Source organism: Streptomyces sp. NPDC048383, assembly GCF_040651775.1.
Classification (GTDB): domain Bacteria; phylum Actinomycetota; class Actinomycetes; order Streptomycetales; family Streptomycetaceae; genus Streptomyces.
Map to the genome: position 1 here is coordinate 1 of NZ_JBEZKS010000051.1, position 56759 is coordinate 56759.

Consider the following 56759-nt stretch of genomic DNA (forward strand, 5'->3'; position numbering starts at 1 on the left):
AGCCCTGGTGCCTGGGACGATGCGCTTCGCTCCTGCTCCTGAGTCGTTGGCCTGGCAGACCAGAGAAAGATGCCGGCGACGTAGAGTCCGGCCAGTCGCGCAGGTGCAGCGCCCGTGAGCGAAGCGGTGCGCATCGTGCTGGACGAGAGGGCGATGGCCGCGGCCGGGCAGGGGAACGTGCTGGCCTCCCGGCTGATCCGGGACGACCTCGGTGACGACAAGGGTCTGACCCCCGCCGACGTCGAGATCACCATCGTCCGAGAACCCGAGCACGGGACCCTTGAACCGATTCCCCACCCGCATTGGCTGATAAGACACCCCCGTACGACTTGGATTCAAACAGCTGAGCGCACCCCCGCCCGCTACCCGGCGCCGAGTGGTGGAGGCTTCCCCCGAAAGGCCTGTCCGATCTTGGCCCGGGCCGCGCCGGATCACTCCAGGCGAGGGCCAATGAGGTGTTGAGACGACCGAAGCAGTCACAAGGGGCCGTTGGGCCGCAGCCAAACAAGCCGCACGAGAGCGCCACGAGACACTCCACCGTCCGCCACGACCCCTGATCTCCCCCTCGCCTGCTCCACCCATGCATGGACGCCTGGCCGAAACCCCGTATTCGCGGGCGAGAGGTACGCCCCGCTGGCTAACGTGACCAGCGGCGCTACGCCCCCATTGAGAGGACCAGCCTGTGTCTGATCTTGTCCTGCCTACTCCTGCACAGCTGAGCCCGGTACGTGATGACCATGCCTGGCACTTCCCTGACGCGCACCATCACCGCCTGCATGTGCGGATGAGGGCCTGGCCGACGACAGAGGGTGGGCACCTGGTCATCGCCACCGACTTCATGCTCGGCGGCGGGCTGGTCAACATGGCGGAGAGCCTGTGCGAGGCCGCGGCCCAGGAGTTCGGCGACCAGGTCGCTGTGGTGCGGCACTTCCCGGCCCGGACGATGCTGGCACACGGCCACGACAGGTTCGACCTGCTGGTGCTCAATGCCGAGGGCATCGCCGAGACCCACACGTGCACGGAGGAGATCTTGGATCTGCTCGGTCCTTCTATGCTTGGCTTCCCGGGCGACACCCCACCTGGCCCGGCCGGGGACGAGGTCGTACGGGTGCCGTCCCAGAGCATGTACATGGCGCGCGTGCAGGCCGCGACGCTGCGGCTCAAGCAGAGCGGCATTGGAACGGTCGTGGACAGGGACCTGGACTCGGCCAGCCGGCTCGGGCTGGGCGCGAGCGCGCTGGAGCGGCTGGCGGACTTCCTCGCGAATGCTCTCGTGGACGACGAGGCCACCGAGCCCGGCGACAAGCGCGAACAGAAACTGGAAGAGATCGTCACGGCGCTGAAGTCCCAGGTATGGGAACTGATGACCTTCTCCGATCAGCTGGAGAGCGAAGCCCGCGCCCGGGACTGAGCGACCGCCGGGGGCGGCAGCGGGACACGGCCACGGCAACACTCCGTGCGCGGCGCGCAGCCACTTGCGCTGGGCAGCTACGCGGTGGCGGGACTCGTCGAGTCTGGCCTCAAAGGTCCGAGGAAGGGGAGCTACCCCATGGGGGCAGTGGTGCTGTGCGCGGTGCTCTGGGCCGGCACGGCCGTGGCGGTGATGCGGTGCGTCAAGGAGTGGCGCAGTGGTGCCGATCAGGTGTGGTCGTCGAAGTGGAAGGCACTGGCGGGTGCCTTGATCGTAATGGCCTTCCCCGTGATGGCAACGGCCCGGCTGATGTCCCCCGACGCGCAGTTCTTCGTCGAACATTTTGCCGGGCTGCTGGTTCTGGGCTCCGCCTGCTCCATGGTGGCCGGATGGGTAGCGGGACGCCGCAGTGCTACCCAGGCGCGGGAGGTGCGCAGCGGGTTCCGGCTGCCCAACGAGCGGCGGCTGTGGAGCCCGTGGGTCCTGGTGGGCTTGTGGAGCGCCGCCGGAATCCCCTTCACGGTCGTCGAAGTGGTCATCACCACCAGGTACATCGAGGCGCACTCCCCCGGGCCCGTGGCCGACGGCACCTGGGCAGAGGCAGAGACGATCGCCTGGCTCACGGTCCTGACCATCGCCGCCTTCGTCGTCGCCGGCATGCTGCACGGCCTTGTCCAGCACCGGCGTCGCACCCGGGAACAGCAGCGCGTGCGTAACGCCGACCAGCAGTACCTCATCACCGGCTTCGCCGACTGAGAGAGCCCCCGCGGGGACTCTCATCGCGATGCCCGGCCGCCTCTCCTCTGCGCTTGGAGCACGCCGGAGCCGGTGCTCGGCCTCTCCTCTGGCCTTTCAGGTGACGGTCACTGCCGGCGGAGCCGAGCACAGTCCACCGTGAGGTGGGCGAGAAGGTCGCTGTCGCTGTCAGGGACGGTCCGCTGGAGCAGCTGGGTGATGTCGCGGTGAAGGTGTAGCGCCTCACTGGTGCCGGCAGCGGCAAGGACGGTCGACCACAGGGGGTTGTGGGGCAGGGTGTTCGCCTCGACCGTCTGCAGGAGGCTCAGCTTGTCCTGGTGGGTGAGGCGGCCGAGCTGTCGCTGGCCGGTCTTCTGCCCGATCTCCTCCCACGTGGTGGCCCGTCCCTCACGGGCCGCCTTCTTCAGGGCGCCGGAGAGGAAGAGCGTCAGATAGGCGAGTTTCTCGGCGTGTGCCTGCTGTTCCGCGGCTTCGGCCTCGCGGCGCTTGGCCAGTGCCTGTTCCTCCTCGGCCTGGCGGCGCTCGGTCAGGGCTTGTTCAGCCCGCCTGCGGCGCTCCGCCTCCTGGTACTGCTGCGCGTCCTGACGTTGGCGTAGCTCTGCTTCCCGTTGCTGCTGCTTGAGGGCGTATTGGGCAGCCAGGTCACGCTGGTAGGCGGCCTGATCGCCCTCGTAGCGGGCATGTGCGGACCGGACGGCCTCTCGTTCATCGGGTGTGGCGTCCGGGTACTTCACCAGCTGGGCGGCCTCCAGGAGAAGGTCGGGCGTCGGCTGTGCCTTCAGCCGGTCAATGACCTTTCGCCGGTGCGCGGCCTGCTGCTCCGTCCAGAGCTGCCCGCGGCCCAGAGCGAGACGCAGCCTGCCGATGTCTTCCGGCGTCTGGCTCGTTTGCAGAAGCTGGCGGATGGTGTCCACTGCGGCGTGGATCTGATGTGTCTGCTCGCGCAGGGCGCGGTCGAGGTGCATCACCGCGCGTTTGACGGGGTCGTCCTGGCGTGCGGCCCTCCCCGCGTGCGGGTGGGATCGGGTGACGGTGACGATGGCCCGCTCGTTCGCTCCGTCGTCCCGCGAGGCTTCGGACGCAGGTATGCGCACACCGTCGGGCATGGCCACCGTGGTCAGGCCATCAGGGGTGAGGGTGACGTCGTCCAGGCTGTCCCAGGTGGTGCCCTGGCCGGGGAGCTCGGTGCCGAACCTCATGACGCGCCCGCCGCCGGGCCGGTCCTCGAAGCGGATGCGGTGGACGTACCCACGCCGCTTCAGGATGTCCGTGATGACGGGCACGCCGGGCCCGAGGACGATCTCCCAGGCGTCGTCGTCCCATGCGACGGGCCGGCTGCGGTCGAGATGGACCAGGAAGGTCCGTCCGTCATCCAGCCGGGCCTGCACGGCCGAGCCCAACGGCTCGGGGTAGGTGAACTCGGCGGTGTGCTGGTGGGCGCGCAGCCATGCCGCCAGGTGGGCTTTAGCGAACAGGTGGTTGGCGCTGTCCTTGCCCTTCGCCGTGCGGGTGCACGGCTGGCCGGAGCCGTCGGTGCCGTAGTGGGCGAAGTGGCAGATCTTGTCGGTGCACCGGCGGGTCGTGAGCCGGCGGCCACATCCGCCCTCGAAATGGGTGCCGCACCAGATGGTGGTGCTCTCGTACTCGAGGCGGAAGGCGTCCAGTTCGTCCACGGTCTCGGGACACACGGCAGGCTCGTCGGAATCCGAACTGCCGAAGACCGCGGTCTGGATGAGACGTCGATCCATCATGCCCCCGGTGGTCTATGTGGGTGATGTCACCTGATTGTGGACCTTGGTACTGACAGAGCCGACGCATTCACGGAAACCGGTGCCTCCCCGGTCGGCACCGCATGAATCGGGGTCCGTCGGTGCACGATGGAATCAGGTGCTTGGGCCGGGCCGATGCGCTCTTGCGGCTCGCTGGCGCGCAGCGGTTTTCGCTCGGTGGCTGCGGTGTTCGGAGATGCCGTGGTCCGCCGGTTCGCTCGCGAGGAGCAGTGCGGTGAGGCGTTGGATTTTGCGGTCCAGGTCAAGGGCCAGGCGCGGGCGTTCGCAGCCGCGGATGGCGGCAAGTGTGTGGGTGCTGGTGTTCAGCTCGGAGGCCAGGAAGATGGTCGGCCAGCCGTGTTCCGCGAGGTCTTGCAGGCTGGCGGCCGCCCTACCGGCGTCGACCAGCCCCGGTAGAAGCCGCTCCCGTCTGAAAACACTCGTGAGCGGGATCCCGAGGATGGCCTCCGAGGTGGCACGGTGAACCCCGGCCGGACGCTCCCCCGTCGGCCGGAGCAACCGCCGTATTAGCGTGACGGCGATTCCCGAGATCTCGGCGATGTCCGCGGCCGACAAGCCTGTCTGCTGCAACCTGCAAGCGTGCGACGCGGCTTCGGCAGACGACACTCGCGCGGGCCGACCGGCCTTCAGCTCGCGCGTACGGCGGGCACGATCCCGCCGCGCCGCAGCCGTGCACTCCGGACGTGTGCAGCCGTAGTCGGCGCAAGAAGGGCTGCCATGCCGAACCCGAGACCGCGTCGGCCGCTTACCCCCCTTGCCCGCGGGAACGGCACCACTCGTCACAGGCGCTGGGGAAGATTTCGAGTCCATACACGGCTGATTCTGCCCGCTCACCGCCCCCTCGTGGCACTTCCCCAGCGAAACCGCGGAGGACGGGCGCCGCTACCCGATTGTCCGGCTCAGGTCAGGAAGCGCTGCCAGCCCACCAACAGGCAGTTGATCGCCGGTCTCGACGTGCTCCGTTGCTCGCCCGGCAGTACCCGGGTCCACCACCGCCGTCCCCGGTACCGGCCGAGTGCCTTCGCTACATCGTGCGGCGCAGGAGCGTGACGTCGACCGGCGGGCCCCGTTATGGGTGCTGTGCCAATTCCCGTCGCCCCCGCCCGCACCGTGCCAGCCGTCCAGTTGACGCGTGCGCAGGCCCAGCTTGCATGCCGTCTGCTGTCGTACGTGGCCGCACTCCTACCTTCCGATCCTGACGCGCAGCTGCTCGCGGTCGTGGTGGCCATCCGGGCCGCCCGGGGCGGCAATGGCAACCTCACCGGCCAGGACCTGCGGTCGCTGCGCCTCACCGATCCGGCTGAGACGGTGGCCGCATTGCGCGGCCTGGGGTGGCAGGTCCCCGACCAGCTAATCGACGGTGCCCCGGAGCTCCCTGTCGCGGTGACGGTGCCGGCCCTGGCCGTCGAGGCGGACCACCCCCTGCTGTGTGGCAAGAACCCCCGGTCCCGGGTGTCAGGCTGGACGACCCGTATGTTGGCGGCGAAGCCATTGCGGAAGTCCTCCCCGACGGTGCGGCTCGCAGCCCTGTTCCTGGCGGCACATGCTTCTTCCACGCTCGACGGGACGCTGCCGAGTGACCTTCCTGCAGCCTGTCGGGCCGTGCTGCCCGAGCTGGTGGAGAGGAGCTTCCTCGCCGAGCTCTCCGGCGACCGGTACCGCCTCGACGCCGCGGTGCGTCACTTCGCCGGAGCGACCCTTGTGCTTCCTGCTCCGCGCTCGCCCGCCGGATCCTCGCCCCCGAGGCTGAAGCAGGTGCAGCCGGTACGGGCTCACTGGACACCGCCGCCCTTGGATCCTGAACTGTGGGCACAGTGGAAAGCCGAGGCACGGCCAGGTCTGCGACGGCACGCCGAGACTGTCGAGCGGTGCGCGATCTGCGCACTACCGGCTGATCATGTGGCGTCCGCGTTCATGTCTGACCCCGGCTCCATCCCGTCGGCATCCCACCTGTCCGTCCGCTACAGGGAGTGGAAGGTTAACCACCCGGGCCACGGAATTCAGGCCGCCCGGTTCACCGTCGACTTCCGCGCTGAGCACGGGCACGGGCCGTCGTACGGACAGCTGTGCGCCGGCCTGCGATGGGGAACGTTCCGCACCCTGCGCACCCTCATCGTCAGCCGGCTTTTGGCGGACGAGTGGCTCACCGACACCTCGCCCGTGCCGTGGACACTGCGGCCGGGCGATGCCGCCCAGGCCCAGGGAGTTGTACTGTCGACACCGCAGTGAAGCCGTACCCATCAGTCGGTGTGTGCGCCCTCGACCCGAACGACGACGAAGAGGTCCCCCGGCTCACCACCGTTTCTGCCGGGCCAGCCCAGACCTTTGAGCCGCAGTCGTTGCCCGGGTCTTACCCCTGGCGGAATCCGGATCCGGTGAGCTGTTTCTGCGGAAACCTCACCGGTTCCTCGGCAGGAAGGGCAGCCCGGCGTGACGTGCGCACCGGCTGTGGAAGCGCAATCCCGGCAGGGGCCCCGGTCCGTGAGGAGAAGCTTTGTGACCGCGCCGAAGGCCGTGATGCGGGGGCTCACGGTGGATCGGACGTACCTGTCCGGCCCGCGGGTGGGCAGGTCCTCGTCGTAGTACCGCCGGTCGATCTCGCGGAGAGCGAGCATCACCTCGAAGGCGTCGGCGGGGCGGTCGTCAGGATCCTTGGCCAGGAGCCGGGTGACGAGCTCCACCAGTTCCGCCGGGGTGGCGAGCCGACGTTTGAGCAACGGCGCCGGCTGCTCGTTGAGGTGCTGGTTGATCAGGTGCCAGGACGTCCCGGGGAAGGGCGGCTGCCCGGCGATCATTTCGTAGAGCACGCATCCGAGTGAGTACAGGTCGGATCGGTGGTCGAAGGTGCCGTTGAAGCACTCGGGTGCCATGTAGGCCGGGGTGCCGATCAGGACGCCGGTGGTGGTGATGTCGTGTCGGGCGTCGCTGCTCTTGGTGATGCCGAAGTCGACGACCGTTGCCTTGCCGCTGGAGCCGACGACGATGTTGGAGGGCTTGATGTCCCGGTGGGTCAGGCCCGTCGCGTGTGCGGTTCCCAGGGCGTCGGCGACGCAGGCCGCCGTGCGCACGACTTCGCGCAGGGGCAGCCGTCCGCTCTTCAGCACCACGCTGAGCGGCTCTCCGCGAAGCAGCTCCATCACCAGGTAGGCATAAAGCCGCCCGTCGTGCTTCGCGGAGCCGAAGTCGTGCACGGTGACGATGTGCGGGTGGGACAGACCACCGGCGACCGCGGCCTCGCGGGCGAACCGGGCCACCTGTCGACCGCTGTCCGTGCCGCCGTCCTCGCTGAGGACCTTGACCGCGACCAGCCGGTCGACCTTGGGGTCGTGAGCCTTCCAGACCTGCCCGAACCCGCCCGCGCCGATCGGCCCGATCAGCCGGTAGCGGCCATCCAGTACGGTCCCTGCCTGCACGACTCCCCCTCCGGTGGCCACCGCAACGCACGGTGTCTACCAGGCGTGTACCCGTCACGCTACGCCGCAGCAACCACTTGCGGCAGGGGACTTCGTCGGGCGCCATCGGCTGGTCAAGCGGTAGTGCGCAGCGGAACGGGCGCGTTGGTGACCAAGGCAGCGGTTCCGGCCTGCGGGGCAGCACGTTCCGCGCGGGCCCGCCGGAGGGCTGCTTCCTCGGTGGCGGCGGCTTCACGGCGGCGCTGGAGATGGGCAGCGTTGATCGGGGCCGGCACATCATCCGGCACTACGGGCGGCTCGGGAAACACCTGGCGGCTGAGCTCGCGCATGGCCCGGTTCTGCCGCTCCACCGCCTGCGCGATGCCCGGGTCGATCCGCGACCGCACCGCGGCCTCGCGGTGCGCCTCGATCGCACGACGGTAGCCATCCGGCGGAGTCCTGCGCTGCGCCGGCGCAGCGGGCGCGGTCGGCTGAGGGTCCTGTTCGGCGGCGGCCGGGGCGGGGCCGGCGGCTACGGGTGCGGGTGCCAGGACGTGCAGGGTGCGGACGTTCGCGCCGGGCACCGTGTCGTTGGCCGCCGCGATCAGCTTCGGCGCGCTCCAGCGCAGTGTTGTGCCGGCCGCCGAGATGTCGGGGACGACGTCCAGGCGGCCGGTCTCCGCGTCGAACGCCGCTGCTCGAACCCGTCCGGTGAGCTCGGGCACGGCCGCGGCGAGGATGGCGTCGAACCGGGCGAGGACGCTTCCGCCGACGGCCGGGGTGACCATGCCGCGCTCGGTCATCATCATGCCGATCGCGCTCCCCAACCCGAGCGGCTCCCGGCCATCACGTCGTACGGCGGTGCCGGTGCGCCGCTTCGGCTTCTGGCGGGTGGCACCGTTCTTCTTCGCCGCTTCCCGGGCCGCGAGCAGGGCCTGGCGTGCGAGGTCGACACCGGACACCTCGCCGCCGCTCACGACTGCCCCCAGGTGGAGTAGCCGAGGTTCAGGTGCCCGAGCCCAGAGAGGTGCTGCGCTTCGTTGACCAGCTGATTGCTGAACAAGCGCCGGGCCGACGGCTCGCCGTAGCGGTCGATGTGGTCGAAGACGACCTGGTGGTCCTTCATCGCCCGCACCCGCCAGTCGCGCACCTGGTCGGGGGTCAGGTCCTCGAGGACCAGCTCCTGGTCGTCGACGTCGGCGTTCTCCGGCTCCGGCGCCGGGGCAGGGACGGCGGCGACCGGGCGGGGCGCGGGCAGCACGTCCGATGCCACCGGGGCGGCCGGGATGCCGGTAGCCGACTGCGCGGCGGCGGCTTCGGCGCGGGCCGCCTTCACTTCGGCCTGCCGGGCGCGGTACTGCTCCCACTCGTACGCCTTCGCCCACGCTCTGGCCGTCACGGTCTCGTGCAGATGCCGGTCGGCGGCAGCCCGCCGCTCGGTGTCGGAGGCTCCGGGCATCGCGGCGTCGACGGCGGCCGCGACCGCGTGGCGGGTAGCACGGCTGTCGACCTGCCGGTCCTCGCAGCGCGGGCAGTCCCGGCCGGAGTCGAGCAACGCGCCCTCATCGCACCGCGGCTCCGCACACAACCGGATCTGCGGCAGGCCACGGCCGATCAGCCAGCCCACCGGATCCGTGATCGGACCGCCCAGCCGCATCTGGTCCTCCAGGCGCCGGGCGAGCCGGTCGGCGAGGATCTGCGGCGCGTCGGAGTGACCGGCGAACCCGACCACGCGGGCCAGCTCAGTGCGGACCTTGCCCTCCACCAGGCGCCGGACGGCCGAACTCTCCAGGCGAGCCCAGACCAGCCGGACCGGGGCCAGAACGACCCGCAGATCCAGCGACGGCAGAGCCACCCTCCCCTGCTGCTGCCTGCCCTGACCCTCGCTCCCCACGGCCCGCACGCTGCCGCCGGCCACCGGCCCGTAGTTGCCCTTCCCGCCTTCAACGACCGGGGACTTCTTCGGCTTTTCCCCGCGCAGCGGGCCACCCTTGCCGTCGACCAGCGTCAGCCGGGCAGCGGCATCGCCGTCCACGGCCTGGTCCTCGCGCTCGCACGCGCGGTCCGGCAGATCACCGGACCCACCACGGCCTTCGCCGGAAAAGCCACGAGAGAGCGCGAGAGAACCCCCAGGAGTAACCCCGGAAGCGTGGAGAGCGTGGTGCTGTGCAGTAGCGGCGAGGTCTGCCGATCCGGCCATCTCGCCCTGCCCGGCACCCTTGCCCCCAGTAACCACAAGGGTCTCGCCCATCCCGTCGGACTCAAGATCTCCGAATGCAGTACCGGCGAGGTCTGAAAACACGGCACCGGCCGCACGCCGGGCCTCCCGCACGGCCACGCCGTGGGCCCGAGCCACCGGCACCAGACGCACCCGCGACTTCGCGTGCAGACCCGAGCCGGTCTCCTGCCGCACCACGTCCGCGACGCCGTACGCCTGGAGACGCGCCAGAACCTTCGCCCCGGCCGCCGCCGTGCAGCCCAGGAGGCCGCCGACCGTCGCCGCCGGACGTCCCCGGCCCGAGTCCACCGACCCGGGGCGCAGCTGCAGCCAGCCCGACGAACCGGTCGTCAGGACCATCAGCAGCAGCCCGAGCCGGTCCGTCGCCGCACCCCGGCCCGTACGCCCGGCGAGCAGCCCGGCCGGGATCGGCGCCTTGTCCTTCGGCTCCCACCCGGGGCCGAACAGCACCTCGCACAGGCTCAGCAGCACCGCCAGCTCCGAACGGGACAGCGCCAGCGCGTGCCCCCGGTCGCCGGCCTTCTGCGCCCGGTACATCGGGATCACCCAGCACTCCAGGCCCGTCGCATGCCCGAAGGAGTTCGTCGCGACGTTGGACCCGAGGACCCCCGCCCTACGCAGCTCGGGCAGCACGGTGTGCGCGACCGTCGACTGCGACACCCCCATCCACCGGCCGAGCTCCGCCGCCCAGATCGACGCCTGAAAGTCGTCAGCCACCTTCGACTTCGCCATCAGCACCACCGAGGCCAGCCGGGCAGCGTCTGACACGCTGGCCAGCGCTGGGGACGTCACCAACGCGCGCACCGCGGCAAGCAGCCGGGCCCGCATCGTCCGCGTCAGCTGGAGCGGGTTGCCCAGCTCCAGCCCAACGACCGGACCAGCCTGTGCCGGGACCGACCGCAGCCGACGGCGCGAGACCCCACCGGTGAACTCCGTACGGGGACGCGGGAACGCGACGACCGGCGCCGCCAGGGCGCTCATCGGCCCACCTCCCCAACAGGGGCGGTGGGTACTGCCGGGGCCGAAGCCCTCTGCCTCATCATCGGGCCGGTGTACGCCGCAAAGCGGACACCTCCCGTGGGAGCCGTTTCGTGATCCATTCGCCGAGCCTGCAGGGCCCGGCCTGTGGACCAGTCCGACCAGCACCGGTACGCCCCAGCGCTCCCGCACGGCGGGCAGAAAACTTGAAACCCGTCCCGCCACAGGGGACGGAGCCCCAGAGCATCACGCCAGTCGCCGCCGTCGGGAGAATGCGGATCTTCCGCCAGGCTTGCGCTCCACGACCGCCCTCAGCTACACGATGGGCTGAGTGTTGTCCAGGAAGACCCTCTTCCGGTCGACGGACCTTACAACGGCTCAATCTGGGGGGAAGCGGGCAGTCTGCTGTTCGCTTCTCGGCGAAACGAGCAGGATCCAGCTTTTCAGGGGACACCACATCGGGCACTATGAGGATCGACCACCTATCCATATGGATGCTGAATACGGCCCGCCACGCGGGACCGCGACCAGTTCTCTGCGGGTATGTGGACCGCCCCCTCCGTGAGGAGCGGGCGGCCGAACGAAGAGCAACGGCGACCTCCAGTTCTTTGGATCTAGACGGTGCGACTCGGACGGTGATGCTGCGGAGCCCCTGTGGTGGGGGCACCGCGGTTCGGACCTGGTTAGGGCCCTGCCATCTGGTGGGCCCTGGTTAGAGGCCCACCCCACTCGGAAGGTGGGGGTTTTGCGTTGTGTGAACGGCTCGATGAGCCGGAGTTCAGACCCGGGTGGTTCCGGGGACTGAGCGGCCGACCTGGGTGGTGAATCCAGGCGGCAGACGGGCCGCGTGAGCGCTGAAGTGGGTGGTTAGTCCACTCCCAGGCGCGCGGCTGATGGCCTTAGGTCATCCCATCCCCCAGAAATCGGAGGCTGGCGTCAGCATGCCCAAATGAGGTGATGCAGAGGTCGTTGCTCACCTGCGGGTGTCCTCGACGGCCGCAGATGGGTACTTCTCGGCGAGCCTCTGAAGCAGGCGGACATATGCGTCCCGCCACGGGCGTCGTGGTTCTGTCTGCCCAGACTCCCAACGCAAGATCGTCAGGGGTTTCACTTCGAGGGCGTCCGCGAGCTGGCGCTGCGTCAGGCCGTCTGCGAGGCGCAGTTGTCGGCGCACGGCGGGAGGGGGGAGGTCCGGTACGCGGTCAACCAAGGCGTCGACCGACTTGGTCAGATCTGACTCCGACATTGAGAAACCTCCCCATCCAAGACTGATGTGCTGAAAGATACCTCACTCGGCGATCTCCGGTACTGCCGATGTGCGTGTTGTCGGGCGCGACTTCACGACCACCCAACTGGTGAGCGCCTCTATCGGCTTTGAACCTCTGGTTCGGGCACAAGAACAGCCATCCCATGGTCGTAGCGCCTCAAAGGAGAGGCGCTATCCACCTCGACTGACTAGATGGGAGTTCGGCTCCCGGGCGGCGTCCGCATACTCGGAGAGCTCGACGACGGTAACGCCGGCGTGCTCAAGAAGTTCGGTTCCGTGGGCGCCAACGACGAAGGTGTCGGGTTCGCGCCAAGCAGTGACGACGCGAGGGATCCGGAACTCGCGGATGAGTTGGGCGCAGGGGCGGTCCCGGGAAGCTCGCTTTGCGCAGGGTTCAAGGGAGCTGTAGATCGTCGCGGTGGTGAGCCGGGGGTCCCTGGCGGAGAGTTTGGCGAGCGCAGCTTCTTCGGCATGGTCAAGCGGGTCACTCTCTCGAGAGTGGCCGCGGGCGAGCTCGGTACCGTCGGAGCCGACGATGACTGCGCCGACGGAGAAAGCGGTCGTCGACGGTGGGCAGAGGGCGGCGAGCTCGCAGGCGAGGGCGAGCCATTGCCGATCCGCAGCGTTTGGGGAGCTGCCGGTGCCCGGGGCGTTCATGCTGGCCGAGGTGGAAGGGGTGCTCATCGGGGCTCCATGGAGATGTCCTTCGGGGCGTACCGCAGAAGTACCACGTCGCCGATCTGCTGGGTTTCCAGAAGTCGGAGACGGGCGGAGGGGCCGCCGAGGTAGTTGGCGGGGCCGAGCATCCGTATGGCGTCAGACTGTCCCACGAGGAGCGGGGCGATGACGAGCTGGAGCTCGTCAGCGAGTGCCTCCTCGAGGAGCTGAGTGTGAATCGTGCCGCCGCCCTCGACCATCAGCCGCTGGACGCCGTACACATCGCCGAGGACATCCAGCGCGGTCGGCCAGGTGGCCTCGGTGGGAATGCCCTGGATGGCGGCAAGCTCACCGAGGTTGGCGTGTGCCTTCTCGGCGGCGGCGCTGCCGACGGCGAGGACGAGCTTCTCACCACCGTGATGCCAAAACTTCCAGTCGGAGTTGAGGTCGCCGGTGCTGGTGATGGTGACCTTCAGCGGGTACTCCGGCAAGCCGGCGGCCACCCGGGCTGCCCTCCGCTCGGGTGAGTTGACCAGCAGGCGGGGGTTGTCGGCTCGGAGCGTGCCAGCGCCGACAAGGATTGCGTCGGCGGAGGCGCGAACGGAGTCGACGCGGTCGAAGTCGGCGGCGTTGGAGAGTAGGAGTCGATCCTCGCCCGGCCGGGTGTCGAGGTACCCGTCGAGGGAGACGGCAGCGGACAGGAGGACGTACGGGCGAGGCACGGAAACTCCAGAAATTGGGTGAGGCTGGGTCAGGAGGGATGCAGAACGATCTGGTCAAGCGCGGCGCGGAATTCGGCGACTCCCTCTCTGCCGCTAGCTGCTGCGAGCGTGCGATCGAGCCGGTCGAGCTGGCTCACGATGCGCGCCGAGCCCGTCTCAGCGGCGACTCCGACGGCCTCCAGGCCGATCTGCGTCGCGAGGGCGATGTTTCCTGTGCCAGCGTGGGCGCGGGCAGCGCGGGCGAGGTAGACACCACGGTCACGCCGGTACGTGGCTGGGAGAGCAGCGATGGCGCTGTCGAAGCCGGCCGCGGCGTTCTCGTAGTCACCGAGAGTGGCGAGAGAGCGCGCACGAGCGGTGCTGATGTACGCCTCGTCCAGCCAGGAGCCCCAGATTCCGTCGGTGTCCGCGCGACCTAGGAGCGTGACCGCAGTGTCGTATGCAGTCAAGGCTTCTGCGCCGTCACCGAGGACAGCGTGCGCGTGGGCTTGATGCATGACGGCGATGACTTCGAGGCGGCTGCCGGGCTGCGCAGTGCGTCGGGCAGCCGCTGCCAGACCCAGGGCGTCGGCGGCGTGGCCGGTATCGACGGCGAGCTGGGCCTTGCGGCCGAGAATGTACGCGGTGAGGTTGCTGTCGCCCGTGATGTGCGAAGCATCAAGCGCCTTCGCAGTGTGTCCATGGGCGGTTCGCTCATCACCGATGTCTTGCGCCAGCCAGCCAGCCAGTTCCTCGTAGCGGGTCTCTAGCGCGAGGAGTTCGGCCGCGTCGGCGCCGCGGGAGGCCCGGCGGCGGAAGGCGAGTTGCGCTAGCTGATGCTGGAGCGCAGGCAGGACATGCCGAGGACCGATCAGGTTGTCAGTCTGGATCATGACGCGGCGGAGCTGCGCAAAGTGCTCAACGGGGGAAGCCATGGCGGCGGCGCTTGCCGTTGCCGGCGAGGCCGGGAGCGCGGCTGCGGCGAGGCCGGCGAGGCCAGACGCGAGGACAACGCGGCGGGGCACGGGCACGAACAAGATCCTTCCGTGAACGCGACAGGGGACGACGACTGTGTCCGTGTCGTCAAGGTTCGAGCCTGCCTGTTCGGCGGAAGGTGTGACCAGGCCCGACGATGATTCGGACACATGAGGTCCCGGAATGGACACATGGCTGTCGCGAGGCTCCATGCCGATGTGTTCCCAGAGTTCAACCAGCAGCCCCTGACCGCGGAGCACCGTGTCGAGATGGACGACCTCGGAGCGGTGTTTCGGTGCCCGTAAGGCGTTCTCCCACTTCCAAAGCTTGGAGTAGGAGAAGAAAGTCGCCTCGGCCAGGCTGCGCAGGGTGTGGCTGCGTCGCTCTCGTAGATCTCGAACGTGGTACCCGAAACGATCCAGGGGCGATGCCTCCGGAGTTAAATCGTTTGGCTTCTGCCCCACGCTGCTCCCCCTTCATGTCTCCGATCGCTGTGTCCGACCGTAGGACACATGTCAGATCTAGAACGCCACCCCTGGTCGGCCCTACAAATCTCGTAGCGAAGCCGAGAGCAGCCAAGGAGCGAGGCAAATGTGCAGCGAGCAGGGGGAGTTCAGTTCAGCCACCGGAGCTCGTCGTGGGCTGCGGCGCACGGTCAGTCCTCACGACCACGTTCGAGGGCCTCCAAGCGAGAAGCCATGGCTTCTAGCTTGGCCTCGAGGTTCCTGACGGTGGCCGTGAGCTCCGCCGACGTCGGCAGTCTCTCGAGGGGGTCGGGCTGCGCCTGGACGAAGACTCCCTTGCCGGCCTTGCCATACAGCAGGCCCTCAGCCGTCAGCTCCGTCACGGCTCGCCGAACCACCGTGCTGGACACGCCGTATTGCGAGCCGAGCTTGGCTGTTGAGGGGATGGGGTCACCGACCTTCAGGTCACCTTCAGCGATCTGGCGCCGGAGATCCTCCATAACCCTCTGGTACTCCGGCTGACCGGAAGGCTCACCCACTGCTTCTCCCTCGCGTGACGGTCTGTCTGGCCTGCTCATAGTGCAGCACACACCGACGTCGAGGGGCGGGTGCAGGGTCGAGAACGTCATCGGTAACACCTCCTTGACAACCTTATACACATAGTGCACCTTGTGTGTAAGAGCTCGCGGCGAACTTCAGCTACCGAGCTGAGCAGGACAGTCGGCATGGCAAATAGCGCATGTCCGACTGGACCACCGCAGTAGGTCGTCTGCCCCACACGGGGTGGCCGGGGTTGATGGCACCACCAAATCCCCCGGGTTCTAGACCTTCTGTTGCACGTCGCAGCGCTATGCGCTGTCTGTCCGTCAGGACGCCGGGCTTGCCCGTGCGCCTGGTGGGCGGAGAGAGCACCGCGACGCAGTCCCCTTCCCTCCCCTCTGCACCCGAGGAGATTCGCCATGACCATCACGGCCGCGATGCCCACCGCCAAGGAACGCCCCCGCCGTACCCGCACGAAGCGCCAGCCCAGCGCCCGCCCCGCCCTGAAGCTCTCCAGCCTTCTGCCCTCGCACATCGACCTGCGGGAGCCGCTCCAGGCGACCCTCGTTTGCGAGGACTGCAAGACCTGGTGCCCGATCACCGGCATGCAGAGCCGGATCCAGAAGCTGGTGCCGCACCACACCGGCAAGGCCGGCGTAGCCGACGCGATCCACTGCCGCGGCAGCAACCGCCGTGTGGAGTTCGACATGACGATCGTCGAGTGGCGCCAAGCACTGGCCGACGCACACACGGAGACCTCGTCCCGCCAGCCGACCACCGTGCTACCGAAGGCGTTCAGCCCCCGCACCGACCAGACCCTTCGGGCCCGCTTGGAGCGCACCCCGGCCGGTCGCGCGGCCGACTGGAACGCGGTTCTCGTGGATGTCGGCGCTGCGGACGCCGCGCGCCGGAAGGTTCCGCACGGTGACCGTCCGGCCGACGGCCCCGAGGTGCCGCTGGACACTCTCCACCCTGTGCGCCCGACGCGCTGACCTGCGTCTGTACGAACGATGACGGCCTCCGGTCTCCCTGTAGGTAGGGGAGGGCGGAGGCCGTGGCTGTTCGTACGACCAGCCGAAATGGCGACAGCCCCGGCGAATTGAGACCCCCCGGGGCTGTCCAGGACCTACGTGGAGGACCTGATGGATCACAGGATTGCACAGCACCCGACCGACTCGGACCCGGATATGGACGAAGCGCTGCGCCGGGCACGGGGAGGTCAGTGATGATCACCAGCCTGACCGAAGAGGAGCACGCCGAGCTGTCACGGAAGGTTGCCGAGCAGAACAGGCAGTCGTCGCAGGGCAGCGGCCGATGACCGCGGCGAAGAGCGACCCGCTGTACGTCCGCTACATGACGACGTTCAGCGCCTCCACCCTTCACCGAAGCGCCTGCCAGCCCTGCCAGAACGGCCTGGACTGTGAGGGCGGCGCGCCGCTCCACAAGGCGTTCGCCAAGGCCCAGGACGCCTACCTGGCCCGGCAGTCCGCGAAGCGCCGCAGCTGAACCCGGCATTGCCCGTCGTCCCCGCCCTCCACTCGGGCGGGGACGGCGGAGCGCCGGGAGCTCACGCTCCCTTTTTCCCGCTCCGGCCGTCCGGCCGCAGGAATAGAACAGCCCCGGGGCGGCATCCCCGGGGCTGTTTCGCAAGCACGGACCCTCTGGAGGCCCTCATGCGCGCCATCGTACGCACCTCGCCCAAGCAGGCCACCGTCGCGAAGTCCCGCCCGGCCTGTGCCGCCGTCGGCGTCGACCCCGAACTGTTCTTCGCCCACGCCCTGTCGACCCTGCAGACCGCACGGGCCAAGGCCATCTGCCGTGTCTGCCCGCTGCGCGCGGCCTGCCTCGAGGGCGCGCTGGAGCGCGATGAGCAGCACGGTGTGTGGGGCGGGACGGACGAGGACGAGCGGCGCCTGATGAAGCGCGGTGCCGCCCTCGACCGCATCGCCACCGCGGCCTGACCCGCAGCACGGGACGACGGCACAAGTTACTGCCCATCCCGTGACACCCCGGCAGATGGGCCGCCCGTTCGACGGGTGGCCGCCCTTTCGCATGCCTTCGGTCCGGGAGAGTCTCGGGCCCGCCACTTGCCAGGAGAGCTCATGCAGCGCAGCACCAAGCTCGACACCGCGACGACCACCGTCACCGCCGGGACGACCCGGATGCCGGAGTCCCTGTGTACGCACCGGCCGACGTGCCCGACCGCCGACAGCCCCGACCGCGAGGCCGCGCACACCATCGCCGCTCACCCGGAGCAGGGCTGGATTTTGCTCTGTAACTCCGCCGTGATCTTCGACGACACGGGCGAGCTGCTTCCCGACGGCCAGGTCGTCGCCCCGCACCGGCTCTGCGCGACGGCCTGACGGCTGCCTGATCCGCCCGCACCGCCCGTCGAACTTCGGCGGCCGGGTCGGGCGGTGACTGGGAGCCGGAGAGTCCGGACCACCGACCCGCCAGGAGTCGCCATGAGCAACAGCACCCAGAGCACCACCCCCGTGATCAAGTTCCAGCGGGGCCAGTTCGTCCTGTTCCGCGACCCGGAGATGTTCTGGATCGGGCAGGCCGGCCACACCTTCGTGTGCAAGGTCGAGCGGACCTGGCTGGACGACAAGTACGACCTGATCGCCCTGTCCTCCGACCGCTTCATCCACTCCGCCAGCGCGGAGTACATGCGGCTGCTGCCGGCCCTCGACGCGATGCGCGACATCGACACCGCCCCGCTGAACACCAGCGGCGCGGCCGACGACATGACCGCGGCCGCCATTGCCTGGCTCACCCAGCAGCACGCGACCGCCAATCGGCGGGCGGAGCTGCCCGCCCAGAGCGACTGACCGAGCCACCCTGAACCGCCGCCCCCGCTGGGGCGGCACCCGACCGGAAGGAGGCGGCGTGGCCGCCACACGAACCCGTAACAAGAGGCCCACCGCCCGCAAGAAGCCGGCGGCAACCCGCACCGCTTCGCAGCCCACCGCCTCCCCCGCCACCGACATCTCCCCGGCCCCGGCCCCGGCCCCGGCGACGGACACGGAGCCGGAGGCGGAGGTCGTCGACCTCGAGGCGGCCCGCGTCGCGGACGCCCGGGACCGGGCCGCCGACGTCATCGACACCGCGCGTGAGCAGGCCGCCGCCCTCCAGGCCGAAGCGGAGACGGCGGCCGCGCGCACCGTCGCAGACACGCACGAGCAGGTCACCGTGCTGATGAACCTGGCGCAGGCACGCGCCGCGGGCATCACCGCCGACGCCGATCAGGAGGCCACCGCCCAGCGCGAGGCCGCCAAGGTCGACCTGGAGGCGGCGCGCGGCGAGGCTGACCGGCTCCTGACGGAGGCCCGTGAGCGTGCCAACACCCTGGTGGGGGAGGCCCGCGCGCAGGTCGCCGACCTCACCGAGCTGGCCGCCACCGACCGCACGGCCACCGCCACGGCCGTTGCCGAGCTGCGCCGCCTGGCGGAGACCGACCTCACCGAGATCAGCACCCTGGTCGACCAGCGCCGCACCGAGGCCGGCCAGATCCTCGCCCGCGCCCAGGAGCAGGCCGACGCCCTGGTCGCCGCGGCGCAGCGCGAGGTCGACCAGGCCCGCGAGCGGTTCGCCCAGCTCGCGGCGACGGCGGCCGAACAGTACGACGGTCGCCGCGCGGAGGCGGAGGCGCTGTACGCGGACGCGGTCAAGTCCGCCGACGACCGGCGCCGCGAGGCCGACGAGCGGGTCGCGGCCGCGCACACCGAGGCGGAGGCGGCCCGCACCGAGCTGCGGACGAAGCTGCGCGTGCTCACTGACCAGTTCGACGCGGAGGCCGCTACCAAGCGCAAGGCCCTCGCCGACGAGCTCGCCGGGCTCAAGGCGGCGTGCGACAAGCAGCGCGAGCGGCTGCGGGAGGAGGCCAAGACCGTCGCTGTGCAGCTGCGCGAGGCCGCCCAGAAGGAGGCGAGCCGCATCACCGCGGAGGCGGAGCGCAAGGCGAAGGCCGTCACCGAGCGGGCGAAGGCCGATGAGGCCCGTGCCCGCCGGCTGCTCGATGAGGCCCGGGAGGCGAAGAAGTCCGCGTCCCGCTGGAACGGCTGGCAGCAGAAGGCCGGCCAGAAGGTGTGGAAGACGGCCCCGTGGGTCGCGTTGGCCTCCGGCGTTGGGCTCGCCGCCTCCGGCGAGTACGAGCTGGCCCGCATGGTCGGCATCCACCCCTACGTCGCGCCGCTGCTGCCGGTCAGCATCGACGTCTACTGCGTCACCGCGTTCCGGGCCAAGAAGGACATCCCCTACGCGCTGCTGCTGATGGCGTCGGCGAACGTGACCTACCACCTGTCCGAGCAGGCGCACCTCGTCCAGGACGGTCAGTCGGCTCCCTGGCAGCTGACGACGTTCGTCGTGCTGATCTTCGTGGCCGTCATCTGGCGCGTCCACACGCTCATGCACGACGACGGTACGGACGGGCACGGCGCTGCGGCCCCTGCGGTCGGCCGTACCGGTACGGACGGCGGAAACGGAATGGCCGCCCGTACAGGTACGCACCGGCGTTCCGACGGAACGGACGCCGCGTCGTCCAGCCGTACAGAGGGTGCGAACCACGACCTGTACGCCGGGTCCAACGCGGTTCGCCCCGACGCCACGGGCACCGGATGGGACGGTACGGACCCTGTACGCCCCGCCTCGCACCCGCCGCACGATGGCGGCACCGAAGCGGTGGTGACCAGGGCGTACAGCGACCGTACATACGGCGTACACACCCCCTCCGAGGAGGTGGCGCGTACAGGTACGGCGGCTGTCGGGCGTACCGAGACGGCCAGCGCGGCCGTACAGGGACGCACCGGCGCCATCAGCGTCCGTACACAGCCCGGCAACGAGGGTGTGCCGGGGGCCCGTACAGGTACGGACGCGTCGTCTTCCCCCGCAACCGGAATGGGCAGTACGGCGGGCGCGGAGCGTCCCGGTACGCCTGTACGGACGGACGAGGAACTCCTGCCGCTCGTACAGAACCTCCCCCGCGGCCAGGACGGATTCGTGACCCTCTACCGGGTGCGTACCGACCTCAGCGTCAACAACGACCGCGCGGTGCGCCTGCTCTCCAAGGCCGGCCTGCTGCGCCCCGAGGACGCGGACAAGCACCTGACGTGATCCGAGTCCGGCACACACCAGTGAGGGCCAGCCCGAAGGAAGCGGGCTGGCCGTCGCTGCGACTGCCGGAAGCAGTCAACAGCCCCCCGAGTACACCAGATCCGACCCCCACGGAGGACCCCGTGAGCACCGAAAACAACGGTCAGCCCTTCTTCGACGACCCGAACGCGGCGCTGCGCGAGATCGCACAGAACCCGGCCGCCTACGCGCACTACCTGGCGGACTTCAACCGGGTCGTGCTGGACATGCAGGCCAAGCTGGAGATCCTCCAGCGCGAGGCCCGTGTGCACTGCCGCGGGACCCGCGTGGAGGGCGACAAGTGGGGCCAGGCTTTCCTGCGCTCTTTCCCGGTGGAAAATTCCCTGAACGACGTTCTAAAGAACCTCAAGAGCGTTACTGCGGGACTGGAAAAGAGCGCCCACAAGCGCCACGCCCACGACGAAAAGGTGAAGGAGGTCAAGAAGAGCCGGAAGGAAAAGGCGCAGCTCAAGGCGCGTAAGAACCACCCGACGCTCCAGGCTGCCCCGGAAAACCCGGGTCAGCAGGGTGCGCAGAGCCCGAATTCGGGCTATGGTGGCCCCACGTCGATTTACAACCTGGACCGCAGGGAGTCGGCGTGAGTGCAGGTCGCCCGCTCACGAAAGCCGAGCGGAAGGCAATGAACCGTGCGGAACATGAGCGCAAAATCAAACAGGATTTGATTGCGCAGCACGGCAACGACCTCGGCACCTTCTACTACTGGCTCCGGATTACCAACATCCGAGGCACCCAGGCGTATCGCGACGGGAACACGGACTTCATCCGTGAGGCCGCGCTCGCCCTGCACAACGTCTACAGCCGCCACTCCGGCTAGCTCACCGTGCCCCGCACGAAGGGCCGCTCCCGATCCCCGGGGGCGGCCCTTCGGCGACTCCAACGCGTGTCGCGCGTGTCGCGTGCCGCGCGTGGCGTGCGCGCGTGTACGCGAGGCCGATGCCGACAGTCAAGCCCAGGAGGAGGGTCGCGTGTCCGACGACACCGACAGCAACGTGATCAGCCTCCCCACTCGGGGCGGCGATTCCGGCGGAATGCCGGATGCCCCCGATGGTGGGGATCTCTTTTATTCCGAACCGTCCGGCAGCAGTGCGGGCGGCGATGCTCCTCCGGAATCCCCGGAAGGGACGGCCCGGGAACTCCCGGCCATTCGCGGCCCTATTTCCCCGGAAGTTGCATTGCGGGAAACGGGAATGCCCGATGCCCCGGAGTTCGAAGACGAAGAATGCGAGGAAGGTGAATACGAGCAGCCTCGTTCTCTCGCCGATCGTCTCGGTGACTGGCTGGAACTCCGTTTGGAAGTGGCGCGGGACCGGCACGCCGGTGAAGCGCCGTTTCGTGAGGCAGAAATAGCACGCAAGGCCGCGCTTTTGGAAGCCCGCACCGCACAGGAAACCGCGATGATGGAGCAGAACGCCAAGCTCCACACCGCGCAGATGAAAGCGAAGTCCGACAAGACGGCGGCGCGCGGCAAGGCCGACGCGGCGCGGTCCTCCGGCTCCGGCCTGGGCGCCGACAAGGGGGGTCGCTCGAAGGCCGGCGGCGGCAGCTCCGGCGGCTCCGGCCGCGGCGGGGGCCGGAGCCCGGGAACGAACAGTTCCGGCGGCTCCGGTCGCGGTTCCGGTGGCGGCACTTCCCCCAAAGGTGCCGGGAAGGGCTCTGATCGCTCCGCTGGCGGCGGCAAGGGCGGCCCGAAGGGCAATGAGTCGTCCGGTGGCCCGAAAGGCCGCCAGAACGGCTCTGGAGGCTCCGGGTCGGGCAAGGCCGGTACGGGCAAGGGCAGTTCGGGCCGCTCCGGCGGCAAGAACGGCTCAGGCAGCTCCGGGTCCGACAAGGGCGGCTCGAAGGGCGACGGCGGCAAGTCGAAGGACTCGCCGGCCGCCGGCCCCCGGGCGGAGCGGGCCCGCGGCCGCCAGGAGCGCGCCGCCGCCCGCCAGGCGGCACGCCAGCAGCGGCGCAGCGCCAACCAGGCCGCCAACCTCGCCGACCGCAGCAAGGACCGCGACCAGGACCGCGCCGCCGTCCAGGCGGCCCGCGAGGAACGCCGCAGGGTGAAAGCCGAGCGGAAGGCCGCGGCACGGGCGAAGCGGGAGGCGGCCAAGGCCGCCGACGACCGCACCACCCTGGGCGCGGCCGTGACCGAGGAAGCGCAGCGCCGCTGGGACAAGCGCCGCGCGGCGGAGAAGGACAAGGCCGCCAAGGACAGCAAGGCCAAGGACGACGCCGGTGACACCAAGGAGACCACTGGCGACAAGGACTCCGAGGCCACGACCAAGAAGATGACCAAGGACGACCCCGAGAAGCCCGCAGACGGCTCGGACGGCGACTCCGCGACCAAGAAGCCGGAGGACGACAAGAAGGACACCGAGAAGCCGTCTGACGGCTCCGGCGACACGGATGCCAAGGACGGCACCGGGACGGACGACGGCCCCAAGCCCGACGACGTCAAGGACCCGCCGGACCCCGGCGACAGCGATGACGAGCGTTCCTTCCGGGAGCGGATCAAGGACTTCTTCACGAAGGCCGGCGAGGACAGCACCCCGCCCGAGCCGGAGGAGCCCTCGAGGCTTCGGCCCGAGGACCTGGGCGACATCACGGTGGACCGTCTTGGCGGCCCGACCCGGTCTCCGCAGCCTGAATCGGCTGAGGACGACATCCCGGACGCGGTCATCGTCGACGACCCGTCCGACCCCTTCGGGACGCACGTCAGCAGCCCGGCGAGCCTCCCCCGCGCGCCCGAGCCCCACACCCAGCGTCCCGGCACCAGCCGACCCACTGCACAGGAGGATCCCGTGGCCTCGGAGGTCAACAAGCCCGCGTCGGGCCAGACCGGCATGGCGGCCCAGCACCGCACTGACATCACCTTCGGCGAGTACCTGATGGAGATCGTGAACATCGCGATCGCCGCCGCGCTCGACAAGGACCGCGCCCAGGACCTGGCGGTCGCGCTCGGCAAGGTCGCCGACGCGCTGCGGGACATGGCGGCCGACCTGGTGGGCGACCACAACATCGCCACCGAGGTCGTCGACCAGATCACCGACCTGGCCGACGCCGCGGACCGCATGAAGCAGCTGGCCGAACGGTGCGCCACCGAATGCGAGATCGCCTCGGAGGCCGCCCGCATCGCCGCCACGTCGGTCGGCCGCGTCTACGGCCAGGACATCGACGCCATGGACGACGCCGGCCTGGCGACCGCCTCCTCCGCCGCCCACCACGACTAGAAGAAGGGGCCCACTGATGAGCGACCTCGCACCCACCACCGGCGGCGGTGCCGCCGCCAAGACGGACGGCGACAACCGCTACAAGGCCGTCCAGCGCAAGCTCAAGACGCTGGCCACGGCCATGGACCTGGCCGCAGGCGAGCTCGAAGCGCTGCTGCTCAGCATGCGCACCAACGCCCAGCGCTCCGAGGGCCTGGCCGTCGACATCGCCAACGCGGAGCTGGACCGCAAGTTCATCGAGATGACCAACCAGGTGTCCGTCGCCCTGGGCGGCGCCGCCGTCGAAGTGAAGAAGCTCCACGAGACGGCCCAGGAGGTCTCCGGCCTCGCCCACGACACGCGGCGCACCCACGCGCGGCTGTACGAGGGCCTGGACGACCTCCGTTCCAGCCGCCCGGAGCGCACCCCCAAGCCGGGCTTCCTCGTCCGCTGACCCGACCCACCGAAACCCCTGATGGGCGGCCCGCCACGCAAGCGGCGGGCCGCCCATCGCCACGCCCGAAGGAGAACCCGTGTCCGTGCCGCGCAGCGTCGCCCTGGAGCGCACCTTCTACACCCTGACCGCCCCGGTCCTCGGCGCGGCCCCGAACCTCTTCGCCGGCAGCCCCGTCAACACGGTCGTGCAGCTGGCAGGCGCGGCCGGCGTCGGTGGCTGGGTCCTGGCCGCCAAGAGCGACGCCGCCGGTGCGGGACGCAAGATCCTGCGCTGGTCGCCGCTCGTGGCCGCCGCCGCGATCGACATCGCCGCGAAGAACACGATCGGCTGGGGCCCGTGGTGCCTGGACGGCATCCTTGCCGCCGGCTGGGCGACGGCCGGCCTGCTGGTGATGCCCTTCTCCCGGCACACCCGCCGCCGTCACCGTCCCGCGCTCGCCGCCCCGGCGCCCGCGCCGCAGCTGCAGGCCGCCCGCGAACCGTCCCTGGCGCAGCCGGACGACGGCGCCGACGCCTTCACCCGCCAGGTCCGCTGGCTGTGGGAGGGCCGCGGCCTGCCCGGCCGCACCATCGTCGTCACCGCCACCCCGCACGCGGGCATGCCCAACGACCTGTCCCTGCTGCTGCGCGCCTCCGAGGCCGGACGGCCGATCTCCAGCCTCACCGAGGAAGCGGTCGCCGCCGCGTTCGGTGTCGAGATCGCCGACGTGCGGATCGAGGACGTGGTCCGGCAGTACGGGCGTGAGGGCGGCCCCGGTTGGAAGGAAGTCCACGTCACCCCGGACATGACCGAGCGCCGCCGCAAGGCACCCACCACCCACGAGTGGTGGGCCGACCGGATCGCCGGTGGGCCCGTGCCCGGCTCGGAGTTCATCAAGAAGGTCCGCGACGGCGAGCGGAAGGTCACCCACTACATCGCCCAGGTCCCCGACGAGATGGGTGAGCCGCGCGTCAACCAGCACACCCTGGCCGCCGCGCTGAAAACCAAGTACGACGAAGGCCGGCTGTTCGTCACCATCGACGGCAACCAGGTCCTGGTCTCCCTGTGGGACTCCAGCCCGCTCGCACAGGTCTTCCCCGCGACGAAGGAGCTGCTCACCCCGGACAAGGACGGCCGGTGGGTGACCGGATACCTCGGCAACGGCCAGCCCGCCCGCAACCGCGTATACACCGACCGGGGCGCCGCCCACGGCCTGTTCGTCGCACCGTCCGGCGGCGGCAAGACCCAGCTGATGGGCCTGCACATCGCCGCCGACGCCCTGTTCGGAGCCGTGGTGTGGCTGGCGGCCGAAGCCCCGGACGAGAAGGCCGCAAAGCTGGGCGGCTACACCGACCGCTACGGCGTCGGCGCGCTCTACATGTTCCGGCTCCTGCGCGCCCTGGACGCGCTGATGGAGATCCGCGGCCAGATGCCGTGGGAAGACGGCAGGGTCTACGACTGGGACCCCAAACTGCCGGGCTGCCCCTACCGGATGCTGTCCGCCTACCTCGACGAGTTCCTCTCCGCCGCCCGCAACGGCGACTACGGCGCGGAAATCATGGACCTCGCCGAGACGGTGTCGGTCAAGGGCCGCAAGTACGCCATCGGCATCAAGGTGGCCGGCCAGTCCATCTTCGTGCAGGACGGATTCACGCAGCTGCTGTGCGAGAACCTGCGCGAGAACTGCATCCCGGTGGTGCTGAAGGTGGCACCCGGCAAGGTGGCCAAAATGTTCAAGGACCTGGGAATCCCGTCCGAGAACACCCCCGACCCCCTCCCCCGCTCCTTCTCCCCGGAAGAAGCGGGCCGGATCGATCGGGTGATGCGCGGCGAGCCCGAGCCGCCCGCCGACTCCAACACCGGCGGCGCCGGATGGATCGTCGAAGCCAAGAAGCCCGAGGTCCTACGCACGCTTTACATGGACTTCAAGGCCGGCCTGGACGACTACTTCCCCGACACCATCGCCACCCTGACCGACCACGAGATCCGTGAACTCGAAGCACGCGGCCTGTGGTTCGACTGGACCGAGCCGCCCCGCCCCGGCGAGTTCGGCCCCGAACCGAGCGATGACGAGGACGACGACGCGTCCCAGATGCGTGGCGGCAAGCGCCGCGACGGCGGGGACAATTCCGCCGCACGCCGCGACGCGGTCACCTCGCCCCGCCAGGCGCTGGAAGCCATCAAGAACCTCTCCCGCGTCTGACCCCACCCCGCACACCCCCGCAGGGCCCGGCCGCACCCCGGCCGGGTGCCCACATCTGGAAGGACACCACTCGTGGCCGTATCGATCTCCGCCGTCGTCCTGCTCGCCATCGTCGTCTTCGTCCTCATCCGGGGCGGATCCGTACGCCTCCTGCCCGCCCTGGCCTGCGCCGGGTTCGGCTTCTTCCTCGCCTCCACCGGCGCCGCGCCCCTCATCACCGACGCGATCGGCACGGTCACCGGCTGGATCTCCAGCATCTGAAAGCCGCCCCGGCCGCCGGCGTCGAAGGCGCCACCTACAGCCGTGCTTTCGACGCCTCAGGAGCTCCGATGCCTCAGACCCGCCACGCCATAGACCAGGTCACCCCGACCACCCAAGCCACCGCGCTGCCAGCGGCCCTGTCCCTTGAGGAACGCATGGTGTTCGTCAACGTGGCGATGAGCCTGCGGCTTGACGAAGCCAAGGTCGCTTACGAGGTCAATACCGCACACATCGACACCGAGCCCGTCGACCTGGCCGACGTCCTCACCATCCCGCTCACCCCGACCCTCCAGCCACCCACGCCCTACCCGACCCCGGTCGCGGCCCTGCTGCAGCGCGCGCACCACCGGCTGCTCACCGGCGGCTGGTGCTCCGGCGCCCTGGTCGACACCGAAGGCGCCCGCTGCCTGTACGGCGCGATCCACATCGAAGCCCGGGGCGACCAGAGCTTGGAATCGCGCTGCTTAGAGGTCCTGATGGACGCGATCCGCCGCCAGTTCGGCAATGGCGTCGAATCAGTGCCGTCCTTCAACGACGGCTTCTCCAGCGCCCGCATCCCGATGCGGATGCTCGACCAGGCCGCAGACCTCGCCAACGCCCGCGGCCTTTAACGCCTGAACTTCTACCTCTTCCACCTCGACACCCAGCGCCTGACCCTCCAACGGACCAACGACTGGATCAGGGGCGAGCTGGAGCGCCTGGCCGACGACGAACCCGAGGTCCTGAAGATCTCAGCCACCAAGTGGGGCACGTACTACCGCCTCCAGAAGCTCCCCGAGAACCAACCGGCCGCTCTCCGTACGGCCACGCCTCGCCGCCTTCGGGCGTGCGCCGGCGGGGCCGTGCGGTGTCCGCCCGGTCAGCAGAGACCAGGCGACCCGCCCTCCCCCCTGGAGGTCACCGTGTTCCCAGCCCGCTCCCTCATCGAGGCCGTCACCAACCGGCTCGGCCGCCGACGCACCCAGACCACCGACAGCGCGGGCGAATGGCAGCTCGCACACCACACCATCGGCCAGGTCGACACGGTTCTGGCCGAGCAGACGGCGGCCGCGTACGCGGGCGCCGTCGACCACGCCTACCTCGCCGCCGCGCGAAACGTGGACGGCTTGCACGTACAACCCGGCCTCCTGGAAATCCACGACCGCATCCTCGGCGACACCCTCTACCTGGAAGGGCTCCTGACCGGAGCCCGCAGCCGCTGCCTGGCCCCTGAGCTCATCGAGCGCCTGGCCGACGCCGTCGACCACGGACACGCACTCACCCTGCTGATCGCCGACACCGTCCGCGCCACCACGATTGACCACACCCCGACGGCAAGCCCCCACCAGCACAGCGAACCCCACCAGCCAGTTCCGTACTTCGCCGAGGCCGGTACCGGCGCATGCCCCCACGGCGACAGCCCCCATGCCCGGCACACGGGCTGCGACGAGGACGTCCTGATCTGCCTCGACAGCCCGATCGGCGACCACTGCCCTGGCTGCCAGGACACGGCGGGCGAGCCGGTGTCGTGGATCCACTGCCCGTACCGGCCCGCGTCCGGGGACCCCCAGGACGGAGGCACGCTGTGAACCGGCCCGACCCATCCCGGCGTCAGGACCGCAGGAATCGGAGGAGGCGCTGAGCGCGCTCGCGTGGCGAAGCCCAAGCGCACCCCCTCGCTCGCGCAGGAAAGGGCCTTGGACCGGGCGATGGCCGCAAGATCCACCTGCCCCGAATGAGAGCGCAGGTACTGGTACTGCCTTCCCCTGCGTACCCAGGGCCGCTGCGACCCCTGTGCCCGGGGATACGAGCCCAGCCCCGACACCTACGTCACCACACCAGCCGCCGCTGTGCACCGGCTGGCCGCGTAGAACAAAAGCCCCGTCCCGGCCACCAAAGCCGGGACGGGGCTTCTGGGCGGCCGCAGCATCGGCCTCCGTGGCAGCTACCACGGCGCCCAGCAGGACATCGCCGACGCCCTGGACGTCAAGTACAACCAGGTCCTGCGGCAGACCAAGCGCTACCGCTCCGCCGACACCGACGCCCGTCCGACCGAGAGGTGAGCATGACCGAGACCGAGCCCGAGACCATCCGCTACACCGCCGACGTGGTCGCCCTGACCCCCGGCGGGAACGTCCTGCTCATCGAGCCCGGTTGGCCCCCGTTCGAAGGGGCCTGGGCCCTGCCGGGCGGACATTTGGACGAGGCGGAAGCGCCCCACGTGGCCGGCGCCCGCGAGCTGGCCGAAGAGACCGGTCTCCGCGTGAACGTCGGCGACCTGCACCAGATCGGCGTCTGGGACCAGCCCGGCCGCGACCCGCGCGGCCGCTACACCACCTTCGCCTACATGGTCATCGTCCCCGACGGCACCCCGGTCACCGCCGGGGACGACGCCCGCAACGCCCGCTGGTGGCCCCTGAACGACCTGCCGGAGCTGGCGTTCGACCACGCCGACATCATCAACGCGGCCGTGACCACCACCCCCTGACGCAGCACACACGGAGCGCCGCGCACGACCTTCCCGGCCGCGCGCGGCGCTTCGCCATTCCCGCCCGCTCCTCACCCGTGACCGTCGACCGGACCAAGGAGTCCACCATGAAGACCTGCGTTTTCTGCGCCATCGCCGCCGGGGAGGCCCCGGCCGTCATCGTCAGAGAGTGGCCCGACGCCCTCGCGATCCGCCCCCGCAGCGGTGGCGTGAACGGCGGGCATGTCTTCGTCCTGCCGCGCGTCCACGTCCAGGACGCCGGCACCGACCCGGAGGTGACCGCCGCCGTGATGCGCCGGGCCGCCGAGCTGATGGCCGAGCTCCCGGCCGCGAACCTGATCACGTCGAAGGGCGAAGCGGCGACTCAGTCCGTTCGCCACCTTCACGTCCACGTGGTGCCCCGCGAGGCCGGCGACGACCTGCCCCTGCCCTGGACCCCGCAGCACGCCGCCCGCGCCGCCGCGCAGAACGGAGCCACGTCGTGAACGGCCCAACCACCCTGGTCATGGCCCGTGAGCCCATCCCGGCCGGGCCGTCTGTCTTCCTCGCCGGCCCCACCCCGGACAAGAGCAACCCCGTACCGTCCTGGAGGCCCGACGCCCTGCGCGTGCTCGCCGAGCAGTGGACCGGCCCCCAGACGCTGACCGTCCTGAGCCCCGAATCCCGCAACGGCGACCGCGCAGACCGCTACGAGACGCAGGTTGACTGGGAGACCGACGCCCGCGCCCAGGCCACGGCGCTCCTCTTCTGGATCCCCCGCGACCTGAAGACGCTGCCGGCCATGACCACCAACGTGGAGTTCGGCCTGGACGTGTCGACGGGCCGGGCGGTGCTGGGCTGCCCGCCCGACTGCCCCAACCCCGAGCGCAACCGCTACCTGATCTACGTCGCCCACCGCCACGGCGTACCGGTCCGCACCACCCTCACCGACACGGTGACCGCGGCCCTCGCCCTGGTCTCCACCGCCCACCCCGAGCAGGAGAACCTCCGATGATCCGTCGCCTGTTCCGACGCTGCGCCACCGCACCCGGGACCGTCCTCGCCCCCGAGGACCAGGCCGTCGTCGACGCGTTCCGCGCGATGTTCGCCGCCCTGCGCACCCCCGAATCCTGGACCCCCGGCTGCGCCCAGGACGTCGCCGTCCGGGTCGGCGCCCACATCGAACGGGCTCACACCCGGCCGGGCGACGACCACGGACCCGACGTGATCGCCGTCGCCCTGGTCCACCCCGGAACCCCGCACGCCGCGGCCTACGCCCACCGCTACACCCGTAAGGGCTGGCTCCGCTGCGAGACCACCGCGATCCTCGGCCTCTGGCAGCCGGCCTACACCGCGCTCTCCCACGCTGCCTCTGGCCTCGACCTCCCCGACGACGTCGGCATGTCCCCGGCCCACTACGGCGTCGACGTCGAAGCACGGCAGGCCGACGGATCCGGCTTCACCCTGCTCCGCCTCGGCCCGTACAGCCAGACCCGGCTCGCCTCCCGCGACGCCGACCGCCTCACCACCGAACTGGATGGCCAGGAGGCCACCGTCGTCCCCGGGTTCACCGTCACCGCGGCCAGTGCGCGGTTTGACTTCGACGACCACGAGAACTACAGCGACCCGTGCCGGAGCGACATCACCGAGCTCCTGGCCGCAGCCCTCGTGGGAGCGAACGTGTAACTGACAAGGCGACGGCCCCCGCAGCCTGGGCGCCCCGACCGACAGCTCTCCCGCCCAAGCCCTGTCCCCGCCACGCGCGGGGGCAGGGCTTTTTTGTGTTTCGGGGGTTTCCTGAGGTTCTGTCCCGTTGCCGTTTCCAATGGAAACGGCAGACGCGCGACGGACCTGCCGTGCGTGTGGCCTTCCGTCAAACCCCGTACAAGGCAACGGCGTTTCCACTGGAAACGGCATCCGTGGGCGTGGCAGGACACCGGCTGTCCTTGCTCGGGCTGCACGAGGGAGTCACCGTTTCCATTGGAAACGGCTAGTCTCTGGCCGTACTTTCTGTCGTCCTGGAGAATCTATGGCTGCCAACCTTCCGAGGCCCAAGCGCACGAGCACCAAGCAGGCCCCCGCGGCTCCATCCAAGGAAGAGGCGTTCTACCGGGGCGGCAAGGACCGCAGCGGCGACACCGTCGAACTCCACCCCAAGGACCTCTGCCCCAACCCGTTCAACCGGCGGGCCATGTCGGGCGTTGAGGAGCTCGCGGCCACGATCGAGGAAGTGGGCCTCCTCCAGAACATCGCGCACATCCCCGCGGACATCTGGGTCGAGCACTATCCGGAGACAGCGGAGAAGATCACCGCCGCGAACGTCATCCTCTTCGGGGAGCACCGCTGGCGCGCCATCCAGTCCTTGGGCTGGGAGGTCATCCCCAGCGTCCTGATGGACGACAAGGTCGCCGACGCCCGCCTCATCACCCTCATCGAGAACCTCCGGCGCGCACAGCTCAGCCCGCTGGAAGAGGCCGAGCATTACGAGGCCCTGCGGAGCAGCGGGCTGTCCTACGAGCAGATCGCGCAGAAGGTCGGCGAGACCGCCAAGGGGGCTATCTCCAAGGGCACCGTGTGGAAGCGCGTGCAGCTCCTCGCGCTGGAGCCGGAAGTCCAGGGAGCGCTCCGGGACGGCACCCTGGCCGTCAGCACCGCGGAGAAGCTCCAGAAGATGAGCGCCGAGGACCAGCGGGAAGCAGTGACCCTGGTCCAGGGCGGCATGCGTCCGCTGGAGGCGCAGGCGCAGATCCTCGCGCGGCAGCGGCAGGACGAACCCGTGCCCGACACGGAGCCGGCCGAGAGAGAGGCTGCCGTTTCCAATGGAAACGGCACGGCCCCCAAGTCGAGCACCGTTTCCACTGGAAACGCTGCCGCCAAGCGCCAGACGACGGCGAAGAAGGAGCAACCCAAGCCCTCGGCCGACCAGTACGAGCAGGACCGCAGTACCGCAGCCGCAGCCCGGGACGCCGCCTGCCAGCTCCTCGTGGAGACCGTCGACGTCGGCGACACCGCCGACAGCGAGCTCCTCCTCAAGGCCATGACCGGCGCCCTGCTGGCCCCGCAGCAGCAGTCCGCCGCACAGCAGCGCGCCCTGGTCTGGCTCCGCCGAGCCGAACGCCACAGCATCGACGACCAGAACGCCGGCTCGTACTTCAACGCCGTCCAGGATTCCGGTGACGGCGAACTCCAGCGGCTCGCCGCCTTCGCGAGCGCTCTCGCTGCCGCAGAGCTCCGCACCGCCGCCCGCCGGCACTCGTGGGGAACCCGGGAGGTCGGCTACCTCCGCCTCCTCCAGGACCACGCGCAGTACGCCCCGGACACCGCGTGGGAGAAGAAGGAACTGGGCTTGGACACCACAGGAGAGAACGAGTGACGCGCACCGTCGAACCCCGCTTCCGCCCCAGGGGGCGGCGCCACCCCAAGATCTACGCCTTCATCCTCGAGTGCGGCGGCTCCACCAAGACCACCAGCGCCACCTCCATGGCGACCGAGGCAGCGCTCCGCGGCTACCAGGGCACCATCTTAGACTTCGACGCCAACCGGTCCACGACCACGATCCTCGGCTACGACGAAGAGGCCATGAAGGGACGTAAGACCGTCCTCGACCTCATCCACGGAACCGCGACCCTGGACGAGGTCGCCCTCCCGGCCCGCTACCGCATCGGCGACGGATACGACGACGACGCCTTCGCCTACATCCCCGGCCTGCGCGTCGTACCCAGCTGCAAGGAGATGTCCACCGCAGACACCGCCATCGCCGAGGACGCGGACCGACAGGACTGGTTCGCCGAGATCCTGCTCGGCTACGACGGCGACGAGGACGACGTCTTCTGGCTCGACTTCCCGGCCAGCTACGGGAAGATGGTCTACTCCGTGATCCGGATGCTCGACGAGGACGACTCCGTCATCCCGTCGGTCCGCGCCGATCCGAAGGACGTCAAGCTGCTGGTCCCGCTGTTCGAGGAACTCGACCGCGTCCGGGAGAAGAACCGCCTCCGGCGCTCGGTCCCCGGCCGCCCGACGGTCAACCACCTGATCCTCACCGGCACCCCGACCGCCAGCTACACCGAGGCATCGGCCAGGAAGGCGACGGCGCTCGCCGAGTCCCTGTACGGCGACATCCTCACGCCGTACGTCCGGTACTCGGCCGACGCCAAGAAGCTGTACGACGACTGCTGCCCCCTGCCCATCCTCCTGCCCAACTCGGTGCCAGCCGTCGACTACCGGAAGCTGATGACCAGCATCGGATTCCCCGACCGCACCTGACGGCCGTTTCCAATGGAAACGACGCGAGGGCCCGATCACCCCTGGGTGGCCGGGCCCTTTCGCTGTCCCCGGTCAACGCCCTGCGTCGATGCCCTTCCAGCCGTTCCCGAGCCCGCGGCGCCGGGGCCGCGGCGATCCGGCAGCGGGCGCAGGGCGGGCGTTCAGCGCACCGGTCACCTGCGCGGCCGCCGTGGGGGAGAGGCCGGCGGTGACCTGTCCGGAGGCGAGGACGCGGGCGTACGTCCCCGGCCCGTAGGCGGCCAGGGCCACGGCGAGTGAGGCCGCTGCTGTCTCGGCCGGCCCTGCGCCCCACCGGGGTTCGTCCTCGGCCGCGGGTGCCTGGCGGGGCAGTTCGCGGCGGGCGGCGAGGAGCACGGCGAGGGCCTGGGCGTGGGCCGGGTCCAGGGTGACGGTCAGCAGGGCGGGGCCGAGCTGGTGGACCCGGTGCCCGGTGAGGCTGTGCGCGGTGAGCGCCCGCCGCAGGCCGGTGCTCAGCACGGCTGGGTCCGTCGCGGTGTTGGCTCGGCGGGTCGACCCGGCTGCGGCCGGGGCGTGCTCGACGCGTTCGCGGAGTGCGGCGACGGCGGCCGGGACGACCTCCAGGAGCTCGGCGGCCTCCGGGCTGATCTCGGACAGCGCCCCGGCGAGCACCTCCAGCGCGGTGGCCGCGTCCTCGACGGCGTTGGCACTCCACCGCTCGGGTCCGGCGGCGTCGGCGAGCGCACACACCGCGACGACGGCCTCCTCGGCCAGCGCCTCCACGTTGCCCGGCTTGGTCGTCAGCTTCATGTCCCGCCCAACGAGATGTGACCGCGCAAGGTCGTGCGCACTGATCACATGATGACGCCCGCGCCACCGCTGGCCGTGCCGGGTCGCGGGGGCATCGGGCAGCCCGTAGACAGGACGTATGGTCTTTCGGCCGCCGGTGGAACCGATGCTGGCGCAGGCCCGCGACACGGTGCCCGCGCCGGGCGCGCTGCCCGGGGAGCTTCGGTTCCAGCCGAAGTTCGACGGCTATCGGGCGATCGTCTACACCCAGTGGCCGGCGCCCGGCCCGCTGCTGGTGCAGTCCCGCCGCGGCAGCCTCCTGCAGAGCCGCTTCCCTGACCTCGTGGCCGCGGCCGCGGACCTGCCCGACGGCCTGGTCCTCGACGGCGAGCTGGTCGTGTGGGCGGAGGGCCAGATGTCGTTCGAGGCGCTCCAGCGGCGCGCGGTCTCCGGCGGCCGCACCGCCGCCCGCCTCGCTGCAGAGGCACCCGCGCACTTCATCGCCTTCGACGTCCTCCAGATCGACGGCCAGGAGCTGCTGCACGTTCCGTACGGCGAGCGGCGCGCGCAGCTGGAGCAGATGTTCGCCGACCACAAGCTGAGTGCCCCGTGGACGCTCTGCCCGGAGACGACCGACCTGGCGACGGCGCAGGAGTGGCTGACGTCCTGGACGCAGGTGCCCGGCGTCGAAGGACTGGTGATCCGGGGGAGCGGTCAGCGGTACTTGCCGGGAGCCCGTGCGCTTTACAAGGTGCGCCGCCGGGACTCCACCGAGGCGGTGGTCGGCGCCATCACCGGGACCGTGCGCCGGCCGCAGACGCTCGTGCTGGGCCGCCTCGACGCGGCCGGGGCGCTCCGGCCGGTCGGCCGCAGTACGCCGCTGCGGCCGGACGCCGCGCACGAGCTCGCCGACCGGCTGACACCAGCCGGGCCAGGACATCCCTGGGAAGGCGTGCGGTTCACGACCTCCTGGGGGTCGCGGACGCCGCTCGACGTCGTGCTGGTCGAACCGGAGCTGGTCGCCGAGATCATGGTGGACACGGCGCTGGAGCGCGGGGCGTGGCGGCACCCGGTGCGCTTCGTCCGGCTCCGGCTGGACGTCGCCGTCGCGGACGTCCCGCCCTTCGGCGCAGGCGCCGAGCCCGCCAGCGGGTGATCGGCCGTGCCCACCAACTCCGATGCCGTCAGGGGCCGGCGAGGATGTCGTGGGTGCCAATGCGGCGCCAGATGACGTGCTGTACGCCGGGGTGGAGCGCAGGCCCATATTGCCAGGTGGCGCGTCCTGCGGGTCCAGCGCCCATGGACCAGGTCAGCTCGTAGATGCCGGGTGCGCGCTGGACGCGCTTGACGCGGAGGCCGGCGCGGAAGTGCCCGCCGGTGCGCAGGTCGTCGACGAAGGCTGCCACGGTCTGGCGGAAGCGGCGGCGCTGTTCGGGGGTGAGGCGGCGGTGGTCGGCGGTGAAGCGGGGCGTGGTCTCGTAGGTGGGCACGGCGAACTCCTCCAGGACGCACGAAGCCCCCGGCCGGTTGGCCGGGGGCGGTGGTGGCTAGTCGTGTTGAAGGGCGTCGGTGACGTGGTGCTCAGTTGTGGTGGGTTTTCGGGGGAGTGGTGCGCTGGTGTGCGCTCGATGATGGTGGAGTCGGTTGCATGGCATTGCGGGGCTGGTGGGGCTCGTGTGGTTGCGGCGCAGCATTCGCACGGCGTCGTCAGGCGTCCTCGTCGCGGGGGAGCGGCGGCATCTCCTTCCTCCAGCGGTCGGGGTGGAGCACGTGGCAGCCGGCGGGGCACCAGCGGTCCTTGACGACCTCTCGCAGTGGGAAGGAGGACTGGGCGCTGAGGACCAGGTACACCAGCTCCTCGGTGATGGCGGGGCAGAGGGGACAGGGGATTCCGGCTCGGGTGATTTCCATGCGCGGGAGAGTGCACAGGTCGGTGGCTTACCGTCTCGGGCTGGCCAATCGGCCCGCCTGGCGGGCGCTGCTGTAAAGATCTGGTGATGGCCTCCCGCCCGGCGGGAAGCACCCTGTATCGCGCTTTTTCGCAGGTCAGTGCCGGGGTTCCATGGGCGGATGATCAGCATGTCGCCAGGTCGCCCGGGGGCCGGGGTGCGCTACCTGTTCCGTGGCGTGATGGTCGGCGACGGCCACCGCCCTGCGGGTACGGCGCTGCGCGCCGCACAGGACGAAGCCGGTGTCCCGCCCGGCGTGTGGAAGGGCCGGGGTCTGGCCGCGCTCGGCCTGACGGCCGGGGACGTGGTGAGCGAGCGGCAGGCCGAACTCCTCCTGGGGGAAGGCCGGCACCCCGACGCCGACCGGATCGAGCGCAGGCTCCTGGCGCAGGGCAAGAGCCCGGCGCAGGCCCGTCGGGCGACCGTGCTCGGCAGGCCCATCGAGCACAACCGCTCACCCAAGACCGACAAGGCCAAGGAGCGTACCCCATGGCTCGCCTTCGACCTGACGTTCCGGCCCCCGCCGACAGCTCACCTCGCGTGGGCCCTGATGGACGACGAGCACCGCCAGGTGCTGGAGCTGTGCGACGACGCCGCCCGCGACAAGACGCTGGCGTGGATGGAGGAGTCGGTCGCGGAGATCCGCTCTAAGGCAGGCGGCAAGCAGCGGGCCCGGGTCAAGGACGGGCTGATCGTCGCGATCTTCCGGCACTACGAGTCCCGCGCCGTCGATTCGCGGCCCCTGCTCCACGCTCACGCGGTCGTGTCCGTCCGCGCCCGGCGGCCGCATGACGGGAAGTGGGGCAACCTGTCGGCGGACTCGCTGATGACCCACATCGTCGCGGCCGACACCCTCTACACCCTGTACTTCATGGAGGAGGTGTCCGCCCGGCTCGGGTGGGCGTGGGAGCCACGCGAGGTGACGCCAGGCCGCCGACCCGTCATGGAGATCGCCGGGATCGACCAGCGGCTCATCGGCTGGCAGTCGACCCGCCGCCAGCAGATCGAGGACGCGCTGCCAGTCCTCACGGCCGAGTACGAGGAGCGGCAGGGGCATGCGCCGGGGGAGCGGGCCGCCTATGCCCTGGCCTGCCAGGCCGCCGACCAGACCCGCTCACCCAAGCGCAAGGAACTGCGCTCGCTCTCCCAGCTACGCGCCGCCTGGCGGGACTCGGCGAGCCGGGCGTACGGAGCCGACGTCGTCGCCGGGCTGGCGGAGCGCGCCCGAGCAGCGGCCGCGGCGATATGGGCGCGGGTGCACCCGGTCGTCGACGTCGCGCTGGCGGCCGTCAACGTCGCCGCCGTGGTGTACGTGATGCGCGGCGCCTTCAAGCACCACCACCTCCTCGCCGAAGCCCGCCGTCACCTCGCCTACGTCCTGCGCGGCCGCCCTCACCGGTCCGGCCTGGACGAGGAGATAGTCCAGACGGCCATCGACGGCTACACCCGCCCGGCCAGCCGGCGGATGCTGACCGCCGACCTGCGCGCCCTGTACCCGCACGACACCGAGGACCAGGCCGTGCTGCGCGCGCTGACCCGCAAGCGCTCCGCCGCCCCGTACGAGCGGGCCCGTCTCGCCGCCGGGGCGCTGACCGCCCGCGTCCACGCGCTGCGCCGCGCGGACCGCCTGAACTCCCGGCTCCGGCCGCACACCGTTCCGACCACGCCGAGCCCGCGCCCGAGCTTGCGCACGGGGCAGAGGGCCGGCCGGGAACTGGAGCCGATGACGGACGTTGCCGCGGTGGAGCTGACCAGCCGGACGCTGGAGGCCGCCGTGGCTGAGATGGCCGCCCTGCTCCAGGCCGGCGTCCGGGAACGAGCCGCCGACCGGCGCTCCCCTCTCAAGTCCGCGGCGGCCCCGCCGCCGAGCGTCCACCAGCCTGTCCAGCCCGCGCCGGGCCGGACACCACCCACCGGAGGAGTCGCATGACTACTACGCCGCCCGCGGACCCGAGGATCGAAGCCGTCGCCGCCCGGCTGAAGGAGGCCGCGCAGAAGCGCGCCGAGGCGTACGCGCCGCCGACGGACTGGCAGCCGATCTGGAAGCGGCCCCGGAAGCCGAAGTCCATGAAGGCGAAGAAGGAGGAGCTAGCCAAGCAGCGCAAGCGGCTCAAGGCGGCCGGTGTCCGCAGGTTCTACGGCGCCCAGTCGCGTCGGCCTCGGCCCCGGCAGAACCGCATCGGCAGCGCCGCCGCTCGCCGCGACACCCGCGCCCTGTCCCGGATGCGGCACTCGAACGCCTGGCTGTGGTGACGACGCCGGGCATCGTCCACCGTGTGGACCGCCCGATGCCGCCACTGAGTGGAGCCCATCGAGTGGACTCCACTCAGTGGCCTCCACCGGGTGGAGTCCACTGCGGGGTGCACCGATTGACGGTGGACTCCACTCTCGGGCGCACCACGATGGCCCGCACCGCACCGAGTGCGCGCCACTCTCGCCCGCACCTGGTGCGCCGTAGCTGCCCTCCCGCCCAGCACGAGACGCCCCCTTGTCCAGGTTCGGCCGACCCCTTGACCGGGGTCGGCTCCACCCCTTGACCAGGTTGTCCACCGGCACGTTTCTCCTTGACACAGCAGGTTGCGGCCGCCGATCAGGGCCCGGTCAAGGGGGTGTGTGATAGGGCCCCGCCAACGCGGAGGCGCACCTGGTGCGGATGCACGGTGGTGCGCATCATGGCCCGGTGCCGTCCCGGTGCGGACTACACGATGGAGAGGCGCACCAGGTGGGCACCGCCCGGTGCGGGGTGGGCATCGAGGGCCTGGCCCACTCCCACCGCCTCCAGCTGGCGCAGGACATCGGAAACGTCCTCGTGGTCGTCGGTGAGGAACTGCACGACGAAGTCGATGACGGCGCAGGCGATGCCCTCCGCCGCGTCCGGCCCGGCCTGCGCCCAGGTTCGCAGGGTGGCCACCAGAACCCGCCCGAGGGCCTCCAGGGCGAACATCTCCGTGGTCGGCTCGCCGGCCTCCGGGCCGGGCACGGCGGTGACGGGGACGACGATCCGCTCGACGACGTCGACGACCAGCTCGGCCATCCGCGGCTCGGCGCCGGCGAACCCGCGGGCGGCTTCGACGTCCCCGGCCTGGACGGCGCGGAGGTAGCTGAACGCGCTGATCGCCGCGTGCGGGGTCATCGGGGTGAGCGGCGCAGTGGTGTCGGGCATGACGTCTCCTCACGTACGGGCCACCGCGCGGATCGCGACGGCCCCAGGTCCCGAGACTCGGGGAGCGGCCCTGTGGACAGAGTCCGCGCACCGACGGTCACCACCCACCCCTTGTCCTGGTTCGGACGGCAGCGCGTTTCCCCTTGACCAGGCTCGCCAGGGGCGACAAACCGCCCATCCGGAGAGTGGAGAAATCTCCGTCCCGACACTCTGAGCGACGGCCGGGGAAACGCCGCTGCCGGGTTCGGCCACCGAGCCTTTCGGCCACCCCGCGCCAGAACCAGCCACCAGCCTCCAGGTTCTGCACCCGCGCGACACCATGAGATGCCCCCCACCCGACCAACCGCCTGCCGCACGGCACGCCGAAAGGGGCCACGCACCATATGAGCGACCCGTACGAGAGCTACGTGTTCGACCATTCCAGGGGCTGGATGAGCCTGGACATCTACTACGAGCCTGGCCTCAACGTCGCCACTCTCCACCACACCGGCCATATCTCCGTGAAGCAGGGTGACAGCCGCTACGCCGACACCTGGATCGACAGGCTTCAGGACTGCAAGCCCATCGCGCTGCACACGTTCCTCGTGGAGGACGAGAAGATCCCGGCTCTGTTCCAGCCGTGCGTCTATGACGACAGGGACAGCCCGTCCGCAGTTGGTGGCAGCGGTTGCCTGTGCCGAAAGTCCATGGCCGACCCGATCACCGGCCTGCCCGTCGTTCGCGAGCACTACCGCACCCGCAGCGGCAACATCGAGAGCTGGACCTACAAGACGATCACCAGCCGCGGCTTGCCCGAGGGACGGACCGTCCGCAGCCTGATCGTCGACAAGCACGAGTTCTGGATGAGGGACGACGAGTCCGAGCTCCACTTCCTGCCCCGCACCGACTCCTCCGGTTACGGCATCGGCTACGGCGGAGGCGGCCCCTACGCTCTCTGCCAGATGATCGAGCAGCTGGTCGAATCGGACGGCGCCAACTCCACCCCCGTCCGCTGGCGCGACAAGCCCAACGGGGCACTCCTCGCGTGGGCCCGCAACGATGAGATCAGCCACCAGGGCGAGTACACGATCAAGGAACTCCGCTCCCTGATCCGCTAACCCCACCACCGTCGCGGCCCCCGCCCTTGCGGCGTGGGCCGCCCGTACCGTTCCCGGTCCCCGACGCACGCGCCCACTGCCTCGTCGGGCACTACACCGACATCCACGACCTGCCGAATGTCACGGCTCGATAACAGACGTCACACCGTCGGCTTCCCCGGCACCTGTAGCAGGTGAATGGGGGACTCTGCCTGGAGTCCCTCGCCACTCGCGTGAGGAGCCTTGACGATGACGTATGCCAGCAGTGCCCGGCAGCCCGATCCGGAGCCGCGCCCGACCTGGTCAAGGGGTGCCGAGCGCCCTGCAGACGGCCCGGATTCCAGTGCCGCGTCCGGTGCCGTGAACGATTCCAACGTCGTACCCATCACCGCAGCTCACACCACCCGCCAGGAGCCTGCCCGGCGCGCTGACACCTCTCTCCCTACCCCTGAGACAGCGGCGAAGGGGAAGAAGTCCACTCCCACGGCCGGGAAGGTACGGGCCGATGCGCTGCGGATGCTGGGGTGCGTACGGATAGCCACGGTCCGGCAGATGGCCCAGGTGATCACGGGGGAGGGGTCGGACGGCCGGTCGTACGTGCGCAGGGCGATGGTGGAACTGGATGCGCTGGGGCTGGCGGAGACGAACGGCAAGGACGGCAAGCACCAGATCTGGAACCTCACCCCCGCAGGGCAGAAAGCTCTGGCCGACGGCAACGAACTACCGGCACGACCGAAGGCCGGCACCGGAGCGAAGGGCGTACGCGCTGGGTTCGGCCCGCACGCCGTCGCGGTGACCGACACGATCCTGGCCTACATCGACACCGTCCTCGGTGGGCGCCGGGAGTACCTGACCGACTGGCAGGTGGAGGTCAACCACGCCATCAAGGAGACCGGCCTGTCCTTCAACGCCGACGCCGTCCTCGCCGTGCCGACCAAGACCAGCGAGGTCCGCCTCTTCGAACTCGACAACGGCACCATGTCCCGGGCACACCTGGCGAAGGAGGTCTGGGACTACGAGCGCTACGCCGGGCACCGCGTCTGGGAAGGCGCCCGAGGCACCATCGGCGGCACGTACCCCTTCTGGCAGCGCCGCCGCTACACCCGCTCGAAGACCTTCCCGCGGCTGCACGTCGTCCTGGCGGGCAAGGCCGAGCACCTCCTCGACAACCGCCTCCAGGCGCTCACCGCCGCCGTGCAGGGCATCACCATCGCGGTGTGGGCCAACACCCTGCCTCGGCTCCAGCGGGGGGAGCCCTGGTACGAGATCGGCGTCGACGACCCGCACCGGCGCCGCTCCCGCTACCCCGAACCGGTCGGCCGCTGACCGGTGCTGGGCAAGCCCAAGGGGAGCCTGGGCAAGCCACCCCCGTGCACCGGCTTGCCCACCCCGGCCGGGGCTCGTCGGCAGGGGCGGGCATCGGTCACGGCCACCGCCGGCCTTCACGGCCAAGGCGCGGGTGACCGATGACGCGTGACCGATGGCCGGTCACCGCGCAGACCGGGAGTTGCATGGACCGGTCACGCCGCTGACGTGCTGGTTGACCGATCGTGAGAGACGGATCGGTCACGCCCGGCCCGCAGACCGGTCACGGTTCTGCTGGGCAAGCCCTCGGCACAGGGGCTTGCCCAGCGCCCGGATCACGAGGCGGGACGGCTGGCGAAGTCGCCGTGCCACCCTCCGGGACGCAGATCCTCGGAGCCGGCCGACGCCTCCTCCCCGGCCGTACACCAGAGCCATGAGACGAAACAAGCAGAACAACCCCGGGCCCGTGCCCAGCGATGCAGGGGACATGTGGCACGCCCTCGCCGCTCTCCGCCAGACCCACTCCGAACCCGTCGGGCGCCTCGCCCCCTTCGAGCGCGCCGACGCGCTGCTCTCCCTCACCCGGCCCGGCGACATCGCCTTCACCGCGCGAGTGGAGCTGTCCGGCGGGGAGACGATGGGACACGTCCACGATCTGATCACCACGGTCACCCGCGGCATCACCTACGAACTGGGCGCCGCAGCGCCGGGCACCGCGCTGGAGATCCTGCTCGGCAAGCGCCACCAGCTTGCCCTTCACACCGACCACGTGGACGGTCTCACCCACCTCCTGCGCGACGCCGTCACCACCATCGACGCGCACGGCACGCCCGGCGGCGGCCGGTGCTCCCACTGCCACGGCACCGGGCGTGCGCACCCCCTGTGGGCGGCGGCGGCCGGGCAAGCCTGAGCACCTGGGCAAGCCCAAGGCGACCCTGGGCAAGCCCTCCGCGAGGAGGCTTGCCCAGGGAGCCTGTGGCTATGGGGCTTCCCGTCCCGGGCGCAGGACGTCGGCGTAGATCCGGGCCCGGACACCGGGCTCGCCAGGGTCCCGTCGCATCGGGACGATGCCGGAGGTTGCCCAGCGTTCTTCCAGCGCGGTCATCACGGCCCGGACGGTGTCCTCGTCCCCGCCGGTGATGTCGAGCACGACCAGGCCGGGCTCCGCGATGTGCTGTTCGTCGATCGGCTTCATCCTCTTGCCGACGACAGCGCGGCGGGGAACGGTTCGCCGGCCGAGATGGGTTCACCCGCACGTGCGCGAACCAGAGGCATGTCGCCCGGCCGGACGGACCGCTCGTACAACGGCCCCGCTCGATGTCCCGTCCCAGCGGTTTAACGGGGCCGATGCTGCCGCAGGGATGGGGGGACCTACGCCCGCGTCGCGCGGGTTCTCACGTCGCAAGGGAGAGAAGACCTTGGGTGACTTCCGTCCGGTGGCCAACGGACTTCGTACCGATCACCCCGTACCGGGCCTGCCGTTCATCAACGACGAACGGCTGCCGCTCGACAACCCGGACGCGATCGAGCGCACCGGCCGGGACCAGGGCGAAGGACTGTGGGGCCGCACCGACCCGTTACCGGGAGACGGATGGGTGGCCTTCACCACCGAGCCGAAGAACCGCGCATACGCGTGGGCCGTCCACTACCACCCCGAACACGGGGGGCACCGTCCTGCTGGTCACCGACAGCAGCTGGAGCAGCCTCCACCACGAGTGGATGTACGGCCACACCGGCTTCCTCTACCGGCACGGCGGCTACTGGTGGGACGGCACCGCCTGGCACCGGCCCGGCGTGGTCTTCGACGGCGCCTATGAACGCTACGACGCCCGCCCCGTCCAGGACGCGCTCACCGTCACGGCCGCGGACCTCCTGGTCCACCCCGCCGACCCCGGCAAGGCGACGGTCGCCACCATCGCCGGGTTCACCGCGCACAAGACAGCCCTGCCCAACTGGCGTGACCATCTTGCGCTGTGGGCAGAGCACCGCCGGCACCTGCCGGAAGCACGGCCGCTGGACGAGTGCGTCGTCGACCTGAAGGGCCCCGAACTGGAGCCCGGCCTCCTGGTGGACCGCGCCGGGCTGGCGAAGATCGCGAACATCGCCGAGGACGACCTCCCGGACCCGGAGTACGGGAACCACAAGATGCCCGAACCGCAGGCCCACGGCGCACGCGGACCCCTGTGGTCGCAGCCCGTGGCCCGGGACTGGGCCGAACAGCACCACCGCGCACAGGGCCCCGGCACACTCCTCTCCGCCACCACCTCTTTCGGCACCCCACAGCCCCAGGGACTCGTCGCCGACCACAACCGCCTCACCAAGGTCATCCAGGGAGACGGGAAGCAGACCGAAGAGGCAGCCAAAACCCTCGCCTGGTGGCCCGCGGTCTCCCTCACGGTCGGCACCGAAAGCATCGTCCCCATGTCGGCGCTGCGCACGACGCTGATCGAGGCTGTGCTCTCCCATCTGGCCAACGGAGTCCGGAAGGGGAGGAGCGGAATCTGGCTAGGCACCCTCCGCCGCGACGTGGTCCAGATCTTCGACTGGTACGTCCAGCGCAAGCCGGACCACACCGCCAACCTCCTGAGCGAGATCTGCCTGGACGCCCACACACGGCTGAACATGGACCCGGGGACCGTCGGGAAGATCATCCGCCGATCCCTCCACCTCGACAGCAAGCTGGACGAGAAGACCATCGACGCGCTCCTCGACATGGCCCTGCCGCCCTCCGCAAAACCCTCCGAGAGCTAGCCAGGGAGTCTGGGCAAGCCCAAGGGGAGCTTGGGCAAGCCATTCCTGACCGTGGCTTGCCCAGCGGCCGGTTACGCCATCGCGGCGGCCACGGTTTCCAGGACGACGAGCTGCTCCGGGTCGACGGGGACGCCGTCGGCCTGGCGTAGCGAGCGGTGTGCGGCGGTCTGTCCCGTGTCCGGGGGCATGCGGCGCCGTAGGGGCACCGCGACCGCGATCAGGTCGGAGTGTCGCTGATGGCTATGAGGTAGCCGTTGACATCCCGGAAGATGATCACGCGGTACGCGGGATCGTCGGTGTAGTCGGTGCGGACGTCTGCGTGTCGGCGGGCGCGGTCGGCGACGGCGTCGAAGTCCGCCAGGCCGGTGATGGAGACGATTGCGGTGGCACCGAGCGGCTGTGACGCGTGGTGGGGGTTCTGCTGCCGGAAGGCGTCCTCGGACTGCAGGACGAACAGGGTGGTCGTGCCGTGCCGGACGGCGGCCATGCCCTCCGTTGCTTCGGTGACGAGCGAGGGTGTGCCGGTGAAACCGAGTTGTTCGTAGGCGGAGAGGGTGGCCGCGATGTCGGGGACGGCGAGGATGACGTGGGCTGAGGGTTCGGGCACGGCGGTGGTTCCTTGCGCGGGGCAGGGGCCGGTCCTCCCTCGGGTGGAGGGTGGACCGGTACCCGAGGGACTGCGGTCAGCGGACGATTTTGACTCCGAAGCGGCCGCCGAGGGCGAGGCCGAGTGCGGTGTGGAAGTGGGCGTACATCTCCAGGCCGCGGGCGGCGGCGAGGGGGCCGGCGTCGATGATGTCATTCCAACCGTAGGCGGCGAGGAGTTCGCGTGCGGCGGTCTTGGCGTCCTGGTGGTCGCCTGCGAGGAACATGCTGTGGTCGCCGCCTGCGAACTCGGCCGGGTTCACGACGGTCTCCTGCTCCTGCGTGACGAAGGTCTTCACCACGTGGGTGTCGGGCAGGGCGCGCTGGATCTGTTCGGCGAGGCTGTCGGTGTCGACGGGGTCCAGGCGCGGCATCTCGCCCCAGGGAGTGGGCCAGGAGTGCTCCGGGCCGCCGGGCTGCTGGTAGACGTAGGGGACGGCGTAGTCGATGAGCACCTTGCCGGCGAGGGCTGTGGCGGGCAGGGCGGTCAGGGCGGCGACGGCGTTCGTGCCGTCGATGCCGTTGATGACGAGCTCGCCCGCGTCCGCAGCGTCCGCGAAAGTGGTCAGGGTCAGTTCGGGGTGGGCGGCGTGGAAGGCGGCGAAGGGCTCGGTGCCCATCATGTCCGGCTCGGTCCGGGCCAGGGTGGCCTGCGGGCTGCGGGTGCCGACGATGACCTGATGGCCGAGGGAGGCGAGACGGGCCGCGTGCTGACGGGCGCCCGCGCCGGTACCGAGAATCGCGATCTTCACAGTGCTGCTCCTGAGGTGGGGGTTCTGCCCGAGGACAGGCGGCCTGTTGACCGCAAAAACGACATTACGACCCTTTGAGGACATCTAGCGTCCTAAAAGGCAGTCGGACTCTGCGGACCTTCCCGGACGGCGTCCAGGGTGCGACGAGCAGCGGCGCGCAGGTACTCGCGGACGGCGTCGTCGGCGTCGAGGGTGTAGTCGGTTCCGAGGCCGGCGAGGGTCTGTGCGATGCCGGGGAGGTGGTCGCCGGAGCAGTCCACGGTGCAAGTGTCGGGGCCGGCTTCCTGGATGCGGGTGGCGAGGGCGAAAGTGCGATGCCGTACGGCGTCGGCGCGCTCCCGGAGCGTGGCGATGGCCCGGTAGCGCACGGGCGCGGAAGCGATCTTTCCCGCCACATAGGCGGCCGGATCCTCATCCGGTACGGGGCGGGGGGCGAAGCGGTGCCGGGTCGGAGTTAGGCCGGTGATCCGGTCGAGGCGGTAGATCCGCCAGTCGTCACGCGCGTGGTCGTGGGCCAGGAGGTACCAGAGCCCGCCGGAGGCCACGAGGTGGTGCGGGTCGACGCGGCGGTCGGCGCCCGCTCCGGTGCGGGTGGTGTAGGCGAAGGTGACCGTTTCCCGGTCGCGGCATGCCGCGGCGAGTGCGGCCAGGGTGGCGGGGTCGGTGCGCGGGCCCCGGCGATCCCATTCGATGGTCGCGGTGGCCTGCTGCAGGGCGGCGACCTGGGAGCGCAGGCGTGCGGGCAGGACCTGTTCGAGTTTGGCGAGGGCCCGCAGGGTGGTCTCCTCCATGCCGGTGAGCTGCCCGGCCGCGGTGCGCAGGGCGACGGCGGTGGCGGTGGCCTCCTCGTCGTCGAGGATCAGCGGGGGCATCGCGGCGCCCGCGGCGAGGCGGTAGCCGCCGGCGTGGCCGGTGGTGCCCTCGACGGGGTATTCGAGTTCGCGCAGGCGGTCGATGTCCCGTCGCACGGTGCGGGTGGTGACGCCGAGGCGCTCGGCGAGCTCCTGGCCGGACCATTCGCGGCGGGTCTGGAGCAGGGACAGCAGGCGGAGCATCCGGGCGGGGAGGTCGGTCGTCATGCCTTCAGCATCTCCCGGTTGTAGGACGTGAGATGTCCTAAAGGGCTCTTAGCGTGACGGTCATGCTTCGAACCAACCCTTCATCCACGGTGGATCCGCGCCGGTGGGCCGCCTTGGCGGTGCTGCTGATCGCGTCGTTCATGGACGCGGTCGATGTGACCGTGGTCCACATCGCGTTGCCCGACATCCAGGCCGAGACCGGTGCCTCCACCTCCCAGATCCAGTGGATCACCGGCGGGTACGCGCTCGCGTTCGCCCTCGGGTTGATCACCGGAGGCCGCCTCGGAGACCTCTACGGATGCCGCCGGATCTTCCTCGCCGGAGTGGCCGCGTTCACCGCGACCTCGCTGCTGTGCGGGGTGGCGGGCAGCCCGGACGTCCTGCTGGCCGGACGGATCCTGCAGGGCGCGGCCGCCGCTCTGATGGTGCCGCAGGTCCTGTCGATCATCCACGTCACCTTCTCCGAGCGGGAGAGGGGCAAGGTCTTCGGGATCTACGGCTCCGTGATGGCGCTGGGCACCCTCGCCGGACCGCTCGTCGGCGCACTTCTCGTCCAGGGCGACTTCTTCGGTCTGGGCTGGCGGCCGATCTTCCTGGTCAACCTGCCCCTCGGCGTGGCCGGGCTGATCGCGGCCGCGCTGCTGGTAGGCGAATCGAAGGCGGAGCGGGCCGCCCGTCTCGACCTGGTCGGCATGGTGCTGGCCACGATCGGACTGCTCGCGCTGGTCCTGCCGTTGACCCAGGGCCGTGAACTGGGCTGGCCCGCCTGGACGCTGGTGTCGATGGCCACCTCGCTGCCGGTCCTGGCCGTGTTCGTCCTGTGGGAACGCCGGGTGACCCGCCGAGGCGGCTCGCCGCTGGTGGTGCTGTCGCTGTTCACCCGCCGGGCCTTCGCCGGCGGCCAGGGAGCGCAGGTGCTGTTCGGGCTGGCGTCGGGAGTGTTCTTCCTGGCCTGGACCCTCTACCTCCAGCTCGGACTCGGCTTCTCCCCGCTGAAAGCGGGCCTGGCCGGGATGCCCCTGTCGGTGGCGATGATGGCCGGGGCCGGATTGTCCATGCAGGTCCTTGTGCCGAGGTTCGGACGCCGGGTACTACAGGCCGGCGGAATCCTCGCGGCTGCGGGCATGGTCCTCTTCGCCCTCCTCGCCACCCGCCACGGCGCGGACATCGCCCTGTGGCAGACCGTCCTGCCGCTGGTCCCGATGGGTCTGGGCATGGGAATGATCATCGCCCCCCTCACCGACCTGATCCTGGCTGACGTCCCCCACGAACACGCCGGCTCCGCCTCCGGACTGACCAGCACCACCATCCAGCTCGGCCAGGCCGTCGGCGTCGCCCTCTCCTCCATCGTCTTCTTCGACCACCTCGGCCCGGGCGGCCCCGCCGGGCAGGCGGCCCGGATCCCCGACGCGTTCGCCGGATCCCTCTGGTACGTCGCCGCCGCATTCACCGCCACGGCCCTCGCCCTCACCGCCCTACCCAAGAGGGCCGGCACCAAGCGATCCACCGCCACCGAGCCGGAGCAGGAACCTCAGCTCCAGGCCTCTTCCGTACCGGCCTGAACCCGTACTCCCCTCGACCACTCGTACACGAGCAAAGGATTCGAACCATGAAGATCGCACTGCTGGGAACCGGTTTCGGGCAGGCACACGCGGCCGTCTACGCCGCACGCGGTGACGTGGAGGTCGTGATGTTCGGCCGCGACCCTGAGAAGACCGCGCAGACGGCAGCCCGGTTCGGCTTCGCCTCCTCCACCAACGCCGACGCCGCGTTCGAGGACCCCTCGTTCGACCTGGTCGACATCTGCCTGCCGATCCCCCTGCACACCGAGTACGTGCTGCGCACGCTGGACGCGGGCAAGCACGCCTTGGTCGAACTGCCCCTGGCCGACGACATCGAGGACGCCGAGCGGGTCGCCGACGCGGCCGCGCGCAGCGGCAAGCAGGTGTTCGTCAACATGTACGGGCGGTTCATCCCGGCCACCCGGGCCCTGCTCGACGCGGTCCGCGAGGGCACCTACGGGCGGCTGGAACAGCTGACCCTGTGGAACAAGACCGCCCCTCTCTGGCCGGGAGCCTCACTTGGGCTGAAGGTACTGCCCCTGGAGGCCATGCACAGCGACATGGACCTCATCACGCACACGCTCGGGCAGCCCCGGGACGTCACCGTGACCACCGTCGCACGCGACGCGGACTCCGGCGCCGTCGAAGCCACCTTCGACTACGAGGGCGCGTCGGCACGCAGCTCCGTCTCCTCGCTGATGCCCATGCCCTGGGGCGCACGCGGCGGCTACACCGCCACCTTCGAGCACGCCGTGCTGGACGCCAGGTCCACGATGGGCTTCGACGGCAAACCGTCCGGCACCGTCACCGCCTACACCGCCGACGGTTCGCGTGAGCTCGACCTCCCGCCGGCCGACCAGTACACCGCCATGATTGACCACGTCCTGGCCGTACTGCGCGGCGAGACTGAGAACCAGATCGGTCCCGACAGCGTGCTGGATGCTCTTCAGCTCACCTTCGACGTCGACCAGCGGGTCAACAGCCCGCGCTGACGGCGACCACGGCCTGCCCGCACCGCACGCCACTCCGCCGGAATCCGGCCCGCCGCGCCCTGCGGCCTCACCCGTTCGCGCCCGGCCGGGTGCCAGTGGGGTGCGACGGGAACAGGCTGGGCGCATGTCCGCGAAGCTGATCGTCTACCCGCCCGACGAGCAGGGCTGGCGCCGGGTGCGCTACGACGGTGTTGCCATCGGGGTCGCGCACCGGCCGGCCGACATCAGGGTCTTCCTCGCCGCCGCTGGGCTGGAGAACGCCGAGGACGTGGACCTCACCGACCCCGATTTCGTGGAGTGGCGAGGCGCCGGCCCGGAAGCCTGGGAGCCCTCCCGCTGATCCTTCGCGGGGGATTGCACCGGAGGGCGGCTGGAGGGTTGTCTGCACGGTTGCACTAGGCGGGGGACCGAAGGTGTGACCGGGAGTGGGACCCCCCGAATCCGGTGATCTTGCATTTGTGCAGTTCAGATGCCATGGGCAAGCCCCCTTCGGAAAACGACACCTCTTTGTCCGCGATAGCCGGACGAAGAGGTCTGTCCCGTGTCCGGGGGCCGGCGGCGCCCAGGGGTACATGTACCGGTATGGCGCGTGAACGGATCCGGTGGCCCCTCGTCGTGGACCGCGCTCGGGAGATCGTGGACGGGTACGCACCGCTCAAGGTGACCTTGAGACAGGTCATGTACCGCTTGGCCGCCGAGGGCGTGCTGCCGCACACGCCGCCGATGTACCGCCGTCTGTCCGCCCGGCTGCCCCAGGCCCGCCGCGAGGGTCGCTTCCCCGACCTGATCGACACCGTCCGCCAAGTCCACGTCCCGCCGGCCTGGCCGAGCGCGGACGCCTTCGTCACCGAGATGCCCGGCTGGTTCCGCCTGGACCGCACCGCCGGCCAGGAGCACGCCCTGTACGTCGCCGCGGAGAAGGACACCCTTCGGCAGCAGCTGACCGGCTGGCTCGAGCTCGCGGGCATCCCCGTCCTCGTCGTCCGCGGCTTCAGCTCCCAGTCCTACGCCGACGTCGTCCGCGACCGCGTCGCCCACGAACAGCGTGGAGCCCACCTTGCGGTGGTCGGGGATTTCGACTGCTCGGGCGAGGACATCGAGCGGGACTGGGTGGAGCGCACGGGGTGCTGGAGCTCGGTGACCCGGGTGCTGCTCACCCACGAACAGGTCCGCGCGTACGGCCTCCCGGCGACCGAGGGCAAACGCGACGACCCGAGGTGGCCGGCCTTCGCCCGCCGCTACGGCTTCGACATCGACCACCCGGTGCAGTGGGAGGTGGAAGCGCTGGAGCCGGACGAACTCCAGCGCCTGGTCCTCGCCGCCATCGACCCGTACATCGACCGCGACGTCCTCGCGCAGCAGATCGCCCGCGAAGGACAGCAGCGCCGCGCCCTGGAGGAGTTCGCCGGTCGGTGGGGTGCGCCGAACAAGGGGCCGTCGTAGGCCGAGCCCGTATGGCGCCCTTGGCCCGGGCCGGAGAGTCAGCAGCGTCGTCCGACGGTGGCGCGGACGAGAGCGTAGGGCATCACGCAGAAGGCCCCGAGGGTGGCGGCGACGATCATGCCGAGGAACAGCCAGTAGGCGAGGCCGTGGCCGTTGGAGGCGGCGAGGAGGTACCCGAAGGTGAGGGTGGTGAGGATGGCGGTGCTGGCGAGTCCGGCCGCCCAGCCCGTCTTGCTCAGCCCGATGCCGAGGCCGATGAAGGCCCAGAACAGGGTGGGGCCGGTGATGGCCGCGATGGCCATGATCATCGGTTGGTCGATGTCTCGACCGCTCATGTAGTCCGTGAGCTGCGACACCGAGATGACGGCCCATAAGCCGGTGTAGGCGACGATGAAGACAATGGCGACGATCATGATCACGCGGGCGGCGCGGGTGGTGGGAGGGGTGTTCGCGGCGTCGGTCATGAGGCGGTGGGCTCCTTCTCCGGCAGTCGGCTCCGCTCCGGTATAGCCGACGGGGACCACCGGGGTGCGTGCTTCCCGGCAAGGCTCCCCGGGGCCGGTGGTGAACAAGCCACTCGAAGCGGTGACGCGACACCGGCTACCGCAACGCACCCGCTCGGCCGTGCAATACCGGATCTGCAACACGTCAGCACGTTGCACCTCTGACCTGGGCGAACATCGGACAACGGGCGGTCTGGGCGCTCGCGTTGCGGTACGTGCTGCACCGCCGTCCGGTGCCAGGAGGCAAGACGAAGGCCCTGGTGGTGGCGGTGAGCTGTTCTCGGCGATCGGTGACGTTATCGGGGAGGTTATCGGTGACTTCACCGGGAACTCGGTGAGCTGTCCGATAGTCGTCCCGGAACCGGTGGCGTGTCCGGTCGTTGAAGGGGTGGGACGCACACTGCTCCGGGTGCCGCCCCTCCCCGTACAGGTCGCCCGGAGCGGGCCCGGGGTCCTGACATCTGACATGCGAGCCCACGAGCTGGGGCGTCTGGCCATTGCGCGCGGCGATGGAAGTCAGCTGTCAGGACCGTTCCTCTTACCGGTGAGCTTCGTGACGTCACCGGTGAACTCACCAAACTCACCGAGGAACTCACCGGTGAGTTCACCGCCGAGGTGCCGGGGCCGGCTTCGGTCGGGGGCACTCATGCCGGTCGGATCGTTCACCGGGCTCGGAACCATCGGTGGGTCCTCGAAGGGGGCGCGTTCCACACCGACTCGGGTGCGCCCTGCCGTTCTTCTCGCTTGCCCGACGCCGCCCAGGGGCCCAAAACGCCCGCCCTCGTCGGACCTGCCGCCGGGGCGGATGTCGCCGCGAGGGGTGGTGTCAGCGTCGGATGGCAGGACCAGTTCCCGGTGGGGCGTCTGGCCCGAGCTCGCGCGTCGGGACGGAGACGACGCCGGCGTTCGCGCGGGATGGGCAAGACGGAGGGGAAACATGAGGGGAATCATGGGGGGAACCTGGAGGGGGAAGCATCGGGGGAACCTAGTGGGGGAACCATGGGGGGAAGGTGCTTCCGGTGATGTTTCGCGTTGTGGCTGGTCAGGTGCCGTTCCGGGGGTGGTGAGTTTCCGGACTTTCTCTTTGTTGGGTTCTTGTGGGTAGTTGATTGGTTGTTGGTCTCTGGCCGTGGGCTCCTCGTGGGTGTTGGTCGGGTGTTCGGGTTCTCGGGCTTGGGGTTCGGTCCTGTTGGTCTTGGCTGTGTTGAGTCCCTGAGTTCTTGAGTTCTTGAGTCCGTCGGTTCCTGGCGGTTGTGTCCGTAGGTGGCCGTGTACGGGTCCCTGACGGTTGTGCCTGGATAGGGTCGGGTTTAGTCCGTGCCGACATGGGTGCGCGGGTCAGGACCGGTGCCCAGGCGCTCTGGAGCAGTACGACCGGACCGACTTCGGCCCCGGCACACCACACGGTGTGCCGGGGCCGCGCTGCGTTCCGGGGCCGGACCCCGCCGAACTATTGAATGAGCCCCCGTCGGGTGATCAGGTGCCGACGTGGCGGCGGCTTGCGGGGCTAGCCCTTCCCCGTCGCACTCTGCTGTCCGGCCGGTCCGGGACCGTTCGACGTCCGGCCCGCCGACGCTCCACCCCACACCCCGCGTGCCGAGCTTCGGCATGCCCGACGAAAGGGAACCGTCCCGTGTCCTCGCTCGCCCTGGCCGTCCTGCTGCTCCTGGTCCTCGTCACGCTGCTCCTGGCGGGCGGCATCGGCTACGTCGTCCACCGCCACCCTGTTCTCGTTGCACCGATCACGGCGGCCGGGACGGCCGTGGCTTTGGTCGTTGCCTGCCTCGGCCTCATCGCAGCCCGATGACCCGGCCGGACGCCGTACGCGGCCGACGCTGCGGTGACCGCAAGGTGGTCAAGGGCTTGCCCAGCTTGCGAATGCCGGGTGGGCAAGCCTTAGGCCTGCCTGGGCAAGCCTCCCTCGGGCTGGCTTGCCCAACTTGGCACCTCGTGTTCAGAGGGCGTAGCAGGGGAGGGCTTCTCGCTGCTCCCTCGATCGGCTGGCGAGCCGGGGTGGTGGCCTGGTGTTTTTTCGGGTTGGCCAGGTTATTCAGGTGTGTGCGGGTGTGTTGGGTTTCTGCGCGGGTGAGTTGGCGCGTCTAGAGGGTGGGGTGTATGGGGCGTCGGGGTTCGGTGTGGCGGCACCCAGGACTGCACCCGCCCCCGCCCGTCACGCCCCACGACCCGAAGGGGCCGGCCGGCCAGGCCGACGATGTCCGGATCCCGGTCGAGGAGCATCAGCTGGGTCCGCATGGCCGCCGACCCGTGCACCACGTGCCGGCCGGTGGTCGCCGACCACCACCAGCCCGGCGCCCACCGCTTCCCCGGATCACGGGGAAGCGGGCGACCGGCGCCAGTTCCTCGAACCGGACGGAAGCGGCGGCCTTGGGCCAGGCCAGCTGGCGGACACGTCCCGACTCATCTTTGAACGCCGCCTCGCAACCATCCCCGGCCGCGCCTTCCAGGGCCGTGAGTACGCCGGCCCGGCCCTCGCCTTCCCCGTCACTGCTCATGATCGCCAGCCAAGTACGTGAACCGAGGGCAGATGCACCGGTCGCGAAGATGCGTCACGCGAACGAACGGACCACGCTCCGAGTGCGGCACACGGCAGGCACCCGCCTGCTACGGACCTCCCGACAGGCGTTCGGATCAACGCCGCGGCCACCGAGTCTTCTTGCCTTGGTCGACGCCGTGCCCGGCCGGATGCGACGTCTACCACGACCCTCTGACCTGCTGAATGTCACAACTCAGGGGTTTTAGCGCTCTGTTGCTACACGTTTGCCTCACGGCAGTGCCGTAAGCGAAGGGATACAGGGGTGGATCCGGTTGTGGTAGGGGCGGTGGTGACCGTCCTCGTGAGCGTGGTGAGTGGCGCGGTCAAGATCGCGTCCCGCTGGTTGGGGACGGAGGTGGAGCTCGCCCGAATCGCGGACGAGGGAGTCACCGCCAGAGTCCGGTACGCAGTGCCGCGGGGCGCGCTCCAGGAATCGCTGAAGAACCGGCGGATCCGCTTCGCTCCCGAGTCGCACGGGGCGGGGGGTGGGTGTGATGGAGGATGCCGCCGGCTCTGAACTGCTCGTGGACACCTCGACGCCGGGTGTGCTGCAACCCCTGGAGGCGCCCTCGGCGGCCCTGCCCGGCCGCCAGCTCGCGGAGGCGTTGCACCGTGAGCAGTACCCCGCTCTGATCCGCTTCCTGTTGTTCTCCGGGGCGACGTGGTCCGAGGCCCAGGACGCGGCCCAGGACGCGTTCACGAAGATGTGCACCCCGGGCTTGAACATCAGCAGGCCCAAGGCGTGGTTGCGCACTGTCGCCTGGCGGGCCTGGGTCAGCCAGAAGGTCAGGCCGGAGGACGCCTGCGCGGATCTTCCCGAGCCGGAGGTCAGCTTGCGCTGGCAGACGCCGGCATATGCGGTGGAGATGGGGGAGGAGGCCCGCCTGGTGGTCGAGCACCTTCTGAAGTTGCCGTCCAAGCAGCGTGCCGCTCTGGCATGGAATCTCGACGGGTTCACCACGGAGGAGACAGCGCGAGCCATGAGAACCTCGTAGACGGCCGTGCGGCAGAACTTGTCACGGGCTCGCGCGGCGCTGAAAGCGAGCTTGGGTCTCCACAGCGACTACGAAGAGGACGAAGGGCCGGGGGGAGCATCATGAGCGCCGATCCGATCCACGACCACGACGGCCCCTCCGACTTCTTGGCGACCTTGCTGGCATCAGCGCATCAGCAGGTCGGCACCGCCGTCATCGACCGGCTATCGGCTCAAGGCGGTGTACCCGAGCTCCGCGACCCAGACCTTGCCCTGGACCGCATGCTCTCGGCGGCACATCGAGCGACCGGCTCCGAAGTGACGGAGCGACTCAATCGGGAGAGGGCCGTCGCGGACGACCCACGCAACCGGCACTCCTCGCAGAGGATCGTGGCCCCGGGGCCGCTGGCCGGCCGCATCGCCTCGGTTCGCCTCAAGCACCGGCGAGAAGCACTTCGTCTCGCCCACGCCTACTGGCCCACCGATTTCACGACAATGATCCGCAAGGCTCTGATGACTCTCGGGGAACTCTCCGAGCTGATCGAGGCCGATGAACTCCAGGCGGAGGATGCCTGGGGGGAGATCATCGGCGTAGCCCTGCTGCTGAAGAGGGAGCTCGCACAGATCGTGCTGCCCGCTTCCCGAGAGCTGCCCCGGCCCGAGCAGCCCGGAACCGACTACCTGACCGAGGTCGAGCAGTTCCTCGACTCCCATGTGGGTCCGCTGCGGCAGGACCTCGGCAATGCTAAGCAGCTTCTGACGGGCGAGCTCGTCTGCCGCCTCGACGCCTCGGAGAGGGGCGCCGAGTCACTGTTGGGCGCGGACATGGTCGTGCAGGACCTCGCCGAGGACCTGGAGCAGGCACACGGCAAGGCGCAGACCCTGCGGCTGGTGGTGGCCGCGGTGGAGCGGGCAAGCAATAACTTCGTGGGGGAGGACCTCAGCCGATCCAACCTGGACCACATCCCGCTCAAGGGCGTCCGCTGGGATGCCGGCACCGTCTGGCCGGACGAATGGGAGGCGTGGATCCGGCAAGCCTCCAGGCCGGCCGGCGGCGAGGAAGGCGTATTGATCATCGCGAGTGAGCCACACAGCAGCGTCGTCTCCGCCGATGCTTGACGTCGGCGAAGGCGGACATGCCCCTGGGCTGTACCAGTTGAGTTTCCACCGGTACAGCCCACCGGTAGGAATCTCGGCACTCGCCAGCCGAGCTCGAATGGTCAGGGTCTACCTATGGCTCTTTGACGTTTTGGCGCGAGCCGGCCGGCGGCGCCGTCGGAGGCCTTCCAAGGCCAAGACCACGTCGGCGGCGTGGCTTGTCAGTGGAGTACTGGAAACTGGTCATGCGTGATTGCGGCAGCGACAGGGGGAACGACGTGAGTGACGATGCCGTGCAGCTCGAGAGGCGTATCCGCTACGCCTTGAGCATCCTTGGCGAGAGCAACAGCCATCACGAGTTCGAGGCACTGTGCCTAGGTCTGGCACGCCGGAGGATTACCAGCAATCTGCTTCCGGCTACCGGCCCCGTTAGCAGTGGAGGTGACCAGGGCCGGGACGCCGAAAGCCACTGGACCAACATCCCGAGGGAACTGCCAGGCACCTCTCCGTTCGCAGTGCTTGCCTCCACGCAGCGGGTAGTAATGGCCTGCACCATCCAGAACACCGCGGTCCCGGGCAAGATCCGAAAAGACCTCGCCTCGATCTGCGGGCAAGGCACACCCGTCGAGCGCGTCATCTACTTCACCGTGACTGCCGTGCCCGCCAGGAAGCGCCACGACCTGATCGATGAAGCCGCCCGGGCACACCAGGTCGAGCTAGACATCTGGGACGCTGCTGCCCTTGCCCACCACCTTGCTGACCACGACCTGTTCTACCTAGCTGTCCAATACCTTCATCTGCCCTCCGACCTTGCTCCGCAACGCCCGGAAGCGGCTGGCGCGCTACCCGACTGGTATGCCGAAGCCCGTCAGCGATGGCAGACAAGCAATGAACCCGGCCGCACGCTGGGAGACCTGGTGGACCTGCGGGGACCGCTGCGCTATGCCACCTTTCACGACGAGGCCCGCGCAGACCTGGCGGAATGGATCGGCCACGCACGGGCTCTGCTGGAGGCAGCA

The 56759-nt window shown here is 70.1% G+C and carries 55 protein-coding genes and 2 pseudogenes (1 of these 57 running past the window's edge); 38 read left to right on the forward strand and 19 right to left on the reverse strand.

The features are described from left to right. Positions 1–784 precede the first annotated feature (784 nt). Positions 785–1411, forward strand: coding sequence for a hypothetical protein (locus AB0D46_RS28845; protein WP_362881718.1), 627 nt, complete (start codon positions 785–787; stop codon positions 1409–1411). A gap of 138 nt (positions 1412–1549) precedes the next feature. After that, positions 1550–2167: a hypothetical protein gene (locus AB0D46_RS28850; RefSeq protein WP_362881720.1), complete on the forward strand. Its 618-nt coding sequence runs from the start codon at positions 1550–1552 to the stop codon at positions 2165–2167. A gap of 107 nt (positions 2168–2274) precedes the next feature. Here the strand turns inward: AB0D46_RS28850 and AB0D46_RS28855 are convergent, their stop codons facing one another. Together AB0D46_RS28855 and AB0D46_RS28860 are read right to left on the reverse strand one after the other, a co-directional pair. Continuing rightward, a complete protein-coding gene (locus AB0D46_RS28855; RefSeq protein WP_362881722.1) occupies positions 2275–3918 on the reverse strand; it encodes a cell envelope integrity protein TolA in 1644 nt (547 codons plus the stop codon). 132 nt (positions 3919–4050) lie between these two features. Continuing rightward, positions 4051–4527: a hypothetical protein gene (locus tag AB0D46_RS28860; RefSeq protein WP_362881723.1), complete on the reverse strand. Its 477-nt coding sequence runs from the start codon at positions 4525–4527 to the stop codon at positions 4051–4053. Between the two features lie 555 nt (positions 4528–5082). On the opposite strand from AB0D46_RS28860, the gene AB0D46_RS28865 reads away from it, so the two are divergent. Next, positions 5083–6186 (forward strand): hypothetical protein, encoded by a 1104-nt coding sequence (locus tag AB0D46_RS28865; RefSeq protein WP_362881725.1) that lies wholly within the window; start codon positions 5083–5085, stop codon positions 6184–6186. An 11-nt stretch (positions 6187–6197) separates the two neighbouring features. Here AB0D46_RS28865 and AB0D46_RS28870 read toward each other — a convergent pair whose 3' ends face one another. From AB0D46_RS28870 to AB0D46_RS28900, 7 genes and pseudogenes are all read right to left on the reverse strand, one after another. Beyond that, the gene (locus AB0D46_RS28870) at positions 6198–7370 is read right to left on the reverse strand and encodes a protein kinase (RefSeq protein ID WP_362881727.1); all 1173 of its coding nucleotides are present in this window, start codon (positions 7368–7370) and stop codon (positions 6198–6200) included. 113 nt (positions 7371–7483) lie between these two features. Further along, the gene (locus AB0D46_RS28875) at positions 7484–8326 is read right to left on the reverse strand and encodes a DUF721 domain-containing protein (protein WP_362881729.1); all 843 of its coding nucleotides are present in this window, start codon (positions 8324–8326) and stop codon (positions 7484–7486) included. Further along, complete coding sequence (locus tag AB0D46_RS28880; protein ID WP_362881731.1) at positions 8323–10569, reverse strand: hypothetical protein; 2247 nt, start codon at positions 10567–10569, stop codon at positions 8323–8325. The genes AB0D46_RS28875 and AB0D46_RS28880 overlap by 4 nt, the downstream gene beginning before the upstream one ends. Before the next feature lie 970 nt (positions 10570–11539). Then, positions 11540–11812, reverse strand: coding sequence for a helix-turn-helix transcriptional regulator (locus AB0D46_RS28885; protein ID WP_362881733.1), 273 nt, complete (start codon positions 11810–11812; stop codon positions 11540–11542). A gap of 192 nt (positions 11813–12004) precedes the next feature. After that, a pseudogene (locus tag AB0D46_RS28890) lies at positions 12005–13212 on the reverse strand (dihydrofolate reductase family protein). Between the two features lie 29 nt (positions 13213–13241). Continuing rightward, entirely contained in the window at positions 13242–14630 is a 1389-nt protein-coding gene (locus tag AB0D46_RS28895) for a hypothetical protein (RefSeq protein WP_362881735.1), read from the reverse strand. Positions 14631–14821: 191 nt separating this feature from the next. Then, positions 14822–15289 (reverse strand): winged helix-turn-helix domain-containing protein, encoded by a 468-nt coding sequence (locus AB0D46_RS28900; protein ID WP_362881737.1) that lies wholly within the window; start codon positions 15287–15289, stop codon positions 14822–14824. A gap of 300 nt (positions 15290–15589) precedes the next feature. On the opposite strand from AB0D46_RS28900, the gene AB0D46_RS28905 reads away from it, so the two are divergent. From AB0D46_RS28905 to AB0D46_RS29000, 20 genes are all read left to right on the forward strand, one after another. After that, the gene (locus AB0D46_RS28905) at positions 15590–16162 is read left to right on the forward strand and encodes a hypothetical protein (protein ID WP_362881738.1); all 573 of its coding nucleotides are present in this window, start codon (positions 15590–15592) and stop codon (positions 16160–16162) included. Between the two features lie 322 nt (positions 16163–16484). Then, on the forward strand, positions 16485–16676 hold the full coding sequence (locus AB0D46_RS28910; protein ID WP_362881740.1) for a hypothetical protein: 192 nt from the start codon (positions 16485–16487) through the stop codon (positions 16674–16676). A gap of 167 nt (positions 16677–16843) precedes the next feature. After that, the gene (locus tag AB0D46_RS28915; RefSeq protein WP_362881742.1) at positions 16844–17131 is read left to right on the forward strand and encodes a WhiB family transcriptional regulator; all 288 of its coding nucleotides are present in this window, start codon (positions 16844–16846) and stop codon (positions 17129–17131) included. 213 nt (positions 17132–17344) lie between these two features. Beyond that, positions 17345–17533, forward strand: a complete 189-nt coding sequence (locus AB0D46_RS28920) for a DUF5999 family protein (RefSeq protein WP_362881809.1) — start codon at positions 17345–17347, stop codon at positions 17531–17533. Positions 17534–17635: 102 nt separating this feature from the next. After that, positions 17636–18001 carry a hypothetical protein gene (locus AB0D46_RS28925; RefSeq protein ID WP_362881743.1) on the forward strand — a complete coding sequence of 122 codons (366 nt, stop codon included), beginning with the start codon at positions 17636–17638 and terminating at the stop codon, positions 17999–18001. Positions 18002–18059: 58 nt separating this feature from the next. Further along, positions 18060–20282: a hypothetical protein gene (locus AB0D46_RS28930; RefSeq protein ID WP_362881745.1), complete on the forward strand. Its 2223-nt coding sequence runs from the start codon at positions 18060–18062 to the stop codon at positions 20280–20282. 122 nt (positions 20283–20404) lie between these two features. Next, positions 20405–20902, forward strand: a complete 498-nt coding sequence (locus AB0D46_RS28935) for a hypothetical protein (RefSeq protein ID WP_362881746.1) — start codon at positions 20405–20407, stop codon at positions 20900–20902. After that, positions 20899–21135, forward strand: coding sequence for a hypothetical protein (locus AB0D46_RS28940; protein WP_327169939.1), 237 nt, complete (start codon positions 20899–20901; stop codon positions 21133–21135). Before AB0D46_RS28935 ends, AB0D46_RS28940 begins: the two co-directional genes overlap by 4 nt. 151 nt (positions 21136–21286) lie before the next feature. Further along, complete coding sequence (locus AB0D46_RS28945; RefSeq protein WP_362881748.1) at positions 21287–23536, forward strand: ATP/GTP-binding protein; 2250 nt, start codon at positions 21287–21289, stop codon at positions 23534–23536. A 16-nt stretch (positions 23537–23552) separates the two neighbouring features. Beyond that, complete coding sequence (locus AB0D46_RS28950) at positions 23553–23969, forward strand: conjugal transfer protein TraB (protein ID WP_362881750.1); 417 nt, start codon at positions 23553–23555, stop codon at positions 23967–23969. 79 nt (positions 23970–24048) lie between these two features. Beyond that, complete coding sequence (locus AB0D46_RS28955; protein ID WP_362881751.1) at positions 24049–26154, forward strand: chromosome segregation protein ParM; 2106 nt, start codon at positions 24049–24051, stop codon at positions 26152–26154. 72 nt (positions 26155–26226) lie between these two features. After that, positions 26227–26415: a hypothetical protein gene (locus AB0D46_RS28960; protein ID WP_362881753.1), complete on the forward strand. Its 189-nt coding sequence runs from the start codon at positions 26227–26229 to the stop codon at positions 26413–26415. Positions 26416–26483: 68 nt separating this feature from the next. Further along, the gene (locus AB0D46_RS28965) at positions 26484–27026 is read left to right on the forward strand and encodes a hypothetical protein (protein WP_362881755.1); all 543 of its coding nucleotides are present in this window, start codon (positions 26484–26486) and stop codon (positions 27024–27026) included. Between the two features lie 291 nt (positions 27027–27317). Further along, complete coding sequence (locus AB0D46_RS28970; protein WP_362881756.1) at positions 27318–27983, forward strand: hypothetical protein; 666 nt, start codon at positions 27318–27320, stop codon at positions 27981–27983. A gap of 476 nt (positions 27984–28459) precedes the next feature. Next, a complete protein-coding gene (locus tag AB0D46_RS28975; RefSeq protein WP_362881758.1) occupies positions 28460–28882 on the forward strand; it encodes an NUDIX hydrolase in 423 nt (140 codons plus the stop codon). A gap of 107 nt (positions 28883–28989) precedes the next feature. Beyond that, positions 28990–29367: an HIT family protein gene (locus AB0D46_RS28980; RefSeq protein WP_362881760.1), complete on the forward strand. Its 378-nt coding sequence runs from the start codon at positions 28990–28992 to the stop codon at positions 29365–29367. Between the two features lie 20 nt (positions 29368–29387). Beyond that, on the forward strand, positions 29388–29876 hold the full coding sequence (locus tag AB0D46_RS28985) for a nucleoside 2-deoxyribosyltransferase domain-containing protein (protein WP_362881811.1): 489 nt from the start codon (positions 29388–29390) through the stop codon (positions 29874–29876). Further along, on the forward strand, positions 29873–30547 hold the full coding sequence (locus AB0D46_RS28990; protein WP_362881762.1) for a hypothetical protein: 675 nt from the start codon (positions 29873–29875) through the stop codon (positions 30545–30547). The genes AB0D46_RS28985 and AB0D46_RS28990 overlap by 4 nt, the downstream gene beginning before the upstream one ends. A gap of 343 nt (positions 30548–30890) precedes the next feature. After that, positions 30891–32234 (forward strand): ParB/RepB/Spo0J family partition protein, encoded by a 1344-nt coding sequence (locus AB0D46_RS28995; RefSeq protein WP_362881763.1) that lies wholly within the window; start codon positions 30891–30893, stop codon positions 32232–32234. Then, positions 32231–33127 (forward strand): ParA family protein, encoded by an 897-nt coding sequence (locus tag AB0D46_RS29000; RefSeq protein ID WP_362881765.1) that lies wholly within the window; start codon positions 32231–32233, stop codon positions 33125–33127. The genes AB0D46_RS28995 and AB0D46_RS29000 overlap by 4 nt, the downstream gene beginning before the upstream one ends. Positions 33128–33199: 72 nt before the next feature. Here AB0D46_RS29000 and AB0D46_RS29005 read toward each other — a convergent pair whose 3' ends face one another. Then, positions 33200–33916 carry a hypothetical protein gene (locus AB0D46_RS29005; protein ID WP_362881767.1) on the reverse strand — a complete coding sequence of 239 codons (717 nt, stop codon included), beginning with the start codon at positions 33914–33916 and terminating at the stop codon, positions 33200–33202. A gap of 145 nt (positions 33917–34061) precedes the next feature. On the opposite strand from AB0D46_RS29005, the gene AB0D46_RS29010 reads away from it, so the two are divergent. Next, positions 34062–35051 (forward strand): ATP-dependent DNA ligase, encoded by a 990-nt coding sequence (locus AB0D46_RS29010; RefSeq protein ID WP_362881813.1) that lies wholly within the window; start codon positions 34062–34064, stop codon positions 35049–35051. 28 nt (positions 35052–35079) lie between these two features. Here the strand turns inward: AB0D46_RS29010 and AB0D46_RS29015 are convergent, their stop codons facing one another. Together AB0D46_RS29015 and AB0D46_RS29020 are read right to left on the reverse strand one after the other, a co-directional pair. After that, positions 35080–35385, reverse strand: a complete 306-nt coding sequence (locus tag AB0D46_RS29015) for a hypothetical protein (protein ID WP_362881769.1) — start codon at positions 35383–35385, stop codon at positions 35080–35082. A 217-nt stretch (positions 35386–35602) separates the two neighbouring features. Then, a complete protein-coding gene (locus AB0D46_RS29020; RefSeq protein ID WP_362881771.1) occupies positions 35603–35806 on the reverse strand; it encodes a hypothetical protein in 204 nt (67 codons plus the stop codon). A 159-nt stretch (positions 35807–35965) separates the two neighbouring features. On the opposite strand from AB0D46_RS29020, the gene mobF reads away from it, so the two are divergent. Beyond that, positions 35966–37774 carry a MobF family relaxase gene (gene mobF, locus AB0D46_RS29025; protein WP_362881773.1) on the forward strand — a complete coding sequence of 603 codons (1809 nt, stop codon included), beginning with the start codon at positions 35966–35968 and terminating at the stop codon, positions 37772–37774. Then, complete coding sequence (locus AB0D46_RS29030) at positions 37771–38097, forward strand: hypothetical protein (RefSeq protein WP_362881775.1); 327 nt, start codon at positions 37771–37773, stop codon at positions 38095–38097. Before mobF ends, AB0D46_RS29030 begins: the two co-directional genes overlap by 4 nt. A gap of 445 nt (positions 38098–38542) precedes the next feature. On the opposite strand, the gene AB0D46_RS29035 is transcribed toward AB0D46_RS29030, so the two are convergent. After that, positions 38543–39007, reverse strand: a complete 465-nt coding sequence (locus AB0D46_RS29035) for a hypothetical protein (protein ID WP_362881776.1) — start codon at positions 39005–39007, stop codon at positions 38543–38545. 383 nt (positions 39008–39390) lie between these two features. Here AB0D46_RS29035 and AB0D46_RS29040 point away from each other — a divergent pair, with 383 nt between their 5' ends. The 3 genes from AB0D46_RS29040 to AB0D46_RS29050 all read left to right on the forward strand — a co-directional run bounded on the left by AB0D46_RS29040 (position 39391) and on the right by AB0D46_RS29050 (position 42298). Next, positions 39391–40104, forward strand: coding sequence for a hypothetical protein (locus AB0D46_RS29040; RefSeq protein ID WP_362881778.1), 714 nt, complete (start codon positions 39391–39393; stop codon positions 40102–40104). 495 nt (positions 40105–40599) lie between these two features. Further along, entirely contained in the window at positions 40600–41409 is an 810-nt protein-coding gene (locus AB0D46_RS29045) for a replication-relaxation family protein (protein ID WP_362881779.1), read from the forward strand. Positions 41410–41821: 412 nt separating this feature from the next. Beyond that, positions 41822–42298: a hypothetical protein gene (locus AB0D46_RS29050; protein ID WP_362881781.1), complete on the forward strand. Its 477-nt coding sequence runs from the start codon at positions 41822–41824 to the stop codon at positions 42296–42298. 69 nt (positions 42299–42367) lie between these two features. On the opposite strand, the gene AB0D46_RS29055 is transcribed toward AB0D46_RS29050, so the two are convergent. Then, positions 42368–42583 carry a DUF6207 family protein gene (locus AB0D46_RS29055; protein ID WP_362881783.1) on the reverse strand — a complete coding sequence of 72 codons (216 nt, stop codon included), beginning with the start codon at positions 42581–42583 and terminating at the stop codon, positions 42368–42370. A 524-nt stretch (positions 42584–43107) separates the two neighbouring features. On the opposite strand from AB0D46_RS29055, the gene AB0D46_RS29060 reads away from it, so the two are divergent. Beyond that, on the forward strand, positions 43108–44139 hold the full coding sequence (locus AB0D46_RS29060; protein WP_362881785.1) for a hypothetical protein: 1032 nt from the start codon (positions 43108–43110) through the stop codon (positions 44137–44139). A gap of 217 nt (positions 44140–44356) precedes the next feature. Here the strand turns inward: AB0D46_RS29060 and AB0D46_RS29065 are convergent, their stop codons facing one another. The 3 genes from AB0D46_RS29065 to AB0D46_RS29075 form a co-directional block, all read right to left on the reverse strand. Then, positions 44357–44746, reverse strand: a complete 390-nt coding sequence (locus tag AB0D46_RS29065; RefSeq protein WP_362881787.1) for a VOC family protein — start codon at positions 44744–44746, stop codon at positions 44357–44359. Between the two features lie 76 nt (positions 44747–44822). After that, positions 44823–45536 (reverse strand): NAD(P)-binding domain-containing protein, encoded by a 714-nt coding sequence (locus tag AB0D46_RS29070; RefSeq protein WP_362881788.1) that lies wholly within the window; start codon positions 45534–45536, stop codon positions 44823–44825. Positions 45537–45628: 92 nt separating this feature from the next. After that, positions 45629–46615 carry a YafY family protein gene (locus AB0D46_RS29075; protein WP_362881790.1) on the reverse strand — a complete coding sequence of 329 codons (987 nt, stop codon included), beginning with the start codon at positions 46613–46615 and terminating at the stop codon, positions 45629–45631. Between the two features lie 62 nt (positions 46616–46677). On the opposite strand from AB0D46_RS29075, the gene AB0D46_RS29080 reads away from it, so the two are divergent. The 4 genes from AB0D46_RS29080 (at position 46678) to AB0D46_RS29095 (ending at position 50612) form a co-directional block, all read left to right on the forward strand. Beyond that, positions 46678–48177 carry an MFS transporter gene (locus AB0D46_RS29080; protein WP_362881792.1) on the forward strand — a complete coding sequence of 500 codons (1500 nt, stop codon included), beginning with the start codon at positions 46678–46680 and terminating at the stop codon, positions 48175–48177. A 47-nt stretch (positions 48178–48224) separates the two neighbouring features. Then, positions 48225–49169, forward strand: coding sequence for a Gfo/Idh/MocA family oxidoreductase (locus AB0D46_RS29085; RefSeq protein WP_362881794.1), 945 nt, complete (start codon positions 48225–48227; stop codon positions 49167–49169). Positions 49170–49293: 124 nt separating this feature from the next. Further along, complete coding sequence (locus AB0D46_RS29090; RefSeq protein ID WP_329449258.1) at positions 49294–49509, forward strand: hypothetical protein; 216 nt, start codon at positions 49294–49296, stop codon at positions 49507–49509. A 242-nt stretch (positions 49510–49751) separates the two neighbouring features. Then, complete coding sequence (locus tag AB0D46_RS29095) at positions 49752–50612, forward strand: hypothetical protein (protein WP_362881795.1); 861 nt, start codon at positions 49752–49754, stop codon at positions 50610–50612. A gap of 38 nt (positions 50613–50650) precedes the next feature. On the opposite strand, the gene AB0D46_RS29100 is transcribed toward AB0D46_RS29095, so the two are convergent. Beyond that, positions 50651–51076, reverse strand: coding sequence for a hypothetical protein (locus tag AB0D46_RS29100; protein WP_362881797.1), 426 nt, complete (start codon positions 51074–51076; stop codon positions 50651–50653). Between the two features lie 1672 nt (positions 51077–52748). On the opposite strand from AB0D46_RS29100, the gene AB0D46_RS29105 reads away from it, so the two are divergent. Then, entirely contained in the window at positions 52749–52922 is a 174-nt protein-coding gene (locus AB0D46_RS29105) for a hypothetical protein (protein WP_362881798.1), read from the forward strand. A 332-nt stretch (positions 52923–53254) separates the two neighbouring features. Here AB0D46_RS29105 and AB0D46_RS29110 read toward each other — a convergent pair. Then, a pseudogene (locus AB0D46_RS29110) lies at positions 53255–53580 on the reverse strand (hypothetical protein); the annotation flags it as partial. A gap of 583 nt (positions 53581–54163) precedes the next feature. Here AB0D46_RS29110 and AB0D46_RS29115 point away from each other — a divergent pair. From AB0D46_RS29115 to AB0D46_RS29125, 3 genes are all read left to right on the forward strand, one after another. Next, on the forward strand, positions 54164–54664 hold the full coding sequence (locus AB0D46_RS29115) for a sigma-70 family RNA polymerase sigma factor (protein WP_362881800.1): 501 nt from the start codon (positions 54164–54166) through the stop codon (positions 54662–54664). 101 nt (positions 54665–54765) lie between these two features. Beyond that, entirely contained in the window at positions 54766–55761 is a 996-nt protein-coding gene (locus AB0D46_RS29120; RefSeq protein ID WP_362881801.1) for a hypothetical protein, read from the forward strand. 257 nt (positions 55762–56018) lie between these two features. Then, positions 56019–56759, forward strand: the 5' portion of a protein-coding gene (locus AB0D46_RS29125) for a hypothetical protein (protein WP_362881803.1). The gene runs 1428 nt beyond the window's last position; the window shows 741 of its 2169 coding nt (coding positions 1–741); its start codon is at positions 56019–56021; the stop codon falls past the right edge of the window.

What these genes read in the sequence shown, in the direction of transcription:
- AB0D46_RS28845 (WP_362881718.1), top strand. Translation starts at nt 785, where the DNA reads ATGAGGGCCTGGCCGACGACAGAGGGTGGGCACCTGGTCATCGCCACC.
- AB0D46_RS28850 (WP_362881720.1), top strand. Translation starts at nt 1,550, where the DNA reads ATGGGGGCAGTGGTGCTGTGCGCGGTGCTCTGGGCCGGCACGGCCGTG.
- AB0D46_RS28855 (WP_362881722.1), bottom strand. Translation starts at nt 3,918, where the DNA reads ATGATGGATCGACGTCTCATCCAGACCGCGGTCTTCGGCAGTTCGGAT.
- AB0D46_RS28880 (WP_362881731.1), bottom strand. Translation starts at nt 10,569, where the DNA reads ATGAGCGCCCTGGCGGCGCCGGTCGTCGCGTTCCCGCGTCCCCGTACG.
- AB0D46_RS28885 (WP_362881733.1), bottom strand. Translation starts at nt 11,812, where the DNA reads ATGTCGGAGTCAGATCTGACCAAGTCGGTCGACGCCTTGGTTGACCGC.
- AB0D46_RS28905 (WP_362881738.1), top strand. Translation starts at nt 15,590, where the DNA reads ATGACCATCACGGCCGCGATGCCCACCGCCAAGGAACGCCCCCGCCGT.
- AB0D46_RS28910 (WP_362881740.1), top strand. Translation starts at nt 16,485, where the DNA reads ATGACCGCGGCGAAGAGCGACCCGCTGTACGTCCGCTACATGACGACG.
- AB0D46_RS28915 (WP_362881742.1), top strand. Translation starts at nt 16,844, where the DNA reads ATGCGCGCCATCGTACGCACCTCGCCCAAGCAGGCCACCGTCGCGAAG.
- AB0D46_RS28925 (WP_362881743.1), top strand. Translation starts at nt 17,636, where the DNA reads ATGAGCAACAGCACCCAGAGCACCACCCCCGTGATCAAGTTCCAGCGG.
- AB0D46_RS28950 (WP_362881750.1), top strand. Translation starts at nt 23,553, where the DNA reads ATGAGCGACCTCGCACCCACCACCGGCGGCGGTGCCGCCGCCAAGACG.
- AB0D46_RS28965 (WP_362881755.1), top strand. Translation starts at nt 26,484, where the DNA reads ATGCCTCAGACCCGCCACGCCATAGACCAGGTCACCCCGACCACCCAA.
- AB0D46_RS28975 (WP_362881758.1), top strand. Translation starts at nt 28,460, where the DNA reads ATGACCGAGACCGAGCCCGAGACCATCCGCTACACCGCCGACGTGGTC.
- AB0D46_RS28980 (WP_362881760.1), top strand. Translation starts at nt 28,990, where the DNA reads ATGAAGACCTGCGTTTTCTGCGCCATCGCCGCCGGGGAGGCCCCGGCC.
- AB0D46_RS28985 (WP_362881811.1), top strand. Translation starts at nt 29,388, where the DNA reads ATGGCCCGTGAGCCCATCCCGGCCGGGCCGTCTGTCTTCCTCGCCGGC.
- AB0D46_RS28990 (WP_362881762.1), top strand. Translation starts at nt 29,873, where the DNA reads ATGATCCGTCGCCTGTTCCGACGCTGCGCCACCGCACCCGGGACCGTC.
- AB0D46_RS28995 (WP_362881763.1), top strand. Translation starts at nt 30,891, where the DNA reads ATGGCTGCCAACCTTCCGAGGCCCAAGCGCACGAGCACCAAGCAGGCC.
- AB0D46_RS29005 (WP_362881767.1), bottom strand. Translation starts at nt 33,916, where the DNA reads ATGAAGCTGACGACCAAGCCGGGCAACGTGGAGGCGCTGGCCGAGGAG.
- AB0D46_RS29010 (WP_362881813.1), top strand. Translation starts at nt 34,062, where the DNA reads ATGCTGGCGCAGGCCCGCGACACGGTGCCCGCGCCGGGCGCGCTGCCC.
- AB0D46_RS29020 (WP_362881771.1), bottom strand. Translation starts at nt 35,806, where the DNA reads ATGGAAATCACCCGAGCCGGAATCCCCTGTCCCCTCTGCCCCGCCATC.
- mobF (WP_362881773.1), top strand. Translation starts at nt 35,966, where the DNA reads ATGATCAGCATGTCGCCAGGTCGCCCGGGGGCCGGGGTGCGCTACCTG.
- AB0D46_RS29030 (WP_362881775.1), top strand. Translation starts at nt 37,771, where the DNA reads ATGACTACTACGCCGCCCGCGGACCCGAGGATCGAAGCCGTCGCCGCC.
- AB0D46_RS29035 (WP_362881776.1), bottom strand. Translation starts at nt 39,007, where the DNA reads ATGCCCGACACCACTGCGCCGCTCACCCCGATGACCCCGCACGCGGCG.
- AB0D46_RS29040 (WP_362881778.1), top strand. Translation starts at nt 39,391, where the DNA reads ATGAGCGACCCGTACGAGAGCTACGTGTTCGACCATTCCAGGGGCTGG.
- AB0D46_RS29045 (WP_362881779.1), top strand. Translation starts at nt 40,600, where the DNA reads ATGCTGGGGTGCGTACGGATAGCCACGGTCCGGCAGATGGCCCAGGTG.
- AB0D46_RS29050 (WP_362881781.1), top strand. Translation starts at nt 41,822, where the DNA reads ATGAGACGAAACAAGCAGAACAACCCCGGGCCCGTGCCCAGCGATGCA.
- AB0D46_RS29055 (WP_362881783.1), bottom strand. Translation starts at nt 42,583, where the DNA reads ATGAAGCCGATCGACGAACAGCACATCGCGGAGCCCGGCCTGGTCGTG.
- AB0D46_RS29060 (WP_362881785.1), top strand. Translation starts at nt 43,108, where the DNA reads ATGTACGGCCACACCGGCTTCCTCTACCGGCACGGCGGCTACTGGTGG.
- AB0D46_RS29075 (WP_362881790.1), bottom strand. Translation starts at nt 46,615, where the DNA reads ATGACGACCGACCTCCCCGCCCGGATGCTCCGCCTGCTGTCCCTGCTC.
- AB0D46_RS29080 (WP_362881792.1), top strand. Translation starts at nt 46,678, where the DNA reads ATGCTTCGAACCAACCCTTCATCCACGGTGGATCCGCGCCGGTGGGCC.
- AB0D46_RS29085 (WP_362881794.1), top strand. Translation starts at nt 48,225, where the DNA reads ATGAAGATCGCACTGCTGGGAACCGGTTTCGGGCAGGCACACGCGGCC.
- AB0D46_RS29090 (WP_329449258.1), top strand. Translation starts at nt 49,294, where the DNA reads ATGTCCGCGAAGCTGATCGTCTACCCGCCCGACGAGCAGGGCTGGCGC.
- AB0D46_RS29095 (WP_362881795.1), top strand. Translation starts at nt 49,752, where the DNA reads ATGGCGCGTGAACGGATCCGGTGGCCCCTCGTCGTGGACCGCGCTCGG.
- AB0D46_RS29100 (WP_362881797.1), bottom strand. Translation starts at nt 51,076, where the DNA reads ATGACCGACGCCGCGAACACCCCTCCCACCACCCGCGCCGCCCGCGTG.
- AB0D46_RS29115 (WP_362881800.1), top strand. Translation starts at nt 54,164, where the DNA reads ATGGAGGATGCCGCCGGCTCTGAACTGCTCGTGGACACCTCGACGCCG.
- AB0D46_RS29120 (WP_362881801.1), top strand. Translation starts at nt 54,766, where the DNA reads ATGAGCGCCGATCCGATCCACGACCACGACGGCCCCTCCGACTTCTTG.